This is a genomic window from Brevundimonas sp. ALps5 (assembly GCF_058681645.1).
Genome location: NZ_CM178744.1, coordinates 2,532,608 through 2,590,278, shown reverse-complemented (window position 1 = coordinate 2,590,278; position 57,671 = coordinate 2,532,608). Strand labels below are relative to the sequence as shown.

47 protein-coding genes (2 of these 47 running past the window's edge) are annotated in these 57,671 nt (G+C 68.3%); 18 read left to right on the top strand and 29 right to left on the bottom strand.

From position 1 onward, the window contains the following. Nucleotides 1-158, bottom strand: the 5' portion of a protein-coding gene (locus ACW172_RS12470) for a hypothetical protein (RefSeq protein ID WP_492031762.1). The gene continues 160 nt to the left of window position 1, outside the view; only the first 158 of its 318 coding nucleotides appear in the window; it begins with the start codon at nt 156-158; its stop codon lies beyond the left edge, outside the window. Nucleotides 159-281: 123 nt separating this feature from the next. Beyond that, nucleotides 282-2,069 (bottom strand): signal peptide peptidase SppA, encoded by a 1,788-nt coding sequence (gene sppA, locus ACW172_RS12465; RefSeq protein WP_492031761.1) that lies wholly within the window; start codon nt 2,067-2,069, stop codon nt 282-284. Between the two features lie 216 nt (nt 2,070-2,285). Here sppA and panD point away from each other — a divergent pair, with 216 nt between their 5' ends. Then, nucleotides 2,286-2,642 carry an aspartate 1-decarboxylase gene (gene panD, locus ACW172_RS12460; protein WP_207868482.1) on the top strand — a complete coding sequence of 119 codons (357 nt, stop codon included), beginning with the start codon at nt 2,286-2,288 and terminating at the stop codon, nt 2,640-2,642. Between the two features lie 71 nt (nt 2,643-2,713). Continuing rightward, the gene (gene hemF, locus ACW172_RS12455) at nt 2,714-3,592 is read left to right on the top strand and encodes an oxygen-dependent coproporphyrinogen oxidase (protein WP_492031760.1); all 879 of its coding nucleotides are present in this window, start codon (nt 2,714-2,716) and stop codon (nt 3,590-3,592) included. Nucleotides 3,593-3,737: 145 nt separating this feature from the next. On the opposite strand, the gene ACW172_RS12450 is transcribed toward hemF, so the two are convergent. Next, on the bottom strand, nt 3,738-4,196 hold the full coding sequence (locus ACW172_RS12450) for a hypothetical protein (RefSeq protein ID WP_492031759.1): 459 nt from the start codon (nt 4,194-4,196) through the stop codon (nt 3,738-3,740). Between the two features lie 64 nt (nt 4,197-4,260). Further along, complete coding sequence (locus tag ACW172_RS12445) at nt 4,261-5,010, bottom strand: type 1 glutamine amidotransferase (RefSeq protein ID WP_492031758.1); 750 nt, start codon at nt 5,008-5,010, stop codon at nt 4,261-4,263. Nucleotides 5,011-5,125: 115 nt separating this feature from the next. Between ACW172_RS12445 and ACW172_RS12440 the strand changes: the two genes are divergently transcribed. Beyond that, nucleotides 5,126-6,043 (top strand): WecB/TagA/CpsF family glycosyltransferase, encoded by a 918-nt coding sequence (locus ACW172_RS12440; RefSeq protein ID WP_492031757.1) that lies wholly within the window; start codon nt 5,126-5,128, stop codon nt 6,041-6,043. Between the two features lie 191 nt (nt 6,044-6,234). On the opposite strand, the gene ACW172_RS12435 is transcribed toward ACW172_RS12440, so the two are convergent. Next, nucleotides 6,235-8,778 (bottom strand): ATP-binding protein, encoded by a 2,544-nt coding sequence (locus ACW172_RS12435; protein ID WP_492031756.1) that lies wholly within the window; start codon nt 8,776-8,778, stop codon nt 6,235-6,237. Nucleotides 8,779-8,985: 207 nt separating this feature from the next. Here ACW172_RS12435 and ACW172_RS12430 point away from each other — a divergent pair, with 207 nt between their 5' ends. Further along, on the top strand, nt 8,986-11,436 hold the full coding sequence (locus ACW172_RS12430) for a membrane-bound PQQ-dependent dehydrogenase, glucose/quinate/shikimate family (RefSeq protein WP_492031755.1): 2,451 nt from the start codon (nt 8,986-8,988) through the stop codon (nt 11,434-11,436). Between the two features lie 63 nt (nt 11,437-11,499). On the opposite strand, the gene ACW172_RS12425 is transcribed toward ACW172_RS12430, so the two are convergent. Then, nucleotides 11,500-12,408: an ROK family protein gene (locus ACW172_RS12425; RefSeq protein ID WP_492031754.1), complete on the bottom strand. Its 909-nt coding sequence runs from the start codon at nt 12,406-12,408 to the stop codon at nt 11,500-11,502. 177 nt (nt 12,409-12,585) lie between these two features. Between ACW172_RS12425 and ACW172_RS12420 the strand changes: the two genes are divergently transcribed. The 8 genes from ACW172_RS12420 to ACW172_RS12385 all read left to right on the top strand — a co-directional run bounded on the left by ACW172_RS12420 (nt 12,586) and on the right by ACW172_RS12385 (nt 17,431). Further along, nucleotides 12,586-13,296, top strand: a complete 711-nt coding sequence (locus ACW172_RS12420) for a FadR/GntR family transcriptional regulator (protein WP_492031753.1) — start codon at nt 12,586-12,588, stop codon at nt 13,294-13,296. 73 nt (nt 13,297-13,369) lie between these two features. Then, the gene (rutB, locus tag ACW172_RS12415) at nt 13,370-14,077 is read left to right on the top strand and encodes a pyrimidine utilization protein B (protein WP_492031752.1); all 708 of its coding nucleotides are present in this window, start codon (nt 13,370-13,372) and stop codon (nt 14,075-14,077) included. After that, nucleotides 14,078-14,464: a pyrimidine utilization protein C gene (gene rutC / locus ACW172_RS12410; RefSeq protein ID WP_492031751.1), complete on the top strand. Its 387-nt coding sequence runs from the start codon at nt 14,078-14,080 to the stop codon at nt 14,462-14,464. It begins immediately after the preceding gene. Beyond that, complete coding sequence (locus tag ACW172_RS12405; protein ID WP_492031750.1) at nt 14,461-14,820, top strand: DUF3147 family protein; 360 nt, start codon at nt 14,461-14,463, stop codon at nt 14,818-14,820. The genes rutC and ACW172_RS12405 overlap by 4 nt, the downstream gene beginning before the upstream one ends. Further along, entirely contained in the window at nt 14,817-15,617 is an 801-nt protein-coding gene (gene rutD, locus ACW172_RS12400; RefSeq protein ID WP_492031749.1) for a pyrimidine utilization protein D, read from the top strand. Before ACW172_RS12405 ends, rutD begins: the two co-directional genes overlap by 4 nt. Before the next feature lie 11 nt (nt 15,618-15,628). Further along, nucleotides 15,629-16,687 (top strand): pyrimidine utilization protein A, encoded by a 1,059-nt coding sequence (gene rutA, locus ACW172_RS12395; protein ID WP_492031748.1) that lies wholly within the window; start codon nt 15,629-15,631, stop codon nt 16,685-16,687. A gap of 4 nt (nt 16,688-16,691) precedes the next feature. Continuing rightward, complete coding sequence (locus tag ACW172_RS12390; RefSeq protein ID WP_492031747.1) at nt 16,692-16,967, top strand: hypothetical protein; 276 nt, start codon at nt 16,692-16,694, stop codon at nt 16,965-16,967. Then, nucleotides 16,964-17,431: a GNAT family N-acetyltransferase gene (locus tag ACW172_RS12385; RefSeq protein WP_492031746.1), complete on the top strand. Its 468-nt coding sequence runs from the start codon at nt 16,964-16,966 to the stop codon at nt 17,429-17,431. Before ACW172_RS12390 ends, ACW172_RS12385 begins: the two co-directional genes overlap by 4 nt. Here ACW172_RS12385 and ACW172_RS12380 read toward each other — a convergent pair. The 10 genes from ACW172_RS12380 to ACW172_RS12335 all read right to left on the bottom strand — a co-directional run bounded on the left by ACW172_RS12380 (nt 17,403) and on the right by ACW172_RS12335 (nt 33,448). Then, nucleotides 17,403-18,053, bottom strand: a complete 651-nt coding sequence (locus tag ACW172_RS12380; RefSeq protein ID WP_492031745.1) for an inner membrane-spanning protein YciB — start codon at nt 18,051-18,053, stop codon at nt 17,403-17,405. The genes ACW172_RS12385 and ACW172_RS12380 overlap by 29 nt on opposite strands. A 25-nt stretch (nt 18,054-18,078) precedes the next feature. Beyond that, nucleotides 18,079-21,492, bottom strand: a complete 3,414-nt coding sequence (locus ACW172_RS12375) for an amidohydrolase family protein (RefSeq protein WP_492031744.1) — start codon at nt 21,490-21,492, stop codon at nt 18,079-18,081. 79 nt (nt 21,493-21,571) lie between these two features. Further along, the gene (locus tag ACW172_RS12370) at nt 21,572-22,579 is read right to left on the bottom strand and encodes a DUF2891 domain-containing protein (protein WP_492031743.1); all 1,008 of its coding nucleotides are present in this window, start codon (nt 22,577-22,579) and stop codon (nt 21,572-21,574) included. A 1-nt stretch (nt 22,580) separates the two neighbouring features. Next, nucleotides 22,581-23,546 carry a DUF979 domain-containing protein gene (locus ACW172_RS12365; RefSeq protein WP_492031742.1) on the bottom strand — a complete coding sequence of 322 codons (966 nt, stop codon included), beginning with the start codon at nt 23,544-23,546 and terminating at the stop codon, nt 22,581-22,583. Continuing rightward, entirely contained in the window at nt 23,543-24,256 is a 714-nt protein-coding gene (locus ACW172_RS12360; RefSeq protein ID WP_492031741.1) for a DUF969 domain-containing protein, read from the bottom strand. The genes ACW172_RS12365 and ACW172_RS12360 overlap by 4 nt, the downstream gene beginning before the upstream one ends. Before the next feature lie 172 nt (nt 24,257-24,428). Then, nucleotides 24,429-28,058, bottom strand: coding sequence for a hydantoinase B/oxoprolinase family protein (locus ACW172_RS12355; protein ID WP_492031740.1), 3,630 nt, complete (start codon nt 28,056-28,058; stop codon nt 24,429-24,431). 186 nt (nt 28,059-28,244) lie between these two features. Continuing rightward, the gene (locus ACW172_RS12350) at nt 28,245-30,512 is read right to left on the bottom strand and encodes a glycoside hydrolase family 3 N-terminal domain-containing protein (protein WP_492031739.1); all 2,268 of its coding nucleotides are present in this window, start codon (nt 30,510-30,512) and stop codon (nt 28,245-28,247) included. A gap of 168 nt (nt 30,513-30,680) precedes the next feature. Further along, nucleotides 30,681-31,844 carry a glutathionylspermidine synthase family protein gene (locus ACW172_RS12345; RefSeq protein WP_492031738.1) on the bottom strand — a complete coding sequence of 388 codons (1,164 nt, stop codon included), beginning with the start codon at nt 31,842-31,844 and terminating at the stop codon, nt 30,681-30,683. Between the two features lie 161 nt (nt 31,845-32,005). Beyond that, entirely contained in the window at nt 32,006-32,749 is a 744-nt protein-coding gene (locus ACW172_RS12340) for a PspA/IM30 family protein (protein ID WP_492031737.1), read from the bottom strand. Between the two features lie 21 nt (nt 32,750-32,770). Further along, nucleotides 32,771-33,448 carry a YjfI family protein gene (locus tag ACW172_RS12335; protein ID WP_492031736.1) on the bottom strand — a complete coding sequence of 226 codons (678 nt, stop codon included), beginning with the start codon at nt 33,446-33,448 and terminating at the stop codon, nt 32,771-32,773. A 150-nt stretch (nt 33,449-33,598) separates the two neighbouring features. Here ACW172_RS12335 and ACW172_RS12330 point away from each other — a divergent pair, with 150 nt between their 5' ends. From ACW172_RS12330 to ACW172_RS12320, 3 genes are read left to right on the top strand one after another with little or no spacing between them, the layout of a single operon-like run. Continuing rightward, the gene (locus ACW172_RS12330) at nt 33,599-34,258 is read left to right on the top strand and encodes a DUF2491 family protein (protein ID WP_492031735.1); all 660 of its coding nucleotides are present in this window, start codon (nt 33,599-33,601) and stop codon (nt 34,256-34,258) included. Between the two features lie 23 nt (nt 34,259-34,281). Beyond that, entirely contained in the window at nt 34,282-34,701 is a 420-nt protein-coding gene (locus tag ACW172_RS12325; protein WP_492031734.1) for a DUF350 domain-containing protein, read from the top strand. A 5-nt stretch (nt 34,702-34,706) separates the two neighbouring features. Next, nucleotides 34,707-35,342, top strand: a complete 636-nt coding sequence (locus ACW172_RS12320; RefSeq protein WP_492031733.1) for a DUF1190 domain-containing protein — start codon at nt 34,707-34,709, stop codon at nt 35,340-35,342. Nucleotides 35,343-35,776: 434 nt separating this feature from the next. Here the strand turns inward: ACW172_RS12320 and ACW172_RS12315 are convergent, their stop codons facing one another. The 12 genes from ACW172_RS12315 to ACW172_RS12260 all read right to left on the bottom strand — a co-directional run bounded on the left by ACW172_RS12315 (nt 35,777) and on the right by ACW172_RS12260 (nt 48,936). Next, entirely contained in the window at nt 35,777-37,312 is a 1,536-nt protein-coding gene (locus ACW172_RS12315) for an MFS transporter (RefSeq protein ID WP_492031732.1), read from the bottom strand. A 237-nt stretch (nt 37,313-37,549) separates the two neighbouring features. Further along, nucleotides 37,550-38,251 carry a TorF family putative porin gene (locus tag ACW172_RS12310; RefSeq protein ID WP_492031731.1) on the bottom strand — a complete coding sequence of 234 codons (702 nt, stop codon included), beginning with the start codon at nt 38,249-38,251 and terminating at the stop codon, nt 37,550-37,552. A gap of 146 nt (nt 38,252-38,397) precedes the next feature. After that, nucleotides 38,398-39,753, bottom strand: coding sequence for an ammonium transporter (locus tag ACW172_RS12305; RefSeq protein ID WP_492031730.1), 1,356 nt, complete (start codon nt 39,751-39,753; stop codon nt 38,398-38,400). A gap of 195 nt (nt 39,754-39,948) precedes the next feature. After that, on the bottom strand, nt 39,949-41,052 hold the full coding sequence (leuB, locus tag ACW172_RS12300) for a 3-isopropylmalate dehydrogenase (RefSeq protein ID WP_492031729.1): 1,104 nt from the start codon (nt 41,050-41,052) through the stop codon (nt 39,949-39,951). Continuing rightward, nucleotides 41,052-41,654: a 3-isopropylmalate dehydratase small subunit gene (gene leuD, locus ACW172_RS12295; protein ID WP_492031728.1), complete on the bottom strand. Its 603-nt coding sequence runs from the start codon at nt 41,652-41,654 to the stop codon at nt 41,052-41,054. The genes leuB and leuD overlap by 1 nt, the downstream gene beginning before the upstream one ends. Continuing rightward, the gene (gene leuC / locus ACW172_RS12290; protein ID WP_492031727.1) at nt 41,647-43,062 is read right to left on the bottom strand and encodes a 3-isopropylmalate dehydratase large subunit; all 1,416 of its coding nucleotides are present in this window, start codon (nt 43,060-43,062) and stop codon (nt 41,647-41,649) included. The genes leuD and leuC overlap by 8 nt, the downstream gene beginning before the upstream one ends. Nucleotides 43,063-43,065: 3 nt before the next feature. Continuing rightward, nucleotides 43,066-43,320 (bottom strand): ACT domain-containing protein, encoded by a 255-nt coding sequence (locus ACW172_RS12285; RefSeq protein ID WP_492031726.1) that lies wholly within the window; start codon nt 43,318-43,320, stop codon nt 43,066-43,068. Continuing rightward, on the bottom strand, nt 43,317-45,029 hold the full coding sequence (ilvG, locus tag ACW172_RS12280) for an acetolactate synthase 2 catalytic subunit (RefSeq protein WP_492031725.1): 1,713 nt from the start codon (nt 45,027-45,029) through the stop codon (nt 43,317-43,319). The genes ACW172_RS12285 and ilvG overlap by 4 nt, the downstream gene beginning before the upstream one ends. Before the next feature lie 26 nt (nt 45,030-45,055). After that, nucleotides 45,056-46,063 carry a ketol-acid reductoisomerase gene (gene ilvC, locus ACW172_RS12275; protein WP_492031724.1) on the bottom strand — a complete coding sequence of 336 codons (1,008 nt, stop codon included), beginning with the start codon at nt 46,061-46,063 and terminating at the stop codon, nt 45,056-45,058. Nucleotides 46,064-46,066: 3 nt separating this feature from the next. Further along, a complete protein-coding gene (gene ilvD, locus ACW172_RS12270; RefSeq protein WP_492031723.1) occupies nt 46,067-47,746 on the bottom strand; it encodes a dihydroxy-acid dehydratase in 1,680 nt (559 codons plus the stop codon). Between the two features lie 187 nt (nt 47,747-47,933). Further along, entirely contained in the window at nt 47,934-48,089 is a 156-nt protein-coding gene (locus ACW172_RS12265; RefSeq protein ID WP_492031722.1) for a hypothetical protein, read from the bottom strand. A gap of 277 nt (nt 48,090-48,366) precedes the next feature. Beyond that, entirely contained in the window at nt 48,367-48,936 is a 570-nt protein-coding gene (locus ACW172_RS12260) for a TetR/AcrR family transcriptional regulator (RefSeq protein WP_492031721.1), read from the bottom strand. 166 nt (nt 48,937-49,102) lie between these two features. On the opposite strand from ACW172_RS12260, the gene ACW172_RS12255 reads away from it, so the two are divergent. Genes ACW172_RS12255 through ACW172_RS12245 form a run of 3 tightly spaced genes read left to right on the top strand, consistent with a single transcriptional unit; the run spans nt 49,103 to nt 55,003 of the window. After that, entirely contained in the window at nt 49,103-50,317 is a 1,215-nt protein-coding gene (locus ACW172_RS12255) for an efflux RND transporter periplasmic adaptor subunit (protein WP_492031720.1), read from the top strand. 7 nt (nt 50,318-50,324) lie between these two features. Further along, nucleotides 50,325-53,573 (top strand): efflux RND transporter permease subunit, encoded by a 3,249-nt coding sequence (locus ACW172_RS12250; protein ID WP_492031719.1) that lies wholly within the window; start codon nt 50,325-50,327, stop codon nt 53,571-53,573. Beyond that, nucleotides 53,573-55,003, top strand: coding sequence for an efflux transporter outer membrane subunit (locus ACW172_RS12245; RefSeq protein ID WP_492031718.1), 1,431 nt, complete (start codon nt 53,573-53,575; stop codon nt 55,001-55,003). Before ACW172_RS12250 ends, ACW172_RS12245 begins: the two co-directional genes overlap by 1 nt. An 82-nt stretch (nt 55,004-55,085) precedes the next feature. Here ACW172_RS12245 and ACW172_RS12240 read toward each other — a convergent pair whose 3' ends face one another. Beyond that, on the bottom strand, nt 55,086-57,671 hold the 3' portion of the coding sequence (locus ACW172_RS12240) for a M16 family metallopeptidase (RefSeq protein ID WP_492031717.1). The gene runs 222 nt beyond the window's last position; only the last 2,586 of its 2,808 coding nucleotides appear in the window; its start codon lies beyond the right edge, outside the window; the stop codon is at nt 55,086-55,088.

The window sequence follows — 57,671 nt, the reverse complement described above, 5'->3', positions numbered from 1 at the left end:
ACGGCCACGGCGGCGGCGGTGAAGACGGCCAGGATCGCGCCGACGGCCAGGGCGACGACCGTCGCCACCAGACCGCCCAGCCACATCACCGGCGCGAGCCAGCCGCTCGTCTGGCGACGGGCGTTGAAGCCGAGCGGCGTGAAACGGTCCTGGGTCATTCGAATCCCTTTCGAGGCGTCCCGGAGAACGCCTGAGCCCCCAATGTCGGTCCATAGAGGTGAACCGTCAATGACCAAGGGCTTCACACCCGGTGTGAAGCCCTGACTTTCGTCGGTTTTCGATCAGTTCAGCGGCTGATCGGCCATGACCACGGCGCCGCGGCTGCGCATCCGGTCGGCCTCGACCATCCGGGCGGTCGCCTGGACCTGCGGGTCGGACATCACCCCGCCGATCGTGATCAGGGCGTGGGCCGCCTCGCTGGAAACGCCGAAGGCCGAGGACAGGGCCTCCCACGGCGATTCCGCCTTGGGGTAGCGCTTGAAGCGAACCGAACGGTCGGCCGGGATCTTGGCCAGCTCACGCGCCTTGCCGATGGCCTCGGTCAGGCCGCCCAGCTGGTCGACCAGACCCAGTTCCTTGCCTTGCGCGCCGGTCCAGACGCGGCCGCGCGCGATCTCGCGCACCCGGTCGATCGGCAGGCGGCGCCCGGTCGAGACCCGCTGGACGAATTCGTCATAGGTCTTGTCCATCGAGGCGGCGAAGGCGGCGCGCTGGCTGGCGGTGAAGGGCTCGGTCGGGGAGAAGGCGTCGGAATAGTCGCCGCCCACCGAGATGCCGCGCATGTCGACGCCGAACCGGGCCAGCGCCGGGGCGAGGACGAACTTGCCGCCGAAGACGCCGATGGAGCCGGTCAGGGTCGAGGGCTGGGCCACGATCCAGTCGGCCTCGGAGCTGATCCAGTAACCGCCAGAGGCGGCATAGGAGCCCATCGACACCACCACCGGCTTGCCGGCGGCCTTGGCCGCGCGCACGGCGGCCAGGATCTGTTCGGAGGCTTCGGGCGAACCGCCGGGCGAGGAGACGCGGAAGACGATGGCCTTCACGTCCTTGTCCTCGATGGCGTCATAGATGGCCTTGGCCGTCTCGTCGGAATGGATGGAGGAACCGCCGCCGAAGCCGCCGCCACCACCGCGACCGGTGACGATGTCACCCTCGGCCCCGACGATGGCGATGGCGTCCTTGCCCGAGCCCTCGCGTTCGCCCTGCGAGGCGGCATAGTCGCCGAACTCGATGATCTCGGCATTGGAGCCGGCGCGGCGCTTCGCTTCTTTCTCGGCCTCCTCGACCTGGCCGATCTTGTCGATCAGCTTCAGCGACAGAGCCTGCTGAGCCGAATAGGGGCCGGCCTCGATGGCGGTCTTGAGCGCCGCCGGAGCAATCTTGCGGTCCGCGGCGGCATTGCCGAGCGCGTTCTCATAGATGGAGGTCATCCAGGCCGTCATCGCCTCGCGGTGCGGACCGGTGAAGTCGGACTGGGTGTATTCGTTGACCGCGTTCTTGTACTCGTAGCGCTGCTCGAAATCGGCCCGGACGCCGTATTTCTCGAACGCCCTGCCGAGGAAGACCTCGCTGGACGAGAAGCCCGTGACCTGGAAGTTGGCGGTGTTCTGCATCCACAGCTCAGACGCCGAGGCGCCGATCATATAGCTGTCGATCACGGTCCCGACGGGCTGGAAGCCCTGCGAATGGGCGATGACCGGCTTGCCCGAGGCGCGGAAGCGGCGGACCGCCTGACGGATCTCGTCGGCCGAGGCCGGGGTCACGCCGCCTTCGGGCAGGCGCAGCAGCAGAACCTTGACGTGCTCGTCCTTCTCCGCCTGGGCCAGGGTGTCGACCACCTTGACCACCGACAGGCCAGAGCCGCCGAAGGCCGCGAACGGGCTGGACGACGGCTGGTCCGAAATCCCGTCGCGCAGGTCCAGCTCCAGCACGGAGTTGGCGGCGGTCGTGGGCTTGGAAGAACTGGAGGCGATGCCGACCAAGGCCGTGATCAGGACGAAGGGCAGGACAATGAAGAACAACAGCAATCCGGCGAACACGCCGCCCATCGTCAGGAAGAACTGTTTCATGGTCGGGCGGCGTTCCGTCGCAGGGCCAATGGCGGCGCTTGAACGACCATAGAGGGCCGCCCGTCACCGTCAAATGAACGTATCGCGCCAGGCGAGAGGAAATCACGATTTCACCGCAACGCAGCAACGCGATTGATGCCCTCGGGTGAAATCCCTATATGAGCCGCCTGCGAGCGGGGGCCAATCGCCCCGCGTCATGACCGGACAGCACCTCCCATGCTGGTCACCCTGATGAAGGCCAAGCTGCACCGCGCGACGGTGACCCAGGCCGACCTCGACTATGAAGGCTCGATCGCCATCGACGGCGATCTGCTGGATGCTGCGGGAATCTTCCCGCACGAACAGGTCGATGTGCTCAACATCACCAACGGCGCCCGCTTCACCACCTACGCCATCGAGGCCCCGCGCGGTTCCAAGGTGATCGGCGTCAACGGCGCCGCCGCGCGCCTGGTCCAGAAGAACGACAAGGTCATCGTCGTGACCTACGGTCAGATGCCCCAGGAAGAAGCCCGTCAGTGGTCGCCGACCGTGGTCCTGCTGGACGACGCCAACAACATCAAGCGCGCCGCCTGATCCACCAGCCCCGAAGGGGTTGGACAGATTGCACCGGTGACGCCCTGCCCCATCCGTGGTTCAAGCCGCGGATGAGTGAAGCCACGTCCGATCCCCTGGCCCTGAAGAAGGCCGAGACCCGCGCCTGGTTCGAGGCCCTGCGCGACCGGATCCACGCCGGTCTGGAGGCGCTGGAGGACGCGGCGCCCGCCGACCTCTTCCCCGGCGAACCCGGCCGCTTCGTCCGCACCCCCTGGGCCCGCCCTGAAGGCGGCGGCGGGGTCATGGGCATGATGCACGGCCGGCTGTTCGAGAAGGTCGGGGTGCATTGCTCGACCGTCCACGGAACCTTCCCGGCGGACTATGCGAAGACCGTCCCCGGCGCCGCCGAGGACCCCCGCTTCTTCGCCACCGGCATCAGCCTGATCGCCCATCCGTGGAGCCCGCGCGTTCCGGCGGTGCATATGAACACCCGCTTCATCGCCACCACCAAAAGCTGGTTCGGCGGGGGCGCTGACCTCACCCCCGTGCTGGATGTCGACCGGACGCAGGACGCGCCCGACGCCCTGGATTTCCACGCCGCCATGAAGGCCGCCTGCGACGCCCACGACCCGAGCTATCACCCGCATTTCAAGGCCTGGTGCGACGAGTACTTCTGGCTGCCCCACCGCAATGAGCCGCGCGGCGTCGGCGGCATCTTCTTCGATCACCACGACACCGGCGACCACGCCGCCGACTTCGCCTTCACCCGCGACGTCGGCTCCGCCTTCCTCGACGTCTATTCGGACATCGTGAGCCGCCGCATGGCCGAACCCTGGACGGCCGAGGAGCGGCAGGAGCAGCTGGTCCGGCGCGGCCGCTATGTCGAGTTCAATCTGCTCTATGACCGAGGCACCATGTTCGGGCTCAAGACCGGCGGCAATGTCGAGTCGATCCTCAGCTCGATGCCCCCATCGGTCGCCTGGCCTTAAGGTCCGCGACAGAGGGACGCACCGCGCTTCCGCACCGTCTCCGCCTGTGACCTGATGGGCCTGTCGCTGGTCCCCCCGGCGACGGGCGGCCCGGCCTCATCGACACCGCAAACTGTCCGTGACGTTGGGCCGCCAACCCTGCTTGTCAGGGCTGTGGCGGCGCCAGCAGGGCCCCGACATGCTGCCAGGCCCCGTCGGGCCGGCGTTGCAAGACCGCATGCACCGGCCCCGCCCCCGGCTCCTGATAGGAGACGATGACCCGGTCGTCGTGGATCTCGGGCCGGCGCAGGATCACCGCCGGACCGCGCGACACCAGCTGCACCTCGATGAAGCGGCAGTTCCGCAGCGAGATGGGGTTGGTCGCCCGCTGCTCGGGCCGCTGCGGCATGAAGGACGGGGTCTCGGGCGTCGCCACGTCCAGCACCTTCAGACCCGTCCCGTCGAGCGGGCGGGAGAAGACCTCCAGCGTCGTCGACATGACGGCGCAGTCGTCCGCCGAGGCCGGGCTGCCCACGATGGGCGGCCCGCTGGGAGCGCCGGTCGTTCCACAGGCCCCCAGCGCGAGCATGAGGGAAGAGGCGGCGAAGAGGCCGAAGGCGCGCATAGGTCTCATCCTGGGTCTCTGGCTGGAGTCTCTGGTTGGGGTCTCTCGACCGGCGTCATGCAGGTTAGATGCCACTTCCGGCCTCCTCGACCGGGGGCGGGGTCAGCATCAGGAAGGCGCGGATCCAGGCCGTCAGCACCGCCCGGTCGTTGACGCGGGACAGGCTGGCCACGGCCTCGTCGGCCAGGTCATGCGGCACCCGCGTCCCGCGCCGCGCCTCGATCAGGGCGACGCCGTATTCGGGCTGGAACTCCGGATGGCATTGGAAAGAGACGACGCCGTTCTCCCCGCCGGCCGGATCGTCCCAGGCCAGGCCCGCATAGGGGGTGAAGGCGCTCGACGCGATCACCCGGGCGTCGGGCGGCAGGATCTGGACCTGGTCCTGATGCGAGACCGGGATGGCGATGGAGCGGGCGCGCGGGAACATCCACGGCTCTTCGCGCACGACGTCATAGCGATGCAGGCCGACGCCCCAGCCCTTGTCCGATTTGGCGACATGGCCGCCGAAGGCCTGGGCCAGGGCCTGATGCCCGAAACAGATGCCGACCAGCCGCGTCTTGCCCCGCGCCGCCCTCAGCCAGTCCAGCAGGGGCGCGATCCACGGCAGGTCGTCATAGACCCCGGCCGCCGAGCCCGTGACGATGGCCCCCTGGAATTCGGTCGGGTCCTCGGGCAACCGTCCGGCCTGGACGTCGAACCGCACCGTCGCCACCCCCTCGCCCAGCAGGGCGCGGAAGCGGGCGGGATAGTCGTCGAAGGCGTCCTGGAGATCGGCCGGCGGCTTTCCGGTTTCCAGAATGGCGATAGGCTTCAAGGGAGGTCTCCGGCTCGACAGCATAAGAGGCGATACCGGCGCGGCGCGAAAGGGGCAGGTTTCATTAACGCTGTCTGCTCACTGGCCCTTGAGACATCTCCGCTACGGTCATGCGATGGCCGACAGCACCCAATTCAGGTTTTCGAGCGTCGCCCCGGACCGTCGGGAGCAGACCCGGACGGGCTTCCGCAAGTCCCGCCGCCCGCAGGAACGTGTGCGCCTGATGGGCCAGACCGTCGACCTGGTGAAGCCCGAAGAGGTGCTCTACCACATGCAGCGCTGGATCCAGGAGCGGCGCAAGGCGATCATCGCCAACCACAATCTGAACAGCCTCTACCTGCTGCGGAAGCATCCCGAGATGCGCGCCTTCTATGAGCGCGCCGAGCTGGTCGAGCTGGATTCCACGCCCTTGGTGCATTTCGCCAAGCTGCTGGGCATCAACAGCCGCCCCTTCCACCGCTGCACCTATCTGGACTGGCGCGACCACTTCTGGAGCCTGGTCAACCGCAACGGCTGGCGCATCATGTACGTGGGCGCCACCCAGGAGGTCGTCGACATCGCGAAAGAGCGGCTCAACGCCCGCTATCCACGCGCCGTCATCGAGACCCGCAACGGCTATTTCGACGCGAGCCCCGGCTCGGCCGACAACGCCGCCCTGCTGAAGCAGATCAAGGCCTTCCAGCCGCACATCCTGTTCGTCGGCATGGGCATGCCGCGTCAGGAAATCTGGATCACCCAGAATTTCGAGGCCCTGCCCGACTGCGCCATCTTCTCGGTCGGCGCGGCCTTCGACTATGAGGCCGGGGTCCAGAAGTCGGCGCCCCGCTGGATGGGCAAGGCCGGCGTCGAATGGCTTTACCGCCTGGCCGCCGATCCCAAGCGCCTGTTCCGCCGCTACTGCGTCGAGCCGTGGAGCCTGCTGGATCTCATCTACGACGACCTGGCCAGCGCCGCGAAGCGCCGCCTGAAGGCCGTCCGCAAGGGCGCCGTTCTCCCCCCCGTGGGCAGCGAAGCCCACCCGGGTCGGCGGTAGCCGTCTTCTTTCTCCTCACCAGGCGTAGCGTGGGGAGGTGGCGCGACGCCGCTTGGCGTCGTGACGGAGGGGGTTCTTTCCTGCCTTGATCACCGATAGCCGGATGGAATGGGACTCTGCGAAGAGCCCCCTCCACCACCCGCGAAGACGCGGGCGCCCCCCTCCCCACGCTACGCGTGGTGAGGAAAGACTCAGGCCGCTTCCAGCTCCTCTTCCGCCCCGGCGCCCGCGAGGGTCGTCTCGATGGCGGCGAACAGGGTGGTCAGGGTGATGGGCTTGGCCAGGTGGCCGTCGGCGCCCGCGGCCTTGCCCGCCGCGACATGCTCGGCCAGGGCGTTGGCGGTCAGCATGATGATTGGCGTGCGCGCGGCGGCCTTTTCGATCTCCAGCGCGCGGATCGCGGCGGTAGCGGTCAGGCCGTCCATCACCGGCATCTGCATATCCATCAGGATCAGATCGAAGCGGCCCTCTCCCTCCAGAGCGGCGGCATAGGCGTCCAGCGCCTCCTGGCCATTCTCGACCGGGACGAGCTCGACCGCGCTCTCGGCCAGCATGATCTCGACGACCTTGCGGTTGGCCGGATGGTCGTCGGCCAGAAGGATACGCAGCGACGCGCCCTCTTCCCAACCGTCCGTCGCGGCGTTGGCGGCCTCGACCGCGATCGGCGCCTCGCACTCCGGCAGGGGCAGGTCGAACCAGAAGGTCGCGCCCTCGCCCGGCCGGCTGCGGCAGTCCAGTGTCCCGCCCATCAGCTCGGACAGGTCCCTGGAGATGGCCAGGCCCAGACCCGTGCCGCCGAAGCGTCGGGTGATCGAACCGTCAGCCTGCTGGAAGCGGCCGAAGATCCGTTCCTTCTCGGCGTCGTCGAAGCCCACGCCGCTGTCCGCGACGGTGAAACGGAACAGCCCCTCGGGCGTGGTCTCGCCGGTTACCCGCACGGCGCCCTTGTCGGTGAACTTCAGGGCGTTGGAAATCAGATTGGTCAGGATTTGGCGGAACCGCACCGGGTCACCGCTGACGACGTGTTCCAGCGCCGGATCGATGGAGACCTCCAGCGCCACGCCCTTCTCCTCGGCGCGCTGGGTCCACAGCATGCCGACGCCGCGCACGGCATCGCCCAGATGGAAGGGCGCCGTCTCGATGGTGACATTGCCGGACTCGATCCGGGCGCTGTCGAGGATGTCGGACAGCAGACGTTCCAGCGTCACGCCCGAGGCGCGGATGACCTCGACCATCTCATGCTCGCGCGGCTTCATCCCCGCGCGCGCCAGGGTGTCGGCCATGGCCACGATGCCGTTCAGCGGCGTGCGGATCTCATGGCTCATATTGGCCAGGAACTCGGACTTGGACAGGTTGGCGGCCTCGGCCCGCTTGCGGGCCTCGCGCAGATGTTTCGACAGCCGGAACTGCCAGATCAGCGTCGCGATTGCCGACAGGAAGAAGACCACGGCGATGCCGACGATCCAGTTCTGCGACTGGATCACGTCCTTCTGCAGGACCGTGTTGGCGCGTTCGGTCTCCAGCTGCTGGCGGCGGCGGTCCAGCTTGTCCTGCATGTCGCCGGTGACCTGACGGATGCCGGCGCTGAAGCGGCGGTTGGCCTGGATCTCGGCGGCCTGATCGTATTCGCGCAGCTTGCGGTAAGCCTCCTCCGGACGCCCCTCGGCGAACAACAGCTCGGCCTCGACGTGCGGGATTTCCGACGCCCCGTCCTCGCGGAAGGCGCCGGCGGCCTCGCGGCGGCGGACCTCGGCCAGATCGGCGCGAGCGGCCGCGACATTGCCCAGCTGGGCGTTGGCGATGGCCCTCATCGGCAGCAGCCGGCCGGCCAGGAAGGCGGCGGCGCCCAACTGATGGCCATAGGGTTCGAGGCATTTCAGCACGTCGCGCGGCGCATGGCGGGCCTGGGCCACGGTGGCGCACAGGCTGGCGTCATAGACTGAAAGGCTCTGCAAGCCCGCGCGGGCGGCAAGCCGGTGGTGGGCGGCGGCCAGACGGTCGGCCAGGGACTGGTCCCCGACCTGCACGGCCAGGCGGGCGAGATTATACAGGCTGTCAAAGTCGGGACGCGGATAGGCCGGATTGGCGAAGTCGATCTCGAACTTGCCGAAGGCGGTGGCGCTGCCCTCGAAGTCGTTCAGCTTCATCAGGCCGATACCCGCGACCTCCCACACCCCGGCATGGGCCGTGGCGGCATAGGCGTCCTTCTCCGGGATGATCCCGTCGATCTCGGCCAGCATCTTCAGCCCGTCGCCGATCCGGTCGTTGTCCATCAGCGACAGGGCGTAGAGGCGGGTGGCGTGCACCTTGACGAACCAGTCGGTCGCCGTCGCAGCGATCCGCTGCATTTCCGCGGCCGCCGCCGCCTCGCCGGTGTCATAACGGATCGCCAGATCGTTCAGATGGGCGATGGTCACATAGCGGGCGTCGCGCTGGTTGCGCGCCGCGGCCTCCAGCTGGCCGTTCCAGTAGCGGGTGTGATCGAACTCGCCCTGGTTCAGATAGATCCAGGCGACATGATAGAGACGGTTCAGGCCTTCGCGGTCGTTGCGGGCGATGGCCGCCTCGCCGAACCGGTCCAGGGCCTGGAAGTTCGTCGCGCTCGCCCGCTTCTCGACCGCCTCGATCAGGGCATTGGGGCTGCGCGGCGGAGTCGAGGCCTCGGCCGATGCCGCCTCGGCGCCGAGGAGGATCGCGAAGCACGCCGCGACAAGGAACTTTACAAGACGGAACATACGAAATCCGGGTGACCCTCGGTCATCGCACAAGAACCTTGAGCAAGGCTTAGCGCCCGGCTTCGCGAATCCCCGATCCCCGAACCGGCCGTGGCGCGACACGTTGCGACACATAAAATACCGCGGCTGTTACGGTTCGTGAGGGAACGACCTGCCTGACAGGCGTGTTTGCATGACAAATTGACGCACCCTGAGAAGGACTACGACATGGCCAGACCGTCCCTCGCAACATCCGGCGGAGGGGGGACGGGAGCCACGCTCACCCAAATCCTCGTCCACTCCCTTGTCCGCCTCCTGTCCCTCATCCTGATCCTGATCGGGGCCATACTGGTCTACGGCGGGATCAAGCTCATGCTGCTGGGCGGCTCCCTCTATTATCTTCTCGCCGGGCTGGGCCTGGTCGCGTCCGGCGTAATGATGTTCCGGCTGAAGCTGATCGGGGCCTGGATCTACATCGGCCTCTTCGCCCTGACGGTCCTGTGGGCCCTTTGGGAGGTCGGGCTCGACGGTTGGGGCCTGGTCCCCCGGATCGTCGGCCCCCTGGTGCTCCTGGCCCTGGTGATCGCGTCGCTGCCGGTGCTCAAGCCGGGCCGCGAGGGTCGCAAATGGGCGCTGGGCGGCGGCGTCGCCTTCGTGGCCTTCGTCCTGATCGGCGGCTTCGGCGTGGCCCTCGCCAATGCGCCCCGGGTCGACATGCCCCTGCCCGCCGCCCGGCCCGCGACCAACAGCGATCCGGACGCCATTCCCGTCGGCGCCGACTGGCCGGCCTACGGCGGCACCTACCACGCCCAGCGCTATTCGCCCCTGAACCAGATCAACACCGGCAATGTCGCCAAACTCCAGCGGGCCTGGGACATCCACACCGGCGACCTGCCCGGCGACCGCCCCCTCGCCCAGAAGAAATACGCCTCCGAAAACACCCCGCTGAAGATCGGCAACGCCCTCTACATCTGCTCCGGCAAGGGCATCGTCCTCGCCGTCGACGCCGCGACCGGCAAGACGATCTGGCGTCATGACCCCCAGGTTCCGGACGCCAACATCCCCTATACGGCCGCCTGCCGCGGCGTGAGCTACTATGTCGTGCCGAACGCGACGGCCGCGACGCCCTGCGCCACCCGCATCATCTGGGGCACGCTGGACGCCCGGCTGATCGCAGTCGACAGCCGCACCGGCCAGCGCTGCGCCGGCTTCGGCCAGAACGGCCAGGTCGACACCGCCGCCGACATGGGTCCGCTGATCCCGGGCATGGTCTCCATCACCTCGGCCCCGACCATCGTGCGCGGCGTGGTGGTCACCGGTCACCAGATCCTGGACGGCCAGTACCGCCGCGCTCCCTCGGGCGTGATCAAGGGCTTCGACGCCGTCACTGGCCGGCTGCGCTGGGCCTGGGACATGATGCGCCCCGACATCAACACCACCCCGCCCGCCGGTCAGATCTACACCCTGGGCACGCCCAACATGTGGACCACCGCCTCGGGCGACGAGCGTCTGGGCCTGGTCTATCTGCCGCTGGGTTCGACCGCCGCCGACTACTGGTCCTCGGACCGCACCGGCCCGCAGCTGGACTATGCGACCTCGCTCGTCGCGCTCGACGTCGCCACCGGCAAGCCTCGCTGGCATTTCCAGACCGTCCACCACGACGTCTGGGACTATGACCTGGGCTCCCAGGCGACCCTGGTCGACTTCCCCACGGGGGCTGGAACCACTCCGGCCGTCGTCCTGCCGTCCAAACAGGGCGACATCTATGTCCTGAACCGCGAGACCGGCCAGCCCCTGACCGAGGTCGCCGAACTGCCCGTCCCGCAAGGCGGTCAGGAGCCGGCGATGCGCACGGCCACCCAGCCCCACTCCCTGTTCCACACCCTGCGCCGCCAGAACGACCTGACCGAAAAGTCGATGTGGGGCATGTCGCTGATCGACCAGATGGTCTGCCGGATCCAGTTCCGTCAGGCCAGCTATGCGGGCTTCTACACCCCGCCGACCGTCGGCCGGCACTATATCGAATACCCGGGCTACAACGGCGGTTCGGACTGGGGCGGCATCGCCATCGATCCGAACCGGGGCGTGATCGTCGCCAACTACAACGACATGCCCAACTACAATACGCTGGTTCCCCGGGCCGAGGCGGTCAAGGCGGGCTGGTTCCCGCGTGGCGATCCGCGCGCCCGCAAGAGCGGGGCCGAAGGCGACGGCGACCCGCAGGTCGGCACGCCCTACGCCATCCACGTCAACGCCGGCTGGCGGCTGGAGCAGACCGGTCTGCTGTGCAAGGAGCCTCCCTACGGCGGCATCCGGGCCATCGACCTGAAGACCGGACGCCAGATCTGGGATCGCCCCCTGGGCACGGCGCGCCTGAACGGGCCGTTCGATATCCGCTCGGGTCTGCCGATCAACATCGGGACGCCCAACAACGGCGGCGCGGTGGTCACGGCGGGCAATCTGGTCTTCGTCGCCGCCGCCACCGACGGTCTGATCCGCGCCATCGACATCAACACCGGCAAGACGGTCTGGTCCGACGTCCTGCCCGGCGGCGGTCAGGCCACCCCGATGACCTATGAGATCGGGGGCCGCCAGTATCTGGTCCTCGCCCCCGGAGGCCATCACTTCATGGAGACCCCCATCTCCGACGAGGTGATCGCCTGGGCCCTGCCGACCTAGGGCACGGCTTCAAGGAGAAGGCAGAACGGCCGTCCGGGACCACCCGGGCGGCCGTTTCGCAGTTCAGCGCAACGCGTTGCGGCCCAGGACGATGGCCCCCAGCGGCCCGGCCATCCCGCCCAGTCCCGGCGGGACGACATAGTCATCGATCATCGCCGCGATCCGGCCTGCGGTCGCATAGCCGGCCAGGCTCTCGATCAGGGCGCTGCGCAGGCGCGCGAACAGATGGTCGTTGCCGCCGAAGACGCCGCCGCCGATCAGGATCCGCTCGGGCGCGGCCGTCAGCACCAGATTGTGCAGTAGGCCCGCGAGCGCGCGCACCACCATCTCCCAGGCCGGATCGTCCGCCGACAGGGTCTCGCCGGGCTTGCCGGTGCGGGCCAGCAGGGCCGGCCCCGCCGCCAGCCCCTCGACGCAGTCGCCGTGATAGGGGCAGCTGCCGGGCCAGGTGTCGCCCGCGATCCGACCGACGCGCAGATGCCCCGCTTCCGTATGGCCCAGACCGCTGACCGACTGGCCGTTGATCACGACGCCGACGCCGATCCCGGTACCGACGGTGACGTACGAAAATGATCGCAAACCTCGCGCCGCGCCCCAGACTCCTTCGGCGAAGGCCGCGCCGTTGACGTCGGTGTCGATGGCCATGGGCACGCCCAGGTCCCGGCCCAGCACCGTCAGGTCGGCGTCCGACCAGCCCGGCTTGGGCGTGAAGACGATGGAGCCCCAGTTCGCCGCCCGGTCGTCCAGCTCCAGCGGCCCGAAACTGCCGATGCCCAGCGCCTTGAAGTCATGCTCGGCCTTCCAGCGCTGGAGCACCGCCCGGACCTGCCCCAGGGCCTCCTCGGGTGTCGTGGTCGGCAGGCGGACCTCGTCGCGGATATCGTCAGGCCCCGTGGCCAGAAGGCAGACGATCTTGGTCCCGCCCAGTTCCACACCCGCGATCAGGGGCGCTCCTTCAACGATTTCGGTCATGCGGCGTCTCCGGCGGACGGGCCTCTGCGGGGCGGTTTGACCTGCCTCTAGCCGGTTCTCGCGGCCGTCAAAAGCACCACGCCGTCATCGCTGGACCGAACCGGGTTCCCGCGTGCTAGACTCCCGAAATCCCGCCGCTTTTCCCTCAGCGGCTCCAGACGCCGGCTTCCCCCTTCCATGACCCTCGACGTCCCCGCCGCCGAAACCCGCGTCCAGTTCGTGATGCGCCGGGTGGTCGAACACATCTCGCGCGAGCGGCTGCGCGTCGGCGACGACCTGCCGTCCGAGACCCGCTTCGCCGAGGATCTGGCCGTCAGCCGCCCGGTGGTGCGCGAAGCCTTCGGCGCCCTGGCCGCCCTCAACATCATCGAGACCGCCAACGGCCGCCGCCCCCGGGTCAGCGCCCTGAACGGCTCGGTCCTGTCCATCTCGCTGGATCACGCCGTCCGCACCGAACAGATCTCGATGCGCCAGATCTGGGAGACGCGCCGCTGCCTCGAGACCGAGACCGTCGCCCTCGCCGCCGTTCGCCGCACCGACGCCGAGGCCGCCCGGATCACCGAACTGGCCCGCGCCATGTCGGCGGCCGAGCGCGGCTCCACCGAGCTGATGAGCCTCGACATCCAGCTCCACAAGGCCATCGCCGACGCCGGCCGCAACCTCCTGATGGCCCAGATCATCGCCTCGCTGGAGCCGCTGCTGGAATCCTCGGTGTCCGCCGCCTGGGGCCTGCTGCACTCCGACGCCCAGCACCGGGCCATCCTCGATCGCCATCTCGACATCGCCGAAGCCATCACCCGCGGCGATCCCCAGGCCGCTCGGGCCGCGATGGATCGCCATTTCGACGCCGCCGTCGCCGCCCGCCTGCTGCTGGACGATCCGATCTGACGCATCAGGGCTTGGCGCCGGGCCCGGGCCGCGAGAGGGTAGGCGTTTCCCGTAACGCGGACGCCCTCCCCTCATGGCCGCCAAGATCACTCTGCCCGCCCGTCCCGAACCGCTGGAGATCGATCCGGCCTCGACCGCCGTCATCGTCATCGACATGCAGAACGCCTATGCCTCCCCGGGCGGCTATCTGGACCTCGCGGGCTTCGACATCTCGGGCGCGGCCAGGGTCATCGCCAACATCAAGGGGGTGCTGGAGGTGGCGCGCGGCGCCGGCGTCCCGGTCATCTATTTCCAGAATGGCTGGGACCCCGACTATGTCGAGGCGGGCGGTCCAGGCAGTCCCAACTTCCACAAGTCCAATGCGCTCAAGACCATGCGCGCCCGCCCCGAACTGTACGGCCAGTTGCTGGCGCGCGGGACCTGGGACTATGAGCTGGTCGACGAGCTGAAGCCGCAGCCCGGCGACATCCAGCTGCACAAGACGCGCTACTCCGGCTTCTTCAACTCCCAGCTCGACAGCGTCCTGCGCTCGCGCGGCATCCGCAACCTGGTCTTCGTCGGCATCGCCACCAACGTCTGTGTGGAGAGCACCCTGCGCGACGGCTTCTTCCTCGAATATTTCGGCGTCGTGCTCGAGGACGCCACCCATCAGGCCGGGCCCGAGTTCGTCCAGCAGGCCGCCCTCTACAACATCGAGAAATTCTTCGGCTGGGTCTCCAGCGTCGCCGACTTCAAGGGCGTCGTCGGCCAGATCGCGCCCACCACTGAACAGGAGGCCTGAATGCCCAAGACCGTCATCACCCCGCCCGGAACCGTCCCCCCGATCGCCCCCTTCTCGCCCGGGACCCTCGCCGACGGCGTGGTCTATGTCTCGGGGACGCTCGCCTTCGACAAGGACAACAACGTCGCCTGCGTCGGCGACGCCGAGGGCCAGACCCGCATCGTGCTGGAGACCATCAAGTCGGTGATCGAGACCGCCGGCGGGACCATGGACGACGTGACCATGAACCACATCTTCCTCAAGGACTGGGCCGACTACGCCGCCCTCAACAAAGTCTATGCGGAGTATTTCCCGGGCGACAAGCCGGCGCGCTTCTGCATCCAGTGCGGCCTCGTCCGCCCCGACTTCCTCGTCGAAATCGCCACCATCGCCCACATCGGCAAGTGAGCCCGCTCGCGACCCTGCTGATCAAGGCCGTCGTCTCCGCCATCCTGATCGTGGCGGCGTCGGAGGTGGCGCGTCGTCAGCCCGGCGTCGGCGCCCTGATCGCCTCCCTGCCGCTGGTCTCGGTGCTCGGCATGATCTGGCTGTGGTCGGCGAAGCCCGATGCGGACAACATGGCGAACCACGCCCAGGCGACGTTCTGGTACGTTTTGCCGTCGCTGCCGATGTTTCTCGTCATCCCTGCCCTGCTCCGACGCGGCATGCCCTTCTGGCCCGCGCTGGGCCTCGGCTGCGCTCTCACCATCGGCCTCTACCTGGCCATGACCGGCATCGGCCCGCGCTTCGGACTGAAGCTGTGAAGAGCGGAACCGCCGACGGCCTCTACTGGGAAATCCACGACGGTCCCGAGGACGCGTCCAGCGTCATCCTGTCCGCCGGACTTGGCGGTTCAGCCGCCTTCTGGGCGCCGCAGCTGGCCGCCCTGACAGAGCGCTTCCGCGTCATCCTCTACGACCACCGTGGCACGGGCCGCAGCGACCGGTCGCTCAGGCCCGACCACTCGGTCGCCTCCATGGCCGAGGACATCGTCGCCGTCCTTGATGCCACGGACACGGCCAAGGCCCATCTGGTCGGCCATGCGGCGGGCGGCAATGCGGGCCTCCAGCTGGCGCTCGACCATCCCGAGCGGCTCGATAAGCTGGTCGTCGTCAACGGCTGGTCGCGGCCCGATCCCCACGTCGGCCGCTGCTTTTCCGCCCGCACCCGGCTGCTGGAGGCCTTCGGACCCCAGGCCTATGTCGAGGCCCAGAGCCTGTTCCTCTATCCGCCCGACTGGATCTCGGAGAACGACGCCCTGCTGAAGGAGCAGGAGCCGCATCACGTGGCCCACTTCCCGCGCACCGACGTCATGCTGGCCCGCATCGGCGCCCTCCTGGCCTTCGATATCGACGACCGGCTGGGCGAGATCCCGCACCCCGTACTCGTCAGCGCCTCGGCCGACGACATGCTGGTCCCGCCCCGGCTGGCCCTGCGTCTGGCGGCCGGCCTGCCCAATGCGACGCTGGAAGTGGTCCCCTGGGGCGGTCACGCCTTTACGGCGACGCTTCCCGATGTCTTCAATGCCCAACTGATCGCCTGGCTCTCCGGCGACACCTGAAGGACTGCACCATGGAAGTCGGCGTCTTCATCCCGATCAACAACAACGGCTGGCTGATTTCGGAGAACGCGCCGCAGTACATGCCCTCGTTCGACCTGAACAAGCGCATCGCCCAGGCGGCCGAGAAGCACGGCCTCGACTTCCTTCTGTCGATGATCAAGCTTCGCGGCTTCGGCGGCAAGACCGAGTTCTGGGAGTACGGGCTGGAGAGCTTCACCCTGATGTCCGGCCTCGCGGCGGTGACCGAGAAGATCAAGATCTACGCCACCTGCCCGACCCTGATCATCCCGCCGGCCTTCGCCGCGCGGATGTGCAACACGATCGACTCGATCAGCCACGGCCGCTTCGGCCTGAACCTGATCACCGGCTGGCAGAAGCCGGAATATTCCCAGATGGGCCTGTGGCCCGGCGAGGACCACTTCCGCAACCGCTACAAGATGCTGGACGAGTACGCCCGGATCCTGCGCGAGTTGTGGGAGACGGGCCGGTCGGACCTCAAGGGCGACTATTACGAAATGGACGACTGCCTCGTCCGGCCCCAGCCGACCGGGGACATGAAGATCATCTGCGCCGGCTCCTCGGATGAGGGCCTGGCCTTCTCGGCAAAGTGGGCCGACTACGCCTTCTGCCTCGGCAAGGGGGTCAACACGCCCAAGGCCTTCGCCTTCAACAACGAGCGCCTGGCCGAGGCGACCGCCAGGACCGGTCGCGACGTGAAGATGTTCGTCCTCGTCATGATCATCGCCGCCGACACCGACGAAGAGGCGATGGCGAAGTGGAAGTCCTACAACGACGGCGTCGACGTCGACGCCATCAGCTGGCTCAAGGACCAGGGCGCCGCCGACAAGGTCAACGCCACCACCAACGTCATCCAGCTCGCCGCTCCGGAAGGCGCCGTGAACATCAACATGGGCACCCTGGTCGGCTCCTACGCCAGCGTCGCCAAGATGCTGGACGAGATGTCGGAAGTCCCCGGCACCGGTGGCGTGCTCCTGACCTTCGACGACTTCGAACAGGGCATCGAGGACTTCGGCACGAAGATCCAGCCGCTGATGGAATGCCGGAAGTAGGCCCTTGGGACGGCTGATCTCGAGCCCGACCAGCGTCTTCAACGCCGCCGTGGCGGGCGCCTTCGCGGTCATGGCGCCGCTGCTCGGCGTCTTTATGGTCAAGACGGTCGTCGCGCTCGGAGACCCGAAGGAGGCCCTCGTGGTCGCAGTCGTCGGACTGATCTGCATGGCGATCGGCGGCGTTCTCGGCGCGTTGTGCTTCGCCGTGCCGGTCATGCTCAAGAACTGGCTCTACCGCCGGATCCAGGACGTCCCGTCCGACCATCAGGTGATGAAATGACCGCGCCGTTCGACATCCGCATCGACGACCTGTCCGGCGATCCGACCCGCGCCCTGCTGGCCCTGCACCTTGCCGGGATGCACGCCAACTCGCCGCCGGATCATGTGCGGGCTCTGGACCTGACCGGCCTGCAGCGCGCTGACGTCACCGTCTGGAGCGTCTGGCGCGGCGACAGCCTCGCCGGCATCGGCGCCCTCAAGGCCCTGCCCGACGGCACGGGCGAACTGAAGTCGATGCGCACCCATCCCGACCATCTGCGCGCGGGCGTCGCCGCCGCCCTGCTGGAGCACATCATCGGCGAGGCGAAGGCGCGCGGCTATGCCCGCCTCTCGCTGGAGACCGGCTCAGGCGAGGCCTTCGACCCGGCCCTGGCCCTCTACCGCCGACGCGGCTTCGTCGACGGCGAGCCCTTCAGCGACTACGAGCGCAGCGCCTTCAACCAGTTCCTGCATCTGGAATTGTAGCCGCAAGCGCGGCGCGGATGCTCCGCCGCGCGACTGTCCGGAACAGCAGATACTGACCCGCGAACAGGGCGATCTTCGACCCGATCGCCCAGACCGTCATCACCGCCGCCACCGTCCGCGCCTCGACCGTCAGGGTCAGGACGAGGTTCAGCACCCCGGTTCCGAGGATCAGCCCGGCCCAGACATAGCCCGAGATCACCACCCATCGCTCCGGGATATGGCGCACGGCGATGGGCGGGATGTAGCGGTGCAGCCAGCCGGGCTGCAGCATGGCGCCGCCGATCAGGGCGTAGACGACGCTGACCTTGATCAGCACGAAGCGCGGGTCATGGGTGACCAGGGTGGCTCCGCCCATGACCACGACCAGCCCCAGACTGACCCACTGCATCGGCGCGATCCGCAATCGCCGCGCCAGCGCCCACACCAGCTGGCCGAGCCCGAGGGCGATGCCCAGCGCGACCGCGACCTCCACCCGGCCGCCGATGATCAGCACCAGATAGAAGACCAGAGTCGCGGCCAGATCGCTGGCGATCGGCTGGACGGCGAACAGGAAGGCCTTCAGCTCCGCCGCCCGCCGCGCGGCCGGACTGGTCCGCAGGCCCTCGAGGCCGTCATCGCTCATGACCTGCCCCGGGACCTGTCGTGGATCAGTCCGCGTCCGACCCGTCGTCCTCGCCGGAGCCGTGACCGTGACCGGTCGTGACGGCGACGCCCGCGGGCCCCGCCTCTCCGTCCGAAGACGCGAACCAGAAGGGCTGGCGCGGACGGTTGCGGCGGCCCACCTCGTCCATATGGCTGTCATAGACCCGGCCGTTGGCGACCGTGTAGGCGATGTCGCGGGTGTTCCTGATGTTCTCCAGCGGGTTGGAGTTCATCACCACCATATCGGCCAGCTTGCCGACCTCCAGCGAGCCGATGTCCTTGTCCATGCCCAGAGCCTTGGCCCCGTTCAGGGTGCCGGTGCGCAGGGCCTGCATCGGCGTCATCCCGCCCTTGGCCATCATCCAGATTTCCCAGTGTTCTCCCAAGGCCTCGCGCTGGCCGTGGGCGCCGGTCTCGACGTTGACGCCCAGATCCGACAGGGCCTTGGCCTGGCTCGAGATGGCGATGTGGTTCCACTCCTCCATCGGCTGGGTCGTCGGCCGGCGGGCGCGGGCGTCCAGCACCCGGCGCGGGACGTACTGCTGCAGCAGCGGATCGTTCCAGACCGGGCTTTCCTGGTACCAGTAATTTTCGCCGAAGGCGCCGCCATAGGCCACGATCAGGGTCGGGGTGTAGGCGACGTCCGTCTGGCTCCACAGCTGGCGCACGTCGTCATACAGATGGGCCAGCGGGATCGAGTGTTCGATCGTCGTATGGCCGTCGACGATCATCGACATATTGTGCTGGTACAGGGAGCCGCCCTCGGGGACGACGTTCATGTTCAGCTGGCGCGCGGCCTCGATGACCTGCTGACGCTGGTCGCGACGCGGCTGGTTGTAGCTCTTGACGCTGATCGCCCCCAGAGCCTGGGTCCGGCGTAGCGCCGACAGGGCGTCGTCGAGGCTGTCGATCTGGGCCGTGAACGGCGTCTGGGCGCCGTACAGGATCGTGCCCGTCGAATAGATGCGCGGCCCGACCACCCGCCCGGCGCGGGCCAGTTCGGAGTGGGCGAAGATCTCGCTGGAATCGTTCGACGGGTCGTGGATCGTCGTCACCCCGAAGGCCAGGGACGCATAGTCGATGCGGCTCTGCTGCGGGATGATGCCGTCCGCCGCCATCGAGCCGTGCCAGTGGGCGTCGATCAGACCGGGGGTGATGGTCTTGCCGGTCATGTCCATGACGGTCGCATCGGCGGGCACGGTCACCGAGCCGCGCGGACCGATGGCTTCGATCCGGTTCTCGTTGACGACGATGACGCCGTCCTCGATCACCTGGTCCCCGTTCATGGTGATGATGCGGGCGCCGGTCAGGACCAGACGGCCCGTCGGCTTGTCGGCCGTGGCGGTGATGCCGAGGTTGATGCCGTGCTCGGCGGGCTTGGGCAGTTCGGCCGGCGCCCCGTCCTCGAACTTGAAGCTGTCCTGCAGGGTGCGGGTGAAGAACTCCGGCCCGATGGCCCAGCTCAGCCGCGAGGAATCGCCCGACCAGGTCAGCCAGTTGCCGGCGTCGCGGGTCACGCGGGTCTGCGGCAGGGCGTCGCCCTTGGCGCCCATCTCGACCGGGCGGCCGGTGGCCACGAACGGCGCGACATAGGCGTTGAACCGCTCGGTCCAGGCGACCCAGTGCTCGTCCGGCGAAATCTCGAAGTCCGAGGCCCATTGCGAGGTCAGGTGGGTGCGCGGCTCATGCCCGCCCAGATCCACCGACTTGAGCGCCGAGTTCCCGTCCTGACGGCCCAGGAAGAAGATGCGGTCGTTGGACGCGCCCCACTGCGGCGAGGACCCATCCTCGGTCACCAGAGTGGATTCCCCGCCCGCCGTCGGCACGCGATAGATGCCCGGATTGCGGCCCCACAGACCCGTCGTCAGATAGCCGTCGGTGATGGCGCGATAGGCGATCGTCTTGCCGTCCGGCGAGAAGCTCGGCTCGATGAAGTGGCCCGGGTGCTGCGTCACCACGCGGCCCGTCCCGCCCGAGGCGGACACCACCCGCACCGTGCCCAGGTCCTTGTCCGACCAGGTCGTATAAACGATCGACCGGCCGTCGCGGGACCAGGACGGATAGAGTTCGAAGTGGTCGCTCTGCGAGGTCAGACGGCGCGCCGTGCCCGTCGGCAGGTCGCGGATCCAGATGTTGCCGAGCGACTCGAACACCACCTTCGTCCCGTCCGGCGAGGCGTGGGCCCAGCGGATCATCTTCGTCTGGAAGGTGTCGGGCGCCACATCGACCGTGGTGCGCACCGCGGGCTCGACCCGGCGGGTGTCGGACACATGGAAGGGGATGTCGGTCACGGCCTGCGAGGCCACGTCGATCTTGTGGAAGGTGCCACCGGCCCAGAAGACGATCGACTTGCCGTCCGGCGTCCAGCTCATCGCCGGATAGACGCCGTGGATCGCCCAGGTCTCCTGAAGATCGCGGTCCAGATGGCCATAGATCGGCGTCTCGCGGCCGCTCTCGATGTCCATCACATACAGCGTCGACTGGTAGCGGACGCGGCGGATGAAGGCGATCGACTTGCCGTCCGGCGAGGGCGTCGGGCGAATCGAACCGCCGGGGCCCGACAGGAATTCCTCGGTCTCGCCCGTCTGCCGGTCCAGCCGCTGGATGGCGTAGATCTGGGTGTTGACGTCCTTGGAGTATTCGAACTGACCGCCCGGGGTCGTGTCGTCCGAGAAGTAGAGATAGCGGCCGTCCGGCGAGAAGGCGGGCTCGCCCGTGTCCTTCTGCTGCGTCCGGCGGGTGGTCAGCTGCACGCCGCCGCCGCCCGACCGGTGCCACATCCACATCTCACCGGCGCCCAGCGAACGGCTGGAGGTGAAGTGCTTGCGGCCGACGATGAACTGGCCGTCCGGCGTCCACTCCGGCTGGGTCACCAGACGGAAGCTCTCCTTCGACACCTGCTGCAGGTCCGAGCCGTCGACGGCCATGGTCCAGATGTTGTCGCCGCCGCCCCGGTCCGAGGTGAAGGCGATGCGGGTCCCGTCGGGCGAGAACTTCGGCTGCATCTCCCAGGCGACGCCGGAGGCGATGGCCTTCGCCTCACCGCCGCCGATGGGCATGGTGTAGATATCGCCCAGCATATCGAAGACGATCGTTTTGCCGTCGGGGCTGACGTCCAGCGACATCCAGGTGCCCTGGGTGACGTTGATGTTCACGTCATGCGACGGCCCGGGCGGATTGTTGACGTCCCACTTGGGCTTGTCGGGCGTGGCGGCCGGAGCGGGCGTCGCCGTCGCGGCCGGAGCCGCGGCCTCCAGCACCGGCGCGGGCGCGGGCTGGTCCGGCGTCGGGGCCGGCGGGGCGTCTTGCGGAGCGGGGGTCGGCGTGGGCGGAGGGCTCTGCGTCTGGGCCAGAGCCTGCATCGGCCCCTGCATCGCCAGCACGGCCACAGCCGCCGTCGTCAACCACATCCGCTTCATCGAATAGCCCCTCTCCGAACAGGGCGGCATCTAGCGGCATACGGACGGACTTGGCGAGGCCGCCAACCTTACCGATTGTTCATGCAGTGGCGAGCAGCGCCAACAGCGCAAAACTGGCCAGCCAGTGCTCGCCCATATAGTCGCCGGTCACCTGCGGCAGGGCCACCGCCAGATGGTCGTCGGCGGCCTTGAGCGCGATGGCCTTGCGGTCGTCCGCCAGAGCCGAAGCGATGCCCCGCCAGCACCAGGCCCGGCTCAGGTTCAGCCCGTCCAGATGGGCGATCTTGCCGTCCGACCGGTCGCTGACGCTGGCCGGGGCGAACAGGGTCGCGGGGCTCTGTTGCGCCAGATCGGGCAGGAAGGCGTCGAACCAGCCGGCGAACTCGGCCGGCGCCAGCACCCGCCGCATCAGCTCGGCCTCCATCAGGGCCGGCGACAGGAACTCGTCCTGCGACGGCTCCCAGGCCTGACAGCCCGCATCGGCCAGATGCCAGTCCCGCGCCTTGCCCTTGCACAGCTCAGCCAGTTCCGCGTCCTTCTCCGCCGCCGCATAGTCCAGCGCCAGGGTCAGGGCGAAGGCGGTGTTGTAATGGGTCCCGACCCGCACCGGATAGGTGGCCAGCGGCAGGAAGGCCTTGAACCGGTCAGCGAAGGCGTCGGCCAGCGGCTTCAGCCTCGCCGACCACCGCAGACCGTCCGCGTTGTCATGCCGCGTCAACTCGCCCGCCAGCATCAGCAGCCAGGCCCAGCCGTAGGGCCGTTCGAACCCGCGGCTGGATGGCTCGGCCAGATAGGCGACCTCAGCCTCGACATTGCGATCCGTGAACAGCTCGTCCGCCAGTTTCCGGATCGCCTCCGCCTCCGGAATCTCCGGATACAAGCGCAACACCGTGAACAGGGTCCACCAGCCGTGCACGCAGGAGTGCCAGTCGAAGCTGCCGAAGAAGATCGGATGCAGGGCGCGCGGCCCCTTCACCGCCTCCGGTCCGGTGATCACGTGATCCAGCTTGTTCGGATATTCCCGCGTCACATGGCCCAGGGCCGTGCGGGCGTACAAGCTGGCGGTTTCAGTCGTCAGTCGCGTCATCTCAGAACCGGAAGGCCAGGGCGTACATCAGGACGATATTGACCAGCAGCATCACCGCCGCCGTCGGCGCCTGGGCCCGGATCACCCCATTGAAGGCGGCATTGCGGTCGGGCAGGTCCAGCAGATTGGCCGGCACCACATTGAAGTTCGCCGCCATCGGCGTCAGCAGGGTCCCGCAGAAGCCGGCCAGCATGCCGATGGCGCAGACGATGGCCGGATCGCCGCCGAACTGATGCACCACCAGCGGCAGGCCGATCGCCGCCGTCATCACCGGGAAGGCCGCGAAGGCATTGCCCATGACGATGGTGAACAGCGCCATGCCTACGCAATAGGCGATCACGGCCAGCAGCGGCGTCGTCAGGGGGATGACCGCCGTCACCGCCTGCCCCACCACGTCCCCGACGTCGGACGCCAGAAACACCGCGCCCAGCGAGGCCAGCATCTGGGGCAGCAGGGCCGCCCAGCCGATGGAATCCATCAGCCGCCGCCCTTCCTGCGCCGGCGCGGAGACAGGCGGCCTAAGCCAGGCCACGGCGGCGAAGAAGGCGATCAGACAGCCGAGGCCCAGCGCGATCAGCGTCGTCTGGGTCGGGCCGATCAGCCACTTTCCGGCGTCGGTGTATTTGGCCGCCAGCGTCCCTCCGACCGCGACCACCGGAATGATCAGGGCGGGCAGGAACAGGGCGTTGCCGCGGCGCTCGGCTCGCTCGACACGCTCCTCCGGCCCGGTCGTGACAGGTTTGGCGACGCCCATCTTCCCCGTCGCCCCAATGGCCACGAGGGCCAGCACCAGAATGCCGTTGCCGAGCCCGCCCAGCTTGGCCCCGAACAGCATCGACACGGCGATCAGGCCCCAGAACAGGGTGTTGCGGATCCGGGTCGGATGGCTGCGGTCCAGCGCCGTCAGCACGCAGAAGGCCAGGAACATCAGCCCGACGAGGACATAGGCGTGGTCGAGGGTGATCATGCCGGATCTCCCTTCGCAGCAGCGGCCTTCAGGGTCCGGTCGAAGAACCACAGCCTGACGCCGTGCACCACGAAGGCCGCGACGGCCGTCGGGATGGCCCACAGCGACACATGCAGGGCCTCGACCTTGATCCCCGCCTGTTCGAGGAAACCGACGATCAGGACGATGGAGCCGATGGCGATGAAGATGTCCTCGCCGAAGAACAGGCCGACATTGTCCGTCGCCGCCGCCATGCCGCGAATGCGGAAGCGGGTCTCTTCCGATATCTCGCCCTGATCCCGCTCCGCCGCGCCCTCGGCCATGGGCGCGACCAGCGGCCGGACCATCTGCGGATGGCCGCCCAGCGAGACCAGCCCCAGAGCCGCCGTCGCCTGACGCAGCACCAGATAGACCAGCAGCAGCCGCCCGGCCGTCGCGGCCCGCACCCTGCCGATCAGCATCCGCGCCCGCTCCTGCAGCCCTTCGCGCTCCAGCAGCCCGATCACCGGCAGGATCAGCCAGGTGATGTGGAAGTAGCGGTTGTCGTTAAACGCCTTGCCGAACAGGGCCAGCGTATCGACCCCCGCCCGCCACAGTCCGGCCGCGTCGGCGCCCGCGACCACCGCCGCCAGCACCCCCGTCACCAGCGCCGCGACCACGATGGTCAGCAACGGATTGAGCCTCGCCGCGAACCCCGCGACCACGACCAGAATTCCGAGAAGGACGAGCAAGAAGTCTGTTCCTTTCCCTTCTCCCCTTGCGGGAGAAGGTGGCTCGCGGAGCGAGACGGATGAGGGGTCATGCCGGCGGCGAAAGTGAGCGCTCTCCCCCGACGTCAGACGTCAGCGAAACCCCTCATCCGTCGGCCTCCGGCCGCCACCTTCTCCCGCAAGGGGAGAAGGATCAAGCGACTCCGTACCCCCCGCCCCCAGGCGTCTCGATCACGAAGACATCGCCCGGCGCCATTTCGACCTCGGCCGTCGCGCCGAGGGTCTCGACCGTGCCGTCCGTCCGCTCAACCCGGTTGATCCCGACCTGACCCGGATCGCCGCCCACCGCCCCGAACGGCGGCACGCGCCGACGGTTCGACAGGATGCCCGCCGTCATCGGCTCGAGGAAGCGCACGCGCCGGACCGCCCCGTTGCCGCCGGTCGAGGCCCCGCTTCCGCCCGATCCGTGCCGGATGGAAAAGCCCTCCAGCAGCACCGGGAACCGCGTCTCCAGCACCTCCGGATCGGTCAGCCGGCTGTTGGTCATATGGGTCTGGACCGCCGAGGCCCCGTCGAAGCCCGGCCCGGCGCCAGAGCCCCCGGCGATGGTCTCATAGTACTGCCGCGTCGCGTCGCCGAAGGTGAAGTTGTTCATCGTCCCCTGACTGGCGGCCAGGACGCCCAGCGCGCCATAGAGGGCATCGACCACCGCCTGGCTGGTCTCGACATTGCCCGCCACCACCGCCGCCGGATACACGGGCGACAGCATCGACCCTTCCGGCACGATCAGGCTGATCGGCTTCAGACAGCCTTCGTTCAGCGGGATGGCGTCGTCCACCAGCGTCCGGAACACATACATCACCGCCGCCCGGGTGATGGAGCGCGGGGCATTGAAATTGGTGGGCCTCTGGGCGCTGGTGCCGGTGAAATCGACCCGCGCCGACCGCGTCTCCGCATTGACCGACACCCGAACCCGGATGATGGCGCCGTCATCCATCTCCAGCGCGAACTCTCCGCCGCCGAAGTCGGCCAGTACGCGCCGCACCGCCTCCTCGGCATTGTCCTGGACGTGCCCCATATAGGCCTCGACGGTGTCGCGCCCGAACTCGGCGACCATCCGCTCCAGCTCCTCGGCCCCACGCGCGCAGGCCGCGACCTGGCTCTTCAGATCAGCCAGGTTCATCTCGACATTGCGCGACGGCCAGGCGCCGGAACCGAACAGGGCCCGCGTCTCGGCCTCTCTCAGTTCGCCCTGATCGATCAGCAGGAAGTCGTCGATCAGCACCCCCTCTTCCTCCACCGACCGGCTGTTCGGCGGCATGGAGCCGGGCGTGATCCCGCCCACGTCCGAATGGTGCCCCCGCGCCGCGACGAAGAAGGCCGGCGCCGCATCGTCCGCCAGAAACACCGGCAGGATGACCGTGATGTCCGGCAAATGCGTCCCGCCGTTGTAGGGTGCGTTCAGCATATAGACGTCGCCGCGCCTCAGGCCCCGACCGTCCTTCGCGTCTCCGCGCGACCGCACCACCGCCGCGATGCTCTCCCCCATCGAGCCGAGATGCACCGGGATGTGCGGCGCATTGGCGATCAGGGCGCCCGTCCGGTCGAAGACGGCGCAGGAGAAGTCCAGCCGCTCCTTGATGTTCACCGAATAGGCCGTCGCCCTCAGCGCCTCGCCCATCTGCTCCGCCACCGCCATGAACCGGCTGTTGAACAGTTCCAGCAGGATCGGATCGGCCTCGGTCCCGAGCGCCGTCCGCTTCGCCAGGGCCTCCACCCGCGTCAGGATCAGATTGGCGCGCGCATCGACGCTGGCCCGCCAGCCGGGCTCGACCACCGTCGTGCCCGTGCTCTCCAGAATGATCGCCGGACCATCCACCGCGACGCCCGCCGCCAGCCCCTCGCGCCGGTAGATCGCCGCCTCGCGCATCGCCCCGGCCATCCAGACCGAAGCGATCTCGACCGGCTCCACCGATCCGCCTGCCCCGGTCGCCGCGACCGGCGCCTCCGCTCCCTCAGGTGGCGCCGACACCGCCTCCACCTGCAACGTTTCAACGATCAGATCGCGCTCGCCGACGAAGCCGAAACGCCGCCTGTGTTGATCCTGAAACGCGGCGTGCATCTCGACCGCCGGACCGAACGGCACGGTCAGGGGCGTATCGGTCCCCGCATATTTGACCTCAGCGCGCGCCAGCCGCGAGACCACGTCCCCACTCGCTCCCTGCCCCGCCAGCCCGGCCTCGGCCGCGACGCCCAGGGCCTCGACCCGCGCCGCCAGCTCCGCGTCCCGTTCGGGCGACAGCAGCGCCCCGACCGTCTCCTGTCGGATGGCCCGCACATCGGCCAGCCCCATCCCATAGGCCGACAGCACCCCGGCGAACGGATGCAGCAGCACCGTCGTCATCCCCAGGGCGTCCGCGACCAGACAGGCGTGCTGCCCGCCCGCCCCGCCGAAGCAGTTGAGCACATGGCGCGTCACGTCATGGCCACGCTGGATGGAGATGGTCTTGATCGCCTGCCCCATGGCCTGGACCGCGATGGCGATGAAGCCTTCCGCCAGGGCCTCCGGCGTCGTCGCCCGTCCGGTCGCCGCCTCGACCTCCGCCGCCAGCGCCTCGAACTTTAACCGCACCACCTCGGCGTCCAGCGGCTGGTCCGCGCCCGGGCCGAAGACGGCGGGGAAGAACTCGGGCCTCAGCTTGCCCAGCAGGACGTTGCAGTCGGTCACCGTCAGCGGCCCGCCGCGGCGATAGGCGGCCGGTCCCGGAACCGCCCCCGCGCTCTCCGGCCCGACCCTCAGCCGTGATCCGTCGAAGCGGCAGATCGAGCCCCCGCCCGCCGCCACCGTCTCGATCGACAGCATCGGCGCCCGCAAGCGCACTCCCGCGACCACGCTGTCCGAGGTCCGCTCATAGTCCCCGGCATAGTGGGAGACGTCGGTCGAGGTGCCGCCCATGTCGAAGCCGACGACATGGTCGAACCCGGCCTCGCGCGCGGTCGTGGCCATCCCGACCACCCCACCCGCCGGGCCCGACAGGATGGCGTCCTTGCCGCGAAACGCCTTGGCTCCCGTCAGCCCGCCGTTCGACTGCATGAACAGCAGCGGCGTCGCCTCCCCCAGATCGGCCCCGACCCGGTCGACATAGGCGCGCAGCACCGGCGACAGATAGGCGTCGGCCACCGTCGTATCGCCGCGCCCGATCAGCTTGATCAGGGCGCCGACGTCATGGCTGACCGAGACCTGTTCGAACCCGGCCTCACGCGCGATCTCCGCCAGCCGCTCCTCATGCGCCGTCCAGCGCCAGCCGTGGACCAGGACGATGGCCACGGCCGTCAGCCCCCTCGCCCGCGCCGCCGCGAAATCCGCCCGCGCCTTCGCCTCGTCCAGCGGCGTCAGGACATCGCCGTCCACCCCCACCCGCTCGGCGATCTCGACCACCCCGTCATAGAGCGGCGGATTGAGCACGATATGCCGCGCGAACAGCTCGGGCCGGCTCTGCCAGCCGATCCTAAGGGCGTCGCCGAAGCCTTGAGTGATCGCCAGCAGCGTCGGCTGACCCTTGCGTTCCAGAAGCGCATTGGTGGCGACCGTGGTCCCCATCCTGACCGCCTCGATCAGGCCCGGCGCGATGGGGCCAGGTCCCGCCCCGAGAAACCGCCGGATCCCCTCGACCGCCGCATCGGCATAGTGTTCGGGGTTCTCGCTCAGCAGTTTGGCGGTCTTCAGCGCCCCGCCCGGCGTCCGCGCCACGATGTCGGTGAAGGTGCCGCCCCGGTCGATCCAGAAGCGCCAGCCGGCGCTCGCTACAGCGTCTGAATCCATGGATGTGGTCATGCCCCGATTAGACGGGGCGGGCCGCGCTGGAGCAAGCCTCTTCTCCCTCGGGTATGGGGCGTGGGGTATGGGGTGTGGAGATCAGGTGAGCGTCACGAAGTCGGCTCGGTCAGCAGACCCGCCGGGATGCAAAGTCACACCCCACACCCCATACCCCACACCCTTCAAGGCGGGTCAGCGAACCAGCGTGAACCGCACCGGCGTCCCGACCTGCGCCGACGGCGCCAGCCACAGGTCGAACGCGCCCGGCTCGACGGTCGGCGTGCCTTCCGCCCCGATGAACTCCAGCTGTTCGCGGTTCAGGGTGAAGCGCACCGTCTCGGTCTCGCCGGCCGCCAGGGCGACCTTCCGGAAATCGCGCAGCCGCTGGCCCGGTTGGGTCAGGCTGGCGACCTTGTCGCCGATATAGAGCTGGACCGTCTCGACCACGGCGACCTCGCCGGCGTTGGTCACGTCCACCGAGACCTCCAGCGTCCCGTCCCAGGCCATCGTCGGGCTGGCGACCACCGGCGTCGCATAGCTCACCTTGCCGTAGGTCAGGCCATGGCCGAACGGATAGAGCGCCGTGTTCGTCGTCTCGCGATAGCGGGCGGTGTACTCCTCCGACGCCAGGTTCGGATTGGCCGGGCGGCCCGTCCGCTTGTGGTCGTAGGAGAAGGGCTGCTGGCCCGACCTGTGCGGGAAGCTGACCGGCAGGCGGCCCGCGGGTGAGTGATCGCCGAACAGGATGTCGGCGACGCTGTGGCCCATTTCCGAACCAAGGAACCAGGTCACCACGATGCCCTGCGCGTCCTTGACGGCGCCCGACAGCTCCAGCGCGCGGCCGTTGCGGATCAGGACCACGACCGGCTTGCCCGTGGCGGCGACGGCGGCGGCCAGGGTGCGCTGGATCTCGGGGATGGTGATCTCGGTGCGCGACTGGGCCTCGCCGGTGAAGCGCGAGCCTTCGCCGAGCGCCAGCACCACGACGTCGGCCTGACCGGCGGCCAGGACCGCATCGGCGATGCCGCCGTCCAGCGCCGTCTCGATGTCGCAGCCCTTGATCACCGTCAGGTCCGACGGCGTCTTCATCGCCGCGCGCAGACCGGCCTCGACCGAGATCCGATGCGTCTCGTCGCCCCAGATGGTCCAGGGGCCGAAGACGTCGAGGTCCGAGGCGAAGGGCCCGATCAGGGCGATCTTTTGCCCCTCGGTCTTCAGCGGCAGGACGTCGCCCTCGTTCTTCAGCAGGACGATCGACTCGCGTCCCGCCTCTCGCGCCAACTCATAGTGTTCGCGCGAACCGCAGATCGCCTTCTCGCGCCGGGCGTCCATACCGCGATAGGGATCGTCGAACAGGCCCAGCGCCGCCTTGGTGCGCAGCACCCGCCGCACCGCCTCGTCCACCCGGGCCATCGGCACATCGCCCTTGGCCACCAGATCCGGGATGTGGGCCATGTACAGGCCCGAGACCATGCTCATGTCGACGCCCGCCAGCAGGGCGACGCGCGCCGCGTCGCGACCGTCCTCGGCGAAGCCGTGGGCGATCAGCTCCTGTTCGGAGGTGTAGTCCGAGACCACAAAGCCCTCGAAGTCCCATTCGCCGCGCAGGACGTCGGTCAGCATCCGGTGGTTGCCCGAGGTCGGCACCCCGTTCAGGTCGTTGAAGGCGCTCATCACCGACAGGGCGCCGGCCTTCAGCGCGGCCTTGAACGGCGGCAGGAAGACGCCGCGCAGCGTCGCCTCCGACATGTCCGTGGTGTTGTACTCCATCCCTCCGATGGCGGCGGAATAGGCGACGAAATGCTTGGGCGTAGCCAGGAGGGCGTCGCGGTCGTTCAGCCCCTTCGTGCCCTGGATGCCGCGCACCCGGGCGGTGGCCAGAACCTCGTTCAGATGGACGTCCTCGCCCGCGCCCTCGACGACGCGGCCCCAGCGCTGGTCGCGGGCGACGTCGACCATGGGGGCATAGGTCTGGTGGATGGCCGAGACGGCGCCTTCCAGCGCCATGGCCCGCGCCGTGCGCTCGGCCAGGTCGGCGTCGAAGGCCGAGGCCTCGGCCAGGGGCACCGGGAAGACCGTATAGAGGCCGTGGATGATGTCGGCGGCGAACAGCAGGGGGATCTTCAGCCGCGTCTCTTCGACGGCGATGCGCTGGATGCGACGGCCCGCCTCCGCGCCGACCCCGTTGAACAGGGCGCCGCAGTGGCCCGCGCGGATGGCGTCATTGACCTTGGCCGGATCGCCCTGCCCGTCCAGCGGATTGACGTTCTGCGGCCGGAAGCGGAACGGATCGGCCAGCAGGTTCAGCTGCCCCGCCTTCTCCTCGATCGTCATCTGGGCGATCAGACCCTCGATCATGTCCGAGTGTTCCTCGACCGAACGCGCGGCTGTTTGCGCCTCCGCCTTGCGGGCGGAGAACAGGCCGGCGCCGAGGGCCGCGAGGATGGCGAGATTGGACATGGCGGTTCGGCGAGACATCTGGGCGGAGGAAGCTACTCCCGTTCGCGTCGGGGTGGCAGTCGTGATCATCGACATGGCGGACCTTTTCGTCAGGAGCAGGGCTTCCTAACGACCGCGAACCCGTCTGTCAGGTCACCGATCGTTTCGCCCCAAACGAATTGAGAGCGTTCACCCCCGGATCACATGCGGCACGAAGCGCGAGCCGTTGCGCGTGATCCGGCCGCGATCCTCTCTCAAGCCGATCCCGGCCGCTTCGTTCCCGACGACCCAGGAGCCGACGATGACATAGCGGTTGTCGTACTTCGGCGGGGCGTGCAGCGCCTGCCGGATCCAGGCCCCGTCGCCGTATCCGCCGTCCAGCACCGCCGACTTGCGCCCGTCCTTGACCAGTTCGACATTGGCCCCCTCGCGCGAGAACAGGGGCTTCCTGACATAGGACGAGCCCAGCCGCGTATGGGCCGGATCGTTCTCGAAATAGGCTTCCAGCAGGTTCGGATGCCCCGCGTGCCGCTCCCACAGCAGCGGCAATATGCCCTTGTTGGACAGCAGGGATTTCCACGCCGGCTCCAGCACCGTGATCTCCGCATTGGGCAGGGGCTCGGCATAGTCGTCGCGCAGCATCTCCTCCCACGGATAGAGCTTGAACATCGCTCCGATCTCATAGTTCTCGTGGTCGACGAACCGCCCGGCCTCGTTCAGCCCGATGTCGCCGATGGCCACGAACTGCGGATCCAGCCCGGCCTGTTTGGCCAGATCCTCCAGGAACAGCACCGTCTGCCGGTCCTCGACATAGTCGGGGACGGAGCTGAAATGCACGAAGCCGCCATCCGGGAAGATGGCGCGGAACCGCTCGACCAGCTTCTCGTGCAGGCCGTTGAACTGGTCCGTGTCCTCGGGGAAGACGCCCGCCGCGATCTGGTCCTCAAGCCAAAGCCACTGGAACACCGCCGTCTCGAACACCGAGGTCGGGGTGTCGGCGTTGTACTCATAGAGTTTGGCCGGACCCGTCCCGTCATAGGCGAAGTCGAACCGGCCATAGAGGGACGGCTCGTTCCGCTTCCAGCTGTCGGCGACATAGTCGCGCATGGCCTCGGGAATCTCGAGCTGGGTCATCAGCCGCTCGGACTGGACCGCCTCATCGACGAGATCCAGGCACATCGAATGCAGCTCTTCGGTCGGCGCCTCGATGCCCTCCTCGATCTCGGCCATCGAGAATTCATAGGCCGCGCCCTCGTCCCAGTACTGCTGGCCGTCGACGTGGTTCCAGGTGAACCCGACAGCCTCGGCCTTGGCCTGCCAGTCCGCGCGGGGGGAGAGTTTGATGCGTTGCATGCTTTTCCGTCTCCTCCCCACGTCGTGGGGAGGGGGACCGCGAAGCGGTGGAGGGGCTCTGCCCGCACGCGCGATCATGGGAGTTCAAGAACCCCTCCGTCACGACGCGAAGCCGCGCCGTGACACCTCCCCGTCGCGGCGCGACAGGGAGGAGACTTAACTCAAGCCTTGTCCTTCTCGACCGGCACGGACGTCTCGATCTGCGGCGTCACCACCTTGATGTCCTGCTGCGTCAGCCGCGCCAGCACGTCATCCGCGGACGCATGTCCGGGCAGGATCCCCGCGTCGCGCAGCTTGGCGTCGAGGTCGGCGCCGGTGCGCTTGTCTTCCAGCTCCTGACCGGCGCGCAGCTTCTCTTCGTTGACCGCCTGACGCTGCTTGATGCGTTGCAGGCTGTCCGCCGCCGAGCCGATGCGCGACTGGGCGCCCGCCGACTGCAGGGCCACCGAGGTCTGGGCGCGCTGGACGCTCTCATTGACCTTGACGATGTCGATCTCGCGCCGGAGCGTCTCGATCTTCTGGTCGGTCGAGGCGATGGCGGTGCGCAGCTTGGCCTCGGCGGCCTTCATGTTCTCGATCTGCGGACCGCGCGTCGAGATCTCGGTCTCCAGCTCGGCGATGCGGCCGGCGACTTCGCGCGCCAGATCGGTCTTGCCCTGACCGAGGGCGGCGCGGGCCGAGCTTTCGTATTTCGAGATCTGCTCGCCGAAGCTCTGCAGCTCGTTTTCAGCCATGCGGCGGCGCGCCACCAGACCGGCCAGGTCGTCGCGGGCCTTGCCCTGGGCATTATCGGCGTCGCGGATTTCCTGATCCAGGATCTTCAGCGCATTGGCGTCGACGATCGACTGGCCGGCGTCATGGGCCGTGCCGCGGAACAGGGCGGAGAGTTTGGAGAGCATGGACATCTGTAAGATCCGGTTCCGAAATCAGGCGTCGAAGGTTTCGCGCAGGGCCGTGGCGTCGATCGCGTTCTCGGCCAGGGTGCGCAGTTCGATCAATATGGTCTGAAGCGTCGTCTTGCACGACAGTTCGCCCATCAACTCATAGACATCTTCGCCGCCCACCGAGGTGATCGCGAAGTTCGACAGGGGCACGACCCGCTGGGCCTTGAGCAGGAATTCGTTGAACCGGGCCGGATCGGCCTGTTCGGACACGGGCCACAGCAGCACCGAGACCACGATCTGCGCGCCGCCGACCGATAGATAGATCGGCAGGTCGCCGTATTCATGCATGGTCACCAGCAGGACGGGCTCGGCGCCCTCCAGCACCCGCAGGGTCATTTCGCCCTCGCGGATCAGGCTTGAGGCGTCCAGTGCGGTCTTGATGGCCGGCACGGTCCAGGGGGTTTCGATCACGGCGTCCATTTGATGGTCGGCTCCAGGAATGAAGGCTTGGAAGTGAGCGGATCGTTGGCGGGGAGCAAGAGCAGGCGCCCGCGCCGAGTCCGTGACGATTGCGCGCACCGCCGCCTTCACATCGTCGCGCGCCGCCTGGGGAACCCAGAACTCGAGTTTGATCATCCCCGCCTCACGGCGCGCCTTCCGCCAGGCCCGGATACGATCCGTGGCTGCGTTCGGCGACAGGCTGTCGTCCTCGTCCGTCATGACGTTACATGTAACGCGTAACATGTACGCTTGACAAGAGGCGCGAGCGGAGTGATTTTTTGTCGCATGCACCCGCTTCAGACGCGTGACACACCGGATCGTGCAGGACACGCCCTCGCCGCCCGCGCGGATCGAGGCTAAGGACAGACCATGTTCAAGCGTCTCTTCGGCGGACAGGATGCACCGGCGGCGCCCGCCCTGGCCGTGGTGCGCAACATCACCATCGGCCGCACCGTCGCCCTGGACCCGCTGGCCTGGCGCCGGCTGGGCGACCAGACCAAATTCACCCTCGACCGCGACGTCCTCGACATCACGGCCCAGGGGACCATCACCCTCGACAGCGGCCAGTTCGTCCACCGGTTCTATACCGAGGACCATCTGATGCTTCAGGCCATGAGCGACGACGCGGCCGGGCTGGAGAGCTACGACTTCACCCTCTTCACGCCCTGGACTTCAGCGTACCCGGCCGGCGACCGCGAACGGCGCATCTGGAAGGACCGGCTGTCCGAGCCCGTCTTCCACGGCGCGGCCGAAAGCCTGCCCGACTATCCGCGCTTCTGGTTCACCGAGGCCGACGGCCGCCAGCCGCCCGTGACGCTATGGGAGACGGTCTGGGACGACCGCGCCGCCCGCGTCCCCTATTCCAAGATCTTCCAGACCTGCATGCTCTACGCGCGCGATCTGGATGACGGCCGCGAACTGATGCTGGCCCTGGAGATGCAGCCAGAGGACGCCCGGGGCAAACAGGGCGACCTCAGCCACGAAATCATGATCGGCATCCCTCTGGAGATGGCCGAGTTCCGCGCCTGACGCGCGCATTTGGGGAGACTGGAATGTTCGACTTCGACCGCTACGCCTTCATCCAGGGGGCGACCGCCTTCCTGATCGCCTTCGCCGCGGCGGGCGTCTTCACCGTCGCCTTCAAGCTGATCTACCAGTGGGTCACGCCCTATCACGAGCAGACCCTGATCCGCGAAGGCAACACGGCCGCCGCCATCTCGCTCGGCGGCGCCCTGATCGGCTATGTCCTGCCCCTCGCCTCGGCGCTGTCGCACACGGTGACCCTGCGCGAATTCGCCGCCTGGGCCCTGTTGGCCGCCATCATCCAGATCCTGGCCTTCGTCATCGTCAGCCGCCTCGTCTATCGCAAGATGGCCGAGCGCATCGAGGCGGGCGAGACCTCCGCCGCCGTCTATCTGGCCTCAATCTCCATCTGCATCGGGCTGCTCAACGCCGCCTGCATGACGGCGTAAGATCCATGACCGACAACACCACACCCAAACCCGTCGAGGAGCGCCCCGAGGAAGGGTCGCGCTCCATGCGCCGGCTGATGCGCTCGCGCAGCCTGCACGTCACCAGCCTGATGGCCACGGCCAGCTTCTCGCTCGCCGCCTGCGGGCAGCCCCAGCTGGCGGCGCCGGAACCCGATCCGGCCCCGGCCTATACTTCGCTGGCCGACTGCAAGGCCGCCAACGACGTCTCCGACGCCGAATGCGACACCGCATACAAGGCCGCCGACGATCAGGCGAAGGAGAACGGCCCCCGCTACGCCACCCAGGCCGAGTGCGAGGGCCAGTGGGGGCCGGAACAGTGCCGCCCGATCAACCACGGCGGCGGCTCCTTCTTCGGTCCGCTGGCGACCGGCTTCATCATCGGCCAGCTGATGAACGGCGGCGGCTATCGTGGCGGCGGCCCCCTGTATCGCGACCGCGACGGCCAGTACTCGAACGGCTACGGCGGCGGCTATCTCAGCCGCGACTACCGCACGGGCCGCACCGTCGCCAACCGCAACGACGTCGACGTCGCCCGTCAGGCCCCGTCCCGCGTCCAGAGCCGCACCACCGTCGTCTCCCGCGGCGGTTTCGGCGGCGGCGGCCGCAGTTTCGGGGGGTAGTCAATCCGCTCATCCCCGCGAAGGCGGGGACCCAGAGCGAAACAACGAAGGGCGGGCCTTACGGCCCGCCCTTTCCAATTGTTGTCCGTCATCCTCGGGCTCGTCCCGAGGATGAGGGGTTTGGTGTTGGAGAGTGGTTCAACCTCGCACTCCGGCGAACCCGATCCCCTTCCCGAACAGCGCCTTACGAGAAATCCGCCGCATTCGATCCGGCGCCCTCCCCGGCTGAGGTACACTTCCGCGCTCCGGTCTTTGACATTCCGCCCGCTCGCATGCGCACCGCACGCCCTCTGCACTCGAGTGCAATCCGGCGCCCGCCACCGCCCAAAACAAAAGCCGGGCAAGATCAGCACCCTGACGGCCGCCTCTCTCACCCGGCTTCAAGCCTTGCACTTTTTGCACCCGGTTTTTTTCGAGTGCAAAGACGGTTCAGATCAGTGGCTGGCGGCGCTCACGCCCGCAGCCGTGACCGGCTTCGTCCGCATGGCGGCGACGGCAAAGACCGTCAGCAGCACATAGCCGACCAGAGGCACGACGAAGGCGTGGTTCAGATTGCCCATGTCGGCGATCTGGCCAGCCAGCAGGGGCAGCAGCGCCCCGCCGATGATGCCGAAGACCAGCAGGCCCGAGGTCGCCGAGGCCGGGGCCGTCGAACGCTCCAGTGTCAGGGTGAAGATGGCCGGGAACATGATGGAGTTGAACAGGCCGATCGACAGGGCGGCGAAGGCCGCGGCCGCGCCGGTGCTCTGGAAGACCACGAAGCTCAGGATCGCCGCCGCCACCGTGCAGACGGTCAGCAGCAGGGCGGCCGGGGCGCGGGTCAACAGGGCGCTGCCCGCGAACCGGCCCATCAGGGCGCCGGCCCAGTAGAGGGCGACCAGACGGCCGGCGTCCTCGATCCGCAGACCCAGGGTGCCTTCCGAGTGGAGCAGGTTGGTCATCAGGCTGCCGATGGAGACCTCGGAGCCGACGTAGAGGAAGATGGCGCCGGCGCCGGCGATGGCCCAGGGCGAGGACAGGGCCTTGAACGGCGACTCGACGTGGCCCGACTCCTGACCCGGCGCCTTCAGGCGCGAGCGGATCAGCCAGATGAAGGCGCCCAGGGCGCCGAACAGGACGGCGAGGATGAAGAAGACCTGGTCGATGTTGCGCAGGGTCACGGCGCGCAGGGCCGGATCCAGCGTCGCGGCGGCCGGAGCGGCAGCGGCAGGGGCCAGATCGACGTTGGCCGCGGCGGCGGCGCCGGTGGCCTCCACCTGGCCGATGTAGTGCTGCAGGAAGACCAGCCAGCCGATGGCCAGACCCAGGGCCGCGCCGATGATCAGCCAGCTCTTGAACGAGCGCTTCAGCCCGCCGATCAGGCCGCCCGCCACGGCGCCGAGCACGAGGCCCAGACCCAGCAGGACAAGCCCTTCGAACGAGGCCAGCTCGGTCACGCCGCCGGCGACGAAGATGCCGCCCGACAGCATCACCGTCGCGCCCAGCAGCGGCCCGACGACGGTGCCCAGGGAGTTGAAGGCCTGGGAGAAGACGAGGCGGAAGTGCGACTTGCCCGCCGAGCCCAGCGAGGCCGCCAGCGGGTTGGCCGCGACCTGAAGCAGGGTCACCCCGCCGCCGATCACGAACAGGGCGATCAGCACGCCCGGATAGAAGTTCATCAGGGTCGACAGGGGCACGATCAGGGCGCCCAGGACCATGACGCCCAGGGCGCTGACGATCGACCGGGCATAGCCCAGCTTCGACAGGACGGCGGCGGCCGGCAGGGAGAAGACGCCATAGGCGGTGAACCAGGCGAACTGGGTCAGCAGGGCTTCGGTGAAGCTCAGCTCGAACACCCCGCGCACCGCCGCGATCAGCGGATCGACCAGGGAGGTGGCGAAGCCCCAGGCGAAGAAGAGGGTGGTCACATAGGCGAAGGCGAGGCCTGCGCCCTTGGGGGCTGCGGTGTCGGTGACGTCTGACTGGCTCATGAGGTCCTGTGCGGTTCCCGGGCGGCCCCTGCGGCGACGGCGCCGCGCGGCTCTTGGATACCGCCTTGCTTCCACGGACAGGGGCGTATGGTCCAGCCCCTTAAGCCCCGCCGTAACGAAAAGTGGCCCCGCGGGCGCGCCGCGGGGCCACATTCCTTGTCGTCTCCGCCCTTGGGGCGGGGGCGACCTGTTCGCGTCTCACACCACGAACAGATCCCCTATAACACCGTTTCGGACCTAGAATGTGGCCTTCACGGTGGCGAAGACGCGGCCATCGCTGATCGGAACGGCCGGGTTGTCGACGTCGGTGTCGGTGTAGCGAACGTCCAGCGACAGCGGGGTGCCGGCGAAGGCGTAGGTGGCGCCCAGGTTCCAGGTCGCATAGTCGTCCGAGACGCTCAGCCACTGCTCGCCCACGGCGCCCGAGACCGACAGGCCGGTGACCGGGGTGGCGTAGGAGGCGTTCAGCTCAGCGTAGGTCGCTGCCTTGTCCGCGCCGAAGAAGTCCGGCGAGAAGTAGATGGCGGCGCCGGCGGTCACGGGACCGATGGCGCGCGAACCGGCGGCCTTCAGCTCGACGTAGTCGTAGTCCTGGTTCGCGCCCGGGGCGTAGAGGTAGGTGATCAGACCCACATCCCAGCTGTAGCCCTTGGTCTCGCCGCGGAAGCCGCCGTAGACGTCAATCTCGGCTTCGGTGTTGTCGCCGAAGTCGACGTTCGAGGCCCAGACGCCAGCGTAGAAGCTGGAGCCGACGGTGACGTCGACGCCGCCCTGGACGGCCGGATCTTCATTGGACTGGCTGAAGCCGCGGAAGACGTAGTCGCTGGTGACGGCGATGTTGGCGGTGACGGCGACGTCCTGGGCCGAGGCGGCGCCGGCGGAGGCCATCAGGGCCAGGGCGGCGGCCCCGGCGAGGGCGGAGGCGGTGAGCAGTTTCATGGGTATCCCCTTCCAGTGGGTTTGTGAGAGCCGGCCGGCGGATGAGAGAGCTCCGGAGCTCCGGTCGGTTGCAGTCTTGGTGGTCTGTTCGTCGTTGAGGTGGTGCGCGGGATGCGTTTCCAGCCGCATCCCGCGCGGTAGGCGTCTTAGCTGTGCTCCAGCGATTCGCCGTGCAGCACGGTGTCCAGACCTTCGGCTTCTTCAGCATCCGAGACCCGCAGGCCGGTGGTGAACTTGCAGATGATCAGGATGACCAGGGTGCCGATCGCCGAGTAGGCGATGGTCCAGGCCAGGCCGAGGGCCTGGGCGCCGATGTTGGCGCCTTCCGACAGGCTGTTGATCGCGGTCGAGGCGAACACGCCGGTCAGCAGGGCGCCGAGCAGACCGCCGGCGCCGTGGATGCCGAAGGCGTCCAGGGAGTCGTCGTAGCGCAGCAGCTTCTTGATCCAGACCGAGGAGATATAGCAGACCGGACCGGCGATCAGGCCGATGATGACCGCGCCCTTGGGATCGACGAAGCCGGCGGCCGGGGTGATGGCGACCAGACCGGCGACGATGCCGGACAGCATGCCGATCAGCGACGGCTTCCGCTTGTGCATGACCTCGATGATCTTCCAGGTCAGGGCGGCGGCGGCGGCGGCGGCGATGGTGTTGAACAGGGCCACGCCCATCAGGCCGTTGGCGGCGCCGGCGGAACCGGCGTTGAAGCCGATCCAGCCCACGAGCAGCAGCGAGGCGCCGATCATGGTCAGGACGGGGTTGTGGGGGTTGATCGGCTCGACGCCATAGCCCTTGCGACGGCCCAGGAAGAGGGCGCAGACCAGACCGGCGACACCGGAGTTGACGTGAACGACCGCGCCGCCGGCGAAGTCCAGCACGCCGGCCGAACCGAGGAAGCCGCCACCCCAGACCCAGTGACAGATCGGGGAGTAGATGAGCAGCGACCACAGCGCCGTGAACAGCAGCAGGGCCGAGTACTTGAAGCGCTCGGCGAAGGCGCCGGTGATCAGGGCCGGGGTGATGATGGCGAAGGTCATCTGGAACGTCAGGAAGACGAACTCCGGGATGCCCGGCAGCAGGCTGTGGGCGGTCTCGAGCGTCACGCCGTTCAGGAACAGGCTGTCGAGGCTGCCGATGTAGTTGTTCAGGGTCGGGTCCGGGTTCTTGCCGAAGGCCAGGGAATAGCCAGCGATGAACCAGACCATGGTCACGACGGCGAAGACGCCGACCGACTGGGTGATGGTGGCGATGACGTTCTTGCGGCGCACCATGCCGCCGTAGAAGAGGGCCAGGCCCGGCAGGGTCATCAGCAGGACCAGGGCGGCCGAGGTGGCCAGCCAGGCGGTGTCCGCGCCGTTCAGATCAAGCGCGGCCTGGTGAGCCAGCAGGACCGGCGCGGGAGCCGCGGCCTCCTGCGCGAAGGCGCCGCCCGCGTAGAACAGCACGGCGGTCAATACCAGCAGGGCAAGGATGCCCGGAAGTCGATTCAGTACCTGTGACATTTGCGTTGTAGCCCCTCTGCAATCTCGCAACTGCGAGGTAACCATCGCAAAACGGACATATGCAAGAGGGTTTGCCGTGGTCGGCGCAATTTTCGTGCTGGCGTATTATTTCAGCACGGCCCTCTTGAGGAATATTGCCGGAAAGAGGCACGAATTCGGAAATTCATACCTCTTTCGCAAATGCTAACGAAAAGCTTAACCCCAGTGCATCTGCACACGGTGGGCAGCGGCCCAGTGGATGGCGCGGATGGCGTCGATGATCGCCTCTCCCGCGGCGCGTGTGCCCAATTCGCCACCCAGGTCGGCCGTGGTGGCCCCGGCGGCCAGGACGGCGGCAACCGCGGCCTCGATCGAACCGGCTTCGTCCTCCAGTCCCAGACCGTGGCGCAGCAGCATGGCGGCCGACAGAATCGTCCCGACCGGGTTGGCCAGATCCTTGCCGGCGATGTCCGGCGCCGAACCGTGAATCGGTTCGAACAGGCCCGGCCCGCCCGATCCCAGCGAGGCCGACGGCAGCAGGCCGATGGAGCCGCCCAGCACCGAAATCTCGTCCGACAGGATGTCGCCGAACATGTTCTCGGTCAGGATGACGTCATAGTCGCGCGGCCGCTGGATCAGGTGCATGGCCATCGAATCGACCAGGGCGTGCTTGAGCTCGACCTGGGGGAACTCCTCGGCGTGGATGCGGGTCACGACCTCGCGCCACAGGCGGCTGGTCTCCATGACATTGGCCTTGTCGACCGAGGTGACCTTGCCGCGACGCTGGATGGCGATCTTGAAGGCCGCGCGCGAGACCCGTTCGATCTCCTCGATCGAGTAGGAACAGACGTCATAGGCGGAGCCGTCGTCATTGCGCCCCTTGTCGCCGAAATAGACGCCGCCGGTCAGCTCACGGAAGACGATCAGGTCGACGCCCTCGACGATCTCCTTCTTCAGCGGCGAACGGTGGGCCATGACCGGCGAGACCTGCAGCGGGCGCAGGTTGGCGTACAGGCCCATGGCCTTGCGCAAGCCCAGCAGCCCCTGCTCAGGCCGCAGCTTCTGGCCGTCCCACTTCGGCCCGCCGACGGCGCCCAGCAGCACCCCGTCCGAGGCCAGGCAGGCGTCGATGGTGTCCTGCGGCAGCGGATTCTCGACCGCGTCGATCCCGGCCCCGCCGATCAGGTGTTCGGAGAACTGGAAGTCGTGGTCGTAGAAGTCGCCGATCACCTGCAGCACCGCCTTGGTCGCGGCGATGACCTCGGGGCCGACGCCGTCGCCGGGCAGCAGGGCGATCTTCCAGGTTTTGGGCGTGGGCATCAGACGGTTTCCGTTTGGGTCCGGGCGTCGTGGACGCCTTCGAAGGCTTCGATATCAGGCAGCTTGTTCTGCAGCCAGCCGAGGGTGTCGACGCCGTCCAGCAGGCACTGGCGGGCGAAGGCCTCGACGGCGAAGGTCACGGGGGCATGGTTGCCGCGCCGCACCTCATTGGTCTCCAGGTCGATGGTCACCGGCTGTTCCGGATGGGCCACCAGATCGTCCCAGGTCGCCTGATCGACGACGATGGGCAGCAGGCCGTTCTTCAGGGCGTTGGAGGTGAAGATATCGGCGATCCCGGTCGAGATCACCGCCCGGAAGCCGTAGTCGTACAAGGCCCAGGGCGCATGCTCGCGCGACGAGCCGCAGCCGAAATTGTCGCCCGCGACCAGGATGCGGTGCTCGGCCGGGTCGATGCGATTGAGCACGGCCTCGGGCCGGGCCGAGCCGTCGGCTTCATAGCGCCAGTCGTAGAAGGCCTTGGCCCCCAGCCCCGTCGTCTCCGTCGTGGTCAGGAAGCGGGCCGGGATGATCTGGTCGGTGTCGATATTGGCCTGGGTCAGGACCAGCGACCGCGATGTGAAGACTCTGATCGGCTCAGGCATCGGCCGCCTCCGTCAGATAGACGCGCGGATCGGTCAGGACACCGGCGATGGCGCTGGCCGCGGCGGTCGCCGGGCTGGCCAGGATGGTGCGGGCGCCCTTGCCCTGACGGCCTTCGAAATTGCGGTTGGAGGTCGAGACCGCCAGCTGGCCCGGTCCGACCGTGTCGCCGTTCATGGCGATGCACATCGAACAGCCGGGCAGGCGCCATTCGGCCCCGGCGGCGATGAAGATCTGGTCCAGCCCCTCGGCCTCGGCGTCGCGGCGCACGGCTTCCGAGCCCGGGACCACCAGCATGCGGACGCCGTCCTTGACCTTGCGGCCCTTGAGCACCTCGGCGGCGGCGCGCAGGTCGGGCAGGCGGCCGTTGGTGCAGGAGCCGACGAAGACGACGTCGACGGCCTGGGTGGTCGTGGTCTGCCCGGCCTCGAAACCCATATAGGCGATGGCCTTGCGGTCGCTGTCGGACTGCGGCTCAGGGACCTTCGAGCCGATGGGGGCGCCGGCGTCCGGCGTCGTGCCCCAGGTCGCCATCGGACGGATGGCCGCGCCGTCCAGCACGACCTCCTTATCGAACACCGCGCCGGGGTCCGAGGCCAGCCTCAGCCATTCGGCGGCGGCGGCTTCGTAGGCGGCGCCTTGCGGAACCTTGCGGCGACCGCGCAGCCAATCGATGGTCTTCTGGTCCGGGGCGATCATGCCCGCCCGGGCGCCGGCCTCGATGGACATGTTGCACAGGGTCATCCGCCCTTCCATGTCCAGCGACCGCACCGCCTCGCCCGCATATTCGATGACGTAGCCGGTGCCGCCGCCGAAGCCGAGCGCGGCAATCACGGCCAGGGCCACGTCCTTGCCCGAGACGCCGGGCTGCAGTTCGCCGTCGACGGTGACGCGCAGGGTCTTCGAGGTCCGCTGCAGCAGGCACTGGGTCGCCAGCACATGGCCGACCTCGGAGGTGCCGATGCCGAAGGCCAGGGCTCCGAAGGCCCCGTGGGTCGCCGTATGGCTGTCGCCGCAGACCACGGTCATGCCCGGCTGGGTCAGGCCCAGCTCCGGCCCCAGGACGTGAACGACGCCGCGCGCATCCGAATCCCAGCCCGCCAGCTCGACGCCGTGGGCCGCACAGTTCTTCTCCAGCCGCGCCACCTGATCGCGCGCCTCGGCGGTGACATAGGGGCGTTGGCCATTCACGGCGGGCAGGGTCGGGGTCGAGTGGTCGAGCGTCGCGAAGGTGCGATCGGGCCGGCGGACCTTCAGCCCCCGGCTCTCGATTTCGCTGAAGGCCTGGGGGCTGGTGACCTCATGGACCAGATGCAGGTCGATATACAGAACGCCGGGCGTGGCCTCGGTTTCCGGCACCACCAGATGCCGGTCCCAGACCTTCTCATACAATGTACGCGGTACGCTCATCGGTCAGGCGGCCTCGAAGCGAAAGGCGCTGTCGTTCGAGACGCGGCGCGCCCCGACCAGACGGTCGATCTGCTGGCCCAGATTGACGATCGACCGGCCCGCGTCGCGGCCGCGCACGGTCAGGGCGATGCGCAGGGCGGCCCCTTCGGTGGCCATGTCCATGGCGTCGATGTGGAAGCCGCGCCGCTCCACCAGACCGATGAGACGCTGCAGGGCGCCGTCGGCGCGGTCGATCAGGATATGGATGGTGTCGCTCATCGTGAGCCCTCCAGCATTTCACCGTTGTTCTTGCCCGGGGGAACCAGGGGCCAGACGTTGTCGGCGGGATCGATAATGACGTGGGCCAGGATCGGCCCTTCGGCGGCCAGCAGCCGGTCGATGCCGGCCGAGACCTGATCGCGGCGGTCGATGCGGAAGGCCGGAATGCCGAAGGCCTCGGCGACCTTCACGAAGTCCGGATTGTCCGACAGATCGACCTCGGAGAAGTTCCGCTCGAAGAAGAACTCCTGCCACTGGCGCACCATGCCCAGACGCGAGTTGTCCAGCAGGATGATCTTCAGCGGGATCTTGAAGCGGTTGACGGTCGCCAGCTCCTGGATGTTCATCATCACCCCGCCGTCGCCGGTGATGGTGACGACGCAGGAGTCCGGCTCGGCCAGTTTGGCGCCGATGCCCGCGGGCAGGCCGAAACCCATCGAGCCCAAACCGCCCGAGGTGATGTGGGCCTGGGGCCGCGAGAACTCGCAGTACTGGGCGACCCACATCTGGTGCTGGCCGACGTCGCAGGCGGCGATGAAGTTGGGCCCGGCCTTCTTCGACAACTCGTTCAGCAGCTGCGGCGCGAAGACCCCCTCGCCCGGCGCATTATAGTCGAAGGCGGTCTCGGCCGAGCGGGCGCGCCACTGGTCCGCCCAGCCGGAGACGTCGATCGGGGCGCCACGCGCCAGCCGGGCGTTCAGGGCTTCCAGATTGGGCTTCAGGTCGCCGGTGACGCCGACGGCGACCGGGCGCAGCTTGCCGATCTCCGACGGGTCGATGTCGAAGTGGACGACGCCGGCGTGGGGCGCGAACTCGGTCAGCTTGCCGGTGGCGCGGTCATCGAAACGGGCGCCGACGACGATCAGCAGGTCCGAGTCCTGAACCGCTTCGTTCGCGGCGCGGGTTCCGTGCATGCCCAGCATGCCCAGGAAGTTGTCCTGACCGGTCGGGATGGTGCCCAGGGCGTTCAGGGTCGAGACCTGCGGGATGCCGGTCATGGCCGCGAAGTCGCGAACGGCCTCGACCGCGCCCGAAATCTTGGCCCCGCCGCCGATGTAGAGGATCGGCTTCTTCGCCGCGCGGATGGCGGCTTCCGCCTCGGCGATGATCGAGGCCTCGGCGACATCGATCTCGTTCGACAGATGGATGCCGCGCGGGGCGTCAGTCATCTCGAACTGGACGTCCTTGGGCAGGTCGATCAGGACCGGCCCAGGGCGGCCCGAGCGGGCGATGTGGAAGGCCTCCTCGATCACCGCCGGAATGTCGGCGGCGCTGCGGACCAGATAGGAGTGCTTCACGATCGGCAGGGTGACGCCCAGGATGTCGACCTCCTGGAAGGCGTCCATGCCCATGACGCCCTGGGCCACATTGCCCGTGATGCAGACCATGGGGATGGAATCCAGCATGGCGTTGGCGATGCCGGTGACCAGATTGGTCGCGCCCGGCCCCGAGGTGGCCATACAGACCCCGACCTTGCCCGAGACCCGCGCATAGGAGTCGGCCGCGAAGGCCGCGCCCTGTTCGTGACGGCACAGGTAGTGGCGCAGCTTCGACCCGGCGATGGCGTCGTAGATGGGCATGATGGCGCCGCCGGGATAGCCGAACAGCACCTCGACCCCCAGCTTCTCGAGCGTGGAGACCACCAGACGCGCACCCGACTGGGGTTCGGTCTCGGCGGAGGGCTTTATGGCTGTAGCGGCGGCGCTCATCGGTTTGGCTCTAACTACTCAGGCGCTCAGGCGGCTTCGGATTTGGGGGCGTGCAGCCAGGCCATGCGCTCGCGCAGGCCCGCGCCGACGACCTCGATCGGATGCTCGCTGTCGGCCTTGACCAGGGCGTCATAGGCGCCCTTGCCGGCTTCGTTCTCGGCGATCCATTCGCGGGCGAAGGTGCCGTTCTGGATCTCGGTCAGGATCTCCTTCATGCGCTCGCGGGTCTCGCCGTTGATGACGCGAGGGCCGGAGACGACCGAGCCCCATTTGGCGGTCTCGGAGATGAACTCGTTCATCTTGGTGATGCCGCCCTCGTAGAACAGGTCCACGATCAGCTTCAGCTCGTGCAGGCATTCGAAGTAGGCGATCTCGGGCTGGTAGCCGGCCTCGACCAGGGTCGAGAAGCCGCCCATGACCAGTTCCTTGGCGCCGCCGCACAGGACGGCCTGTTCGCCGAACAGATCGGTCTCGGTCTCTTCCTTGAAGCTGGTTTCCAGCAGGCCGCCGGTGGCGCCGCCGATGCCCTTGGCATAGCCCATGGCGCGGTCGCGGGCCTTGCCCGTGACGTCCTTCTCGATGGCGAACAGGGCCGGGACGCCGCGGCCGCGGGCGTATTCACGACGGACCAGATCGCCGGGCCCCTTGGGCGCGACCAGGATGACGTCCATGTCCTCGCGCGGCGTGACGCGGCCGTACAGGATGGAGAAGCCGTGGGCGAACAGCAGGGCCGAACCGGCCTTGGCGAAGGGCTCGATGACGGTCTTGTAGATCTCGGCCTGGGCCATGTCCGGCGTCAGGATGGCGATGATGTCGGCGTCCTTGACCGCTTCCGAAGGCTCGGCCGTGGCCAGGCCGTCCGAGGTCGCGTTCTTCCAGCCCTTGCCGCCCTCACGGACGCCGACGATGACGTCGTGGCCGCTGTCCTTCAGGTTCTGGGCGTGGGCGCGGCCCTGCGAGCCATAGCCGATGACGGCGATGCGCTGGCCGGCGATGACGCCGGGACGGATGTCGTCGTTGGTGTAGATTTCCATGGCTCAGGCCTTCTCGGTTGCTTTGATATTCGCGGGCGTTTGGGCCGGCGGAGGGTTGGGAATGGTGACCGCCCCTTGCGAGGCCGAAGCCACCGAGGCGCGGTATTTGGCGAAGACGCCGTGGGCCGGGGCCATGGGCGGCAGGACGAAGTCCGCACGGCGCGCGGCCAGGTCGGCGGCGACGTCGATGCGGCGGTTGGTGACGTCGATGGTGATGCGGTCGCCGTCGCGGATCAGGCCGATCGGCCCGCCGACCGCCGCTTCCGGCGAGACGTGGCCGGCGACGAAGCCGTAGCTGGCGCCCGAGAACCTGCCGTCGGTCAGCAGGGCGACGTCGGAGATGCCGCGCCCCTTCAGGGCGGCGGTGACCTGCAGCATCTCGCGCATGCCCGGACCGCCCTTGGGCCCTTCGTAGCGGATGATGATGACGTCGCCCTCCCCCACCGATCCGTCCTGGACGGCGTGGAAGGCGTCTTCCTCGCTGTCGAAGACGGCGGCGGGGCCTTCGAAGCGATCGACCTTGTGGCCGGTCAGCTTGATGATCGCGCCTTCGGGAGCGACGTCGCCGTAGATGACCGCATAGGAGCCGCGCTCCATGATCGGCTGGTCGATGGTGGCGACGACCACCTGACCGGGGGTTTCCTCGGCCTCGGCGGCCTCGGCGAACAGGCTGCGGCCCGAGACGGTCGGGGTGTTCGTGATCTTGCCGGCCTCGGCCAGCCGCTGGGTGACCAGACGGGTGCCGCCGGCGGCGTACAGGTGCGAGGCCAGGAACTTGCCGCCCGGCTTCAGGTCGCAGATGACCGGCGCCTCGACACAGGCCTGATGGCAGTCCTCGACGCCGAAGTCGACGCCCGCCTCGATGGCGATGGCGGTCAGGTGCATGACCGCGTTGGTCGATCCGCCCGAGGCCGAGACGGCGACGGCGGCGTTCTTCAGGCTGGCGCGGGTGATGTATTTGCGGGCGCTGTCGCCGGCGAAGACGCGCTCGACGATCAACTGACCGCAGCGATGACCCTCGGCCGCCTTGGCCGGATCGACGGCGGGAACGTCATTGGCGCCCATGGGCGAGATGCCCATGACGGCCAGGGCCATGGCCATGGTGTTGGCGGTGAACTGGCCGCCGCAGGCGCCGGCGCCGGGGCAGACGGCGCTCTCGACCATCTTCAGCTGCTCGTCGTCGATGGTGCCCGCGCCATGGGCGCCGATGGCCTCGAAGACCTCCTGGACCGAGACCTCCCTGGAGCCGATCACGCCCGGCATGATGGTGCCGCCGTAGTAGACCAGGCCCGGGATATCCATCCGTGCCAGGGCCATGGCCGCCGCCGGAATGGTCTTGTCGCAGCCGACGATGCAGACGACGCCGTCCAGCTGATGCCCCTCGACGGCCAGTTCGATCGAGTCGGCGACGACTTCTCTGGAGATCAGCGAGGCCTTCATCCCCGGCGTGCCCATGGAGATGCCGTCGGTGACCATCACCGTGTTGAAGTCGACTGGATAGCCGCCCGCCGCGATGATCCCGGCGCGGACGTCGTTGGCCAGCCGGTTCAGATGCATGTTGCACGGGGTGATGGTCGACCAGGTGTTGACGATGGCGATCATCGGCTTGTCGAAGTCGGCGTCCTGCATCCCCGCCGCGCGCAGATAGGACCGCGCCGCCGCCCGGTTCGGACCCTTGGTCACGACCGAGCTCCGACGGTTGCCGGCGCTGTTTTCAGGAGGGGAATCTTGCGTGGTCACGGGAGGCGGTCGTTTCTGCTGGTCGGTCGTTCGGGAGCGGCGAAGAGGTATTCGGGGTCGTTTCGGGTATGAAAAAACCCGCTTCCTGGCGGGAGCGGGTGGGTGCGTGTGATCCTGATTTTGCGTGTGCTCAGGTCAGCTGCATCCATCCCGCTCCGCTAAGGAGAAGGCCGAGGAGTACGCTGAGAATGAGGGTGGTCAGCATCGCGGGACCGACGCTGGCGCGCGCCGCGGCGACGGCCTGAGCCCCCCGCGTCTTGTGGTCATGGCGAATGGATTGGCGCACGGCCGATCTCCTGCTTACCCCGGCATAAAGCCAGATTAACCGGCCCGGCGCAACCGTCGCTTGGAATAAATTTCCAAATTTCAGCCTCACGTGACCGTCGGAGGTAAAATCCACCCCCTGACGCCAATTGCGGGTCGAAAATCGCACCCCTGCCTGAGCCGTTCAGGCGAAAACAGCCAGCCTCGCGGCTCGAGGATATCGCGATGGGTACGAAACAGGCGGGATTCGCTGGCCGCAGCCGGGGCGGTGCGTGCAAAATTCCCGACCGACAGCGGTGTCAGTTGTCGATCAGATCCTGAAGTAATCCGGCGAGCCGCCTGCACATCGCCTCACATTCGGCGGGGGTCATGTCAAAGCCGCCGGTGATGTCGCGGCTGATCGCCAGCCCCATCATGAAGGCGCCGGCCAGACGGGCGCGAACGATGGCGTCCGGGCCGCCGACCCAGTCGGTGAAGGGCTGATAGAAGCGGTTGCGCGAGTTGCGCTGGACGATCTCGGCGGCCTTGGGCGAGGAGATGGAGCGCAGAAGGATCAGCAGCCACTCCAGCTTGCCTTCCTTCTTGGGCCCGTAAACGAGGTCATGCGCCATCCGTTCGCCGAACGTCTCACGCGGACCCTCGGTGATGCTGGATCCGTTGCCGCAGTCCTCGAGCACGGCGACGAACAGTTCTTCCTTGGAGCCGAAATAGCGGGAGATCAGGGCCGGATCGACGCCGACATCCCGGGCGACGTCACGCATGCCGACCTGGTCGTAGCTTTCAGCCGAAAAGCGACGATTGGCCGCCTTGAGAATGGCCTCCCGCGTGGCGGCGGCGTTCCGGGGTCTGCTGCAAAGCTCGAAACTCAAGTTGATGTCCTCAAAGGCCCCATTGGGAGTATGGCTATGTCATCGTCTGTTGACAAGGTTTTCGCAGTCGCACAATAAACATGTCATCAGGTGTTGACCTGCGGGCGCGTCCCCCCATTTGCCCGTTTGTCCGCCTGGACTCAAATTGCTTGCTGGAGGGCCTTGCATGCGCAGGCTGAAGATCGTCGCCGTGTCCGCCATGATTGCGGCCGCGCTTTATGGCTGTTCCAAGAGCGAGGCCGCCGGTCCGCCGCCCCCCGCCCCGGTCACCGTGGCCAACCCCCTGCAGGAACGGATCGTCGACTGGGACGATTTCACGGGCCGCTTCGAGGCGACCCAGCAGGTCGACGTCCGCGCCCGCGTCGGCGGCTATGTCCAGTCGGTCCACTTCAAGGACGGCGACTATGTCCAGCGCGGCCAGCTGCTGTTCACGCTTGATCCGCGTCCGGCCCAGGCCAGCCTCGCCGCCGCCCAGGCCCAGGTCGCCCAGGCCAACGCCCAGGTGGCCCTGGCCCGCACCAATCTGACCCGCTCCCAGGGCTTGCTGGCCTCGCAGGCCGTGTCCCAGGCCGAGGTCGACGCCAACACCGGCGCCCTGCGCACCGCAGAGGCCAATGTCGCCGCCGCCCAGGCCAATGTCCGCGCCGCCCAGCTGCAGCTGGAGTTCACCCGCGTCACCGCCCCGGTCTCGGGCCGCGTGTCCAACCGCCGCACCGACCCGGGCAACCTGGTCGCGGGCGGGTCGTCGGCCGCCGACGTCCTGACCACCATCGTCTCCTCCTCGCCGATCTGGTTCGTCTTCGACGGCTCGGAAGCGGTGCTGCTCAAGTATCAGCGCCAGGTCCGCGCCGGTAAGGGCGCCCCGGTCCGCATCCGCCTGCAGGACGAGGCTGAGTTCGGTCACTCCGGCACGCTCGACTTCACCGACAACGCCATCGATCCGTCTTCCGGCACCATCCGCCTGCGGGCCATCATCCAGAACGGCGACGGCTTCCTGAAGCCCGGCATGTTCGGTCAGATCCGCGTCGCCGGCGCCGGCGCCTATGACGCCCTGCTGGTTCCGGATTCGGCGGTCTCCGCCGGCGCCGACCAGCGCACCGTCGCTGTGGTCGCGGCCGACGGCACGGTCACGCCGCGTCCGGTCGTCCTCGGCCCGCTGATCGACGGCCTGCGCGTGATCCGTTCGGGCATCACCGCCCAGGACCGCGTCATCATCAACGGCGGCTCGCGCGTTCAGCAGCCCGGTCAGAAGGTGAAGGCCAACCCCGGCCGCATCACCCACACGCCGACGGCGAACGCCGCCCCCGTCACCTATGCCCCCCCGGCCGCCACGGCGACCTCAGCCAGCGCTCTCTCGGGCAGCGTTGCGATCGGCGACTGATCCACACATGAACATCTCCCGCTTCTTCATCGACCGGCCGATCTTCGCGGCCGTGCTGTCGGTGGTCATCACCATCGTGGGCCTCGCCGCTTATCCGCTGCTGCCGCTTTCGCAGTATCCGGAGATCGCGCCGCCCACGATCACGGTCAACGCCGCCTTCGCCGGCGCCTCGGCCGAGACCCTGGCCGAGACCGTCGCCGCCCCCATCGAGCAGGAAATCAACGGCGTTGAGGACATGCTCTATGTCACCTCTTCGTCGACCTCGGACGGGGCGGTGGCCATCACCGTCACCTTCAAGCCGGGCACCGACCTCGACAAGGCCCAGGTGCTTGTCCAGAACCGCGTCGCCCTGGCCGAACCGCGCCTGCCCGATCAGGTGCGCCAGACCGGGGTCGTGGTCGCCAAGGCGTCACAGGGCTTCCTGCTGATCGCCTCGGTCACCTCGCCCGACGGCAGCCTCTCGAACGACTATCTGGGCAACTACGCCAACTCCACCATCCGCGACCGTCTGCTGCGGATCGAGGGCGTCGGCGGGGTCACCGTCTTCGGCGGCGGCAACTATTCGATGCGCGTCTGGATCGACCCGGCCAAGGCCGCGGCCCGAAACCTGTCCGCCCCGGAAATCATCGCCGCCCTGCAGGCCCAGAACGTCCAGGCCGCAGCGGGTTCGATCGGCGCCCCGCCCTTCGCCACCAACGCCGCCGCCTTCCAGCAACCCATTCAGGTTCAGGGCCGTCTGAACACGCCGGAAGAGTTCGGCCAGGTCGTGCTCAAGACCGACGCCAACGGCGCCGTGACCCGTCTGTCCGACATCGCCCGCGTCGAGCTGGGCGCCCAGGACTACGGCATCCGCGGCTTCTTCGACGGCAAGCGCGGCGTCGGCGTCGCCATCGTCCAGCAGCCCGGCGCCAATGCGCTCGGCACCGCCGAACGCGTCCAGGCCGAGCTGGAAGCCATCCGCAAGGACCTGCCGCAAGGCGCCGAGGTCAAGGTCGCCTACAACCCCACGGAGTTCGTCGCCGCCTCGGTCGAGTCGGTGCAGCACACCCTGGTTGAAGCGATCATCCTCGTCGTCATCGTGGTCATGGTCTTCCTGCAGACCTGGCGCGCGGCGATCATCCCCATCATCGCCATCCCGGTCGCCCTGGTCGCCACCTTCGCGGTCCAGCTGGCGCTCGGCTATTCGCTGAACTCCCTGTCGCTGCTCGCCCTCATTCTCGCCGTCGGCATCGTCGTCGATGACGCCATCGTCGTGGTCGAGAACGTCGAGCGATTGATCGGCGAGGGGCTCAGTCCACGCGACGCCGCCTATCGCTCGATGGAGGAAGTCTCGGGCGCCCTGATCGCCATCGGTCTGGTGCTGGTCTCGGTGTTCATCCCGACCATGTTCGTGCCGGGCATTCCGGGGATCTTCTATCGCCAGTTCGCGGTGACCATCGCCGCGGCCTCGGTGACCTCCCTGTTCGTCTCCCTGACCCTGTCGCCGGCGCTGGCCGCCCTGCTGCTCAAGCCGCACGCCGAGGGCCATGGCCATCGCAAGCCCGGCGTCTGGGGTTCGGTCGTCTGGTACGTCGGCCTCGGCGGACGCAAGTTCAACGAAGGCTTCGACTGGCTGTCGAACCAGTACGGCCGGGTCACCGCCAAGCTGGTCCGTCTGGTCGCCATCGTCCTGGTCGTCTACCTCGGCCTGCTGGGCCTGACCGCCTGGCGTCTGGTCGACACCCCCTCGGGCTTCATTCCCGAGCAGGATCAGGGCTTCCTGATCGGCGTCATCCAGCTGCCGGCCGGCTCGTCGCTCGATCGCACCCAGCAGGTCATGCTGAAGGCCAAGGACATCATCCAGTCCAAGGAGGGCGTCAACGGCACCGTGGCCTTCGCCGGCCTCGACGGCTCCAGCTTCGCCTTCGGCTCCAACGCCGCGACCATCTTCGTCCGTCTGGACCCGTCCGAGGACCGCAAGTCCAAGGAGACCAAGGCGGCCGCCCTCGCCGGGGCCATCACCCAGGCCACCGGCGGCATCGAGGAAGCCAATATCTTCGTCATCGCCCCGCCCTCGGTTCAGGGGCTGGGCACCGGCAACGGCTTCAAGATGATGGTCCAGGACCGTTCCGGCGCGGGCTACCGCGCTCTGGAAGGCGCCACCTTCGCCATGATGGGCGCCGCGGCCCAGAAGCCCGACGAGCTGCAGCAGGTCTTCTCGACCTACAACACCGCCTCGCCGCGCATCGCCGCCGACGTCGACCGTGACCGGGCCCTGATGCTGGGCGTCCAGCCGTCCTCGGTGTTCAGCACCCTGGGCATCTATCTGGGCTCGTCCTACATCAACGACTTCAACATGGCCGGCCGCACCTATCGCGTCACCGCCCAGGCGGAGCCGTCCTATCGCGACGACCTGGCCGACATCGCCAACCTGAAGGTCAAGTCGACCTCGGGCGCCATGGTGCCGATCGGCTCGCTCGCCAACCTGCGTCAGGACTCTGGTCCGTCGCGGATCGTGCGCTTCAACCTGTTCCCGGCGGCCGAACTGCAGGGTCAGGGCGCGCCGGGCGTGTCGTCCGGTCAGGCCATCGCCCAGATGGAGCAACTGGCGGCCGCGACCCTGCCCCCCGGCTTCTCCTACGAATGGACCGAACTGGCCTTCCAGGAGAAATCCGCTTCGGGCGGCGCCGGCCTGATCTTCGCGATGTCGGTCCTGCTGGTCTTCCTGGTGCTGGCCGCCAACTACGAGGCCTTCACCCTGCCTCTGGCGGTCATCCTGATCGTGCCGATGTGCGTGCTGGCCGCCATGCTCGGGGTCAACGCCCTGGGTCTCGACAACAACATCCTGGTCCAGGTCGGACTGGTGGTGCTGGTGGCGCTGGCGGCGAAGAACGCCATCCTGATCGTCGAGTTCGCCAAACAGGCGGAAGAAGAAGGTCTGAACCGCTGGGACGCCGCCGTCTCCGCCGCCCGGACCCGTCTTCGCCCGATCCTGATGACCTCCTTCGCCTTCATCCTCGGCGTTCTGCCGCTGGTGCTGGCCGAAGGTCCGGGCGCCGAAATGCGCCAGGCCCTGGGCGCGGCGGTCTTCTTCGGGATGCTGGGGGTGACCATCTTCGGCCTGCTGTTCACGCCGGTCTTCTATGTCCTCACCCGCGCCATCGCGGCCCGCATCCCGCATGAGCCGTCCAAGACGCCGCCGGCCCCGACCACCGGGACCGCGCCGCAAGACCCCAACCAGCCGCTGCCCGCCACGGGCCCGGCCGGAGACCACTGATGACCGCTCGTTCCTACGTTCAACGGTTCCTGACCGTCGCCCCTGCCGCTCTTGTACTGGCAGCCTGCGCGGTTGGGCCGAAGGCGCCCGACGCCGACCTTCCCCCCCAGGCGTCGGGCGCCTTCATTGGCTCATCCTCGACGGCGGTCACCTCGACCGCCGAGGCCCGCAGCGACTGGTGGCGGCTCTATAACGACCCGACGCTGGACGGCCTGATCACCCAGGCCTTCGCCGAGAACAACCAGCTGGAGGCGGCGGAGGCCAATCTGCGCGCCGTCCGGGCCTCGCTCTCGGAAGCCCGCGCCGGCCGCCTGCCCTCCACCAGCCTGAGCGCCTCCGCGACGCGCAGCCAGGGCTCGGCCGCCACCTCGACCACCGGGACCCAGCCGCCCGAGATCGACACCTATGACGCCGGGATCAGCGCTTCCTACGAGATCGACCTGTTCGGTCGCGTGGGATCGACGATCCGCGCCGCCCGCGCCGACGCCGACGCCCAGGCGGCGGCCGTCGACGTGGTCCGCGTCAGTGTCGCCGCCGAAACCGCTCGCGCCTATGCCGACGCCTGTTCCGCCAACGCCCAGATCGCCGTCGCCCAACGGAACCTGGACCTGCAGCAGAAAACCGTCGACCTGACCCAGCGTCTGCTGGACGGCGGCGCCGGCACCGGTCTGGACGTCGCCCAGGCGCGCGCCACCCTGGCCCAGACCCGGGCGGCCGTGCCCTCGCTTCTGGCCGCGCGGGACGAGGCCCTGTTCCGCCTCTCGACCCTGACCGGCCGCACCCCGGCCGAGGCCTCGGAAGCGGCGAAGACCTGCGCCCGTCCGCCCCAGCTGACCCAGCCGATCCCGGTCGGCGACGGCGCGGCCCTGCTGGCCCGTCGTCCCGACGTGCGTCAGGCCGAACGCAACCTGGCCGCCGCCGCCGCGCGGGTGAATGTGGCCACCGCCTCGCTCTATCCGACCATCAGCCTCGGCGGTTCCTACGGCTCGACCGCGCTGAACTCGGGCGATCTGGGCAAGGACGAGAACTACCGGTTCTCCTTCGGCCCGCTGATCAGCTGGTCCTTCCCGAACATCGCCGTGGCCCGCGCCCGGATCGCCCAGACGGGCGCCCTGAGCGACGCGGCCCTGGCGACCTTCGACCAGACCGTGCTGACGGCTCTGCAGGAGACCGAGACGGCCCTGTCCAACTACGCCAACGAGCTGGACCGCCGCACGGCCCTGACCGAGGCGCGCGATCAGGCCGCCACCGCCGCCCGCCTGTCGCGCACCCGCTTCGACGCCGGCGCCGACAGCTTCCTGACGGTGCTGGTCGCCGAACGGACCCTGGCCAGCACGGAAGCCGCTCTCGCCCAGTCCGACGCCCTCGTCACCACCTACCAGATCGCCCTGTTCAAGGCCCTGGCCGGGGGCTGGCAGGCGGAAAGCTGACCTCGAGCTCACACTCGGGCAAAGCAAAGGGGCCGGTGAGCGATCACCGGCCCCTTCGTCGTTTCAGGCGTCAGCCCGGCCCTTAGGGGACCGGATTGCCGTTGACGTCGACCACGGAGACCTGACCCAGGTTCAGGGCCTCGATCTTGGAGCGCATCGCCGCCACGTCGCCGACGATGACCCAGGTCGTGGGACCCGTGCCGACGACCGTCTGCGCCGCCGTCGCGGCCATGGCCGGGGTCGTGCCGTTCACCTCGCGGGCGTAGGCCGTATAGTAGTCTTCCGGCACGCCGTAGACGACCATGCGGGTCAGTTCGCCCATGACGGCGGCATTGGTTTCCCAGCCGCCGGCCATGCCCTGGATCAGGTTGGCCTTGACCGCCGTCAGTTCGGCCTCGGTGACCGGATGGGCGCCGACGACGCCCGACAGTTCCTTCTGGACCTCAGCCGCGCTCTCGGCGGTCTTGTCCGACTGGACGGCGGCGGTGGCGGCGAACATGCGCGGACCGATGGCCGTGCGCACGCCCGACGATGCGCCGTAGGACCAGTGCTTGTCTTCCCGCAGGTTCATATTGATCCGGCTGGTGAAGGCGCCGCCGAGGGCGGTGTTGAAGGCGTCCTGACGCGGCTCGGTGGCGGCGTCGAACGGCGCCGTCAGACGGCCGGCGGTGATGATCGCCTGCGGGCCCGGACGGTTGACGAGCAGCACGCGCGGCTGGGCCGGTGCGGCCATGACCGAGGTCGCGGGCTTGGCCGGCAGCGGGGTCGCGGGCGCCTTCCAGCCGGCGAAGGCGCGTTCCAGCTGCGGCTGCAGCTCGGCCAGGGTCGTGTCGCCGACCACGACCAGGGTCGCGTTGTCGGGACGGAACCAGGCCGCGTGATAGGCCTCGGCGTCGGCCGGGGTCAGGGCCTTGACCGTATCCTCGGTGCCGCTCGTCGGACGGCCGTACTGGCTGTTCGGGCCATAGACATTGGCGGCCAGAACGCGGCTGGCGATGGCGCCGGGGCTGCGGTTGGCCTGCTGGATGCCGGCGACCTGCTGGGCCTGGGCGCGGGTGAAGTCGGCCGGGCGGAAGGCCGGGTGCTGGATCACATCGGCATACAGCGCCAGCGAAGGCTCCATCCGGGTGGACAGGGCGGTCATGGAGACGCTCGAGTAGTCAGCGGCCGAGCCGGCGCCGAGGGTGGCGCCCAGCAGCTGGGTGCGGTCCGAGATCTGAAGCGCGTCCAGGGTATCGGTGCCGTTGGTCATCACCGTCGGGGCCAGCGAAGCGATACCGGCCTTGTCGGCCGCGTCGGTCGCGGAGCCCGCGTTGACGATCAGGTTCATCGACACAGTCGGCACGCCGTTGCGCGGCGCCAGGACCACCTTCAGCCCGTTCGACAGGGTGGCGTGCTGGACCTCGGGGAAGATGGCGGCCGGGACGGCGCCCGTGGCGGGCACGCCCTGGGTCCGGTCGACGCCGGTCGCGGCGGCGGCGTAGTCGGGCATCGGCAGGACGTCGAGCGAATAGCTGCCGTCCGTCAGCCACTGGCGGCCGGCGGCGGTCAGATTGGCCGGGGTCGCGGCCAGGACGCGCTCATAGCTGTCCTTCCCGGCGTTCGGGTCGCCGTGGAACACCTGGCTCTCGGCCAGCAGGTCGGACTTGCCGCCGAAGCCGCCGATGCGCTCGGCGCCGCGCACCAGACCGGCGCCCTGAACCGTGCGCGCGCGCTCCAGCTCCTCGGCCGTCGGACCGTCACGCAGCAGCTTGGCCATCTCTTCATCGACGATGGCCTCGATACGGGCCAGGTCCTGACCCGGCTTGGCGGTGACGATGACCAGGAACTGGCTGCCGATCTCGCTCTCGTTCTGGCCGGCGTTGACGCCCACCGCGACCTGGTCGTCGAAGACCAGACGCTTGTAGAGACGCGAGTTGCGGCCCGAGGACAGCACCTGCCCCAGCAGACCCAGGTAGTCGCTGTCGGCCGAGCCGGCTTCCGGCGTGTTCCAGACCTTGTAGAGGCGCGGCTGGCCGACGCGGTCGTACATGGTCTCGGACTGATGGCCGACCATCGGCGCGATCATCCGGTTCGGATGGGTGACGGGCGGTCCGGGCGGGATGTCGCCGAAGTACTGCTCGACCTTGGCCTTCGCTTCTTCCGGGGTGATGTCGCCGGCCAGGACGATGGTCGCGTTCGAGGCGCCGTAGTAGTCGCGGAACCAGGCCTTGACCGTGTCCAGATCGGCGGCGTTCAGGTCGTCCATCGAGCCGATGACGGTGTGGCCGTAGGGGTGGTCGGCCGGATAGGTGGCGTTGGTGATCGCATCCCAGACGCGGCCATAGGGCTGGTTCTCGCCCTGGCGCTTCTCGTTCTGAACGACGCCGCGCTGCTCATCCAGACGCGCCTGGTCGATGGCGCCGACGAGGTGGCCCATCCGGTCGCTCTCCAGCCACAGGATCGAGTCCAGGGCCGAGGTCGGGACGTTCTGGAAATAGTTGGTGCGGTCGGTGTTGGTGGTGCCGTTCTGGTCGGTGGCGCCCAGCAGTTCGGTGGCCTTGAAGAAATCGTTGTTGAAGTTCTCCGAGCCGTTGAACATCAGGTGTTCAAACAGGTGGGCGAAGCCCGACCGCGCCGCCGGCTCGTTCTTGGAGCCGACGTGGTACCAGATGTTGACCGCCACGAT

Bases quoted from the DNA above. Each gene is read 5' to 3' on its own strand.
- ACW172_RS12245 (WP_492031718.1), top strand. From the start codon at position 53,573: ATGACCGCTCGTTCCTACGTTCAACGGTTCCTGACCGTCGCCCCTGCC.
- ACW172_RS12370 (WP_492031743.1), bottom strand. From the start codon at position 22,579: ATGACGCGACTGACGACTGAAACCGCCAGCTTGTACGCCCGCACGGCC.
- ACW172_RS12350 (WP_492031739.1), bottom strand. From the start codon at position 30,512: ATGTCCAATCTCGCCATCCTCGCGGCCCTCGGCGCCGGCCTGTTCTCC.
- ACW172_RS12250 (WP_492031719.1), top strand. From the start codon at position 50,325: ATGAACATCTCCCGCTTCTTCATCGACCGGCCGATCTTCGCGGCCGTG.
- ACW172_RS12440 (WP_492031757.1), top strand. From the start codon at position 5,126: ATGGCCGACAGCACCCAATTCAGGTTTTCGAGCGTCGCCCCGGACCGT.
- ACW172_RS12345 (WP_492031738.1), bottom strand. From the start codon at position 31,844: ATGCAACGCATCAAACTCTCCCCCCGCGCGGACTGGCAGGCCAAGGCC.
- leuB (WP_492031729.1), bottom strand. From the start codon at position 41,052: ATGCCCACGCCCAAAACCTGGAAGATCGCCCTGCTGCCCGGCGACGGC.
- hemF (WP_492031760.1), top strand. From the start codon at position 2,714: ATGAGTGAAGCCACGTCCGATCCCCTGGCCCTGAAGAAGGCCGAGACC.
- ACW172_RS12430 (WP_492031755.1), top strand. From the start codon at position 8,986: ATGGCCAGACCGTCCCTCGCAACATCCGGCGGAGGGGGGACGGGAGCC.
- ACW172_RS12380 (WP_492031745.1), bottom strand. From the start codon at position 18,053: ATGAGCGATGACGGCCTCGAGGGCCTGCGGACCAGTCCGGCCGCGCGG.
- ACW172_RS12385 (WP_492031746.1), top strand. From the start codon at position 16,964: ATGACCGCGCCGTTCGACATCCGCATCGACGACCTGTCCGGCGATCCG.
- ACW172_RS12365 (WP_492031742.1), bottom strand. From the start codon at position 23,546: ATGATCACCCTCGACCACGCCTATGTCCTCGTCGGGCTGATGTTCCTG.
- rutB (WP_492031752.1), top strand. From the start codon at position 13,370: ATGGCCGCCAAGATCACTCTGCCCGCCCGTCCCGAACCGCTGGAGATC.
- leuD (WP_492031728.1), bottom strand. From the start codon at position 41,654: ATGCCTGAGCCGATCAGAGTCTTCACATCGCGGTCGCTGGTCCTGACC.
- ACW172_RS12435 (WP_492031756.1), bottom strand. From the start codon at position 8,778: ATGTTCCGTCTTGTAAAGTTCCTTGTCGCGGCGTGCTTCGCGATCCTC.
- ACW172_RS12285 (WP_492031726.1), bottom strand. From the start codon at position 43,320: ATGAGCGACACCATCCATATCCTGATCGACCGCGCCGACGGCGCCCTG.
- ACW172_RS12450 (WP_492031759.1), bottom strand. From the start codon at position 4,196: ATGCGCGCCTTCGGCCTCTTCGCCGCCTCTTCCCTCATGCTCGCGCTG.
- rutC (WP_492031751.1), top strand. From the start codon at position 14,078: ATGCCCAAGACCGTCATCACCCCGCCCGGAACCGTCCCCCCGATCGCC.
- ACW172_RS12315 (WP_492031732.1), bottom strand. From the start codon at position 37,312: ATGAGCCAGTCAGACGTCACCGACACCGCAGCCCCCAAGGGCGCAGGC.
- ACW172_RS12255 (WP_492031720.1), top strand. From the start codon at position 49,103: ATGCGCAGGCTGAAGATCGTCGCCGTGTCCGCCATGATTGCGGCCGCG.
- ACW172_RS12310 (WP_492031731.1), bottom strand. From the start codon at position 38,251: ATGAAACTGCTCACCGCCTCCGCCCTCGCCGGGGCCGCCGCCCTGGCC.
- ACW172_RS12420 (WP_492031753.1), top strand. From the start codon at position 12,586: ATGACCCTCGACGTCCCCGCCGCCGAAACCCGCGTCCAGTTCGTGATG.
- ACW172_RS12425 (WP_492031754.1), bottom strand. From the start codon at position 12,408: ATGACCGAAATCGTTGAAGGAGCGCCCCTGATCGCGGGTGTGGAACTG.
- ACW172_RS12325 (WP_492031734.1), top strand. From the start codon at position 34,282: ATGTTCGACTTCGACCGCTACGCCTTCATCCAGGGGGCGACCGCCTTC.
- ACW172_RS12375 (WP_492031744.1), bottom strand. From the start codon at position 21,492: ATGAAGCGGATGTGGTTGACGACGGCGGCTGTGGCCGTGCTGGCGATG.
- ACW172_RS12305 (WP_492031730.1), bottom strand. From the start codon at position 39,753: ATGTCACAGGTACTGAATCGACTTCCGGGCATCCTTGCCCTGCTGGTA.
- ACW172_RS12355 (WP_492031740.1), bottom strand. From the start codon at position 28,058: ATGGATTCAGACGCTGTAGCGAGCGCCGGCTGGCGCTTCTGGATCGAC.
- leuC (WP_492031727.1), bottom strand. From the start codon at position 43,062: ATGAGCGTACCGCGTACATTGTATGAGAAGGTCTGGGACCGGCATCTG.
- ACW172_RS12330 (WP_492031735.1), top strand. From the start codon at position 33,599: ATGTTCAAGCGTCTCTTCGGCGGACAGGATGCACCGGCGGCGCCCGCC.
- ilvG (WP_492031725.1), bottom strand. From the start codon at position 45,029: ATGAGCGCCGCCGCTACAGCCATAAAGCCCTCCGCCGAGACCGAACCC.
- ACW172_RS12335 (WP_492031736.1), bottom strand. From the start codon at position 33,448: ATGACGGACGAGGACGACAGCCTGTCGCCGAACGCAGCCACGGATCGT.
- sppA (WP_492031761.1), bottom strand. From the start codon at position 2,069: ATGAAACAGTTCTTCCTGACGATGGGCGGCGTGTTCGCCGGATTGCTG.
- ACW172_RS12320 (WP_492031733.1), top strand. From the start codon at position 34,707: ATGACCGACAACACCACACCCAAACCCGTCGAGGAGCGCCCCGAGGAA.
- ilvC (WP_492031724.1), bottom strand. From the start codon at position 46,063: ATGGAAATCTACACCAACGACGACATCCGTCCCGGCGTCATCGCCGGC.
- rutA (WP_492031748.1), top strand. From the start codon at position 15,629: ATGGAAGTCGGCGTCTTCATCCCGATCAACAACAACGGCTGGCTGATT.
- panD (WP_207868482.1), top strand. From the start codon at position 2,286: ATGCTGGTCACCCTGATGAAGGCCAAGCTGCACCGCGCGACGGTGACC.
- ACW172_RS12340 (WP_492031737.1), bottom strand. From the start codon at position 32,749: ATGTCCATGCTCTCCAAACTCTCCGCCCTGTTCCGCGGCACGGCCCAT.